Origin of the sequence: Actinomadura violacea (assembly GCF_017573465.1) — a bacterium.
Classification (GTDB): domain Bacteria; phylum Actinomycetota; class Actinomycetes; order Streptosporangiales; family Streptosporangiaceae; genus Spirillospora; species Spirillospora violacea.
The window spans coordinates 1-56,851 of sequence record NZ_JAGEPF010000013.1; the positions used below are offsets into that span (position 1 = coordinate 1).

Consider the following 56,851-nt stretch of genomic DNA (forward strand, 5'->3'; position numbering starts at 1 on the left):
CGGCCGCCGCGCCCGCCGCCACCGCGACGGTCGCCGCCGCCGCCACGGCGCTCGCGGCCACCGCCGCCACCGCCGGTGGCGCGCTGCTGCGCGGCCTTCTGCTCGCGCTCGGCGCGCGTCGCCGCGGCCTCGCCCTTGTAGATCCACACCTTCACGCCGATGCGGCCGAACGTCGTACGGGCCTCGTAGAACCCGTAGTCGATGTCGGCGCGCAGCGTGTGCAGCGGGACCTGGCCCTCGCGGTAGAACTCCGACCGCGACATCTCGGCGCCGCCGAGACGGCCGCCGCACTGCACCTTGATGCCCTTGGCGCCGGACTTCATCGCCGACTGGATCGCCTTGCGCATCGCACGGCGGAACGCGACCCGGCTGGACAGCTGCTCGGCCACGCCCTGCGCGACGAGCTGCGCGTCGATCTCGGGGTTCTTCACCTCGAGGATGTTCAGCCGGACCTGCTTGCCGGTCAGCTTCTCCAGGTCGCCCCGGAGGCGCTCGGCCTCCGCGCCGCGGCGGCCGATGACGATGCCCGGCCGGGCGGTGTGGATGTTGACCTCGACACGGTCACGGGTCCGCTCGATCTCCACCTTGGAGATGCCCGCCCGGTCCATGCCCTTCTGCAGCATGCGCCGGATCTGGACGTCTTCCTTGACGTAGTCCTTGTAGAGCTTCGTGGCGAACCACACGCTCTTGTGGTCGGTGGTGACGCCCAGGCGGAACCCGTGCGGGTTGATCTTCTGACCCACTACCGGGCCCTCCTCGTCTTCTTACCGCCGGCCGAAGCGACCTCGTCCTTCGGGGCGACGACCACGGTGATGTGGCTCGTGCGCTTGTTGATGCGGTAAGCCCGACCCTGGGCGCGGGGGCGGAAACGCTTCAGCGTCGGCCCCTCGTCGACCCACGCGCCGCTCACGACGAGCGTGCCCGTGTCGAGCTTGAAGTTGTGCTCGGCGTTGGCAATGGCACTGGCCAGCACCTTGCCCACCGGCTCACTGGCGGCCTGGGGGGCGAACCGCAGCACCGCCTGCGCCTCCGCGGCAGGCAGGCCGCGGATGAGGTCCACCACGCGGCGGGCCTTCATGGGCGTGACGCGGATGAACCGCGCCTGGGCCCTGGCTTCCATCGCTGTTCCCTCTCTCCTACGAACTGCCCGCTCAGCCTCGGCGGCTGCGGCGGTCTTCCTTGACGTGGCTGCGGAACGTCCGCGTCGGCGCGAACTCGCCGAGCTTGTGGCCCACCATGGCGTCGGTGACGAACACCGGCACGTGCTTGCGGCCGTCGTGCACGGCGATCGTGTGACCGATCATGTCCGGCACGATCATGGAGCGCCGGGACCACGTCTTGATGACGTTCTTGGTGCCCTTCTCGTTCTGGACGTCCACCTTCTTCATCAGGTGGTCGTCCACGAAGGGGCCCTTCTTAAGGCTACGTGGCATGACGAGCGACTCCTACCGCTTCTTCTTGCTGCGACGACGGACGATCAGCCGGTCGCTCGACTTGTTCGCCTGGCGAGTGCGGCCTTCCTTCTTACCGTTCGGGTTCACCGGGTGCCGACCGCCGGAGGTCTTGCCCTCACCACCACCGTGCGGGTGGTCGATCGGGTTCATGGCCACACCGCGGACGGTCGGGCGCTTGCCCTTCCACCGCATCCGGCCGGCCTTGCCCCAGTTGATGTTCGACTGCTCGGCGTTGCCGACCTCGCCGACCGTCGCGCGGCAGCGCACGTCCACCATCCGCATCTCGCCCGAGGGCATGCGCAGCGTGGCGTACTTGCCCTCCTTGGCCAGCAGCTGGACGCCGGCGCCCGCGGAGCGGGCGATCTTGGCGCCGCCGCCGGGCCGCAGCTCGATGGCGTGGATGACGGTACCCGTCGGGATGTTGCGCAGCGGCAGGCAGTTGCCCGGCTTGATGTCCGCGCCCGGCCCGTTCTCGACCCGGTCGCCCTGGCGCAGGTTCCGCGGCGCGAGGATGTAGCGCTTCTCGCCGTCCGCGTAGTGCAGCAGCGCGATGCGGGCGGTGCGGTTCGGGTCGTACTCGATGTGCGCGACCTTCGCCGGAACGCCGTCCTTGTCGTGCCGGCGGAAGTCGATCACGCGGTAGGCGCGCTTGTGGCCGCCGCCCTGGTGCCGGGTCGTGATACGGCCGTGGTTGTTGCGGCCGCCCTTCTTCGGGAGAGGACGCAGCAGCGACTTCTCCGGCTCGCTGCGCGTGACCTCGACGAAGTCGGCCACGCTCGAGCCGCGACGACCCGGAGTCGTCGGCTTGTAGTTACGGATGCCCATCTTATTCGTTCATCCCTATTTCAGTCTCCGGAGCCCAGGCCGGTTAGGCCGGGCCGCCGAAGATGTCGATCCGCTCGCCCTCGGCGAGGCTGACGATGGCGCGCTTGGTGTCCTTGCGCTTGCCGTAGCCGAACCGGGTGCGCTTGCGCTTGCCGGGCCGGTTGAGCGTGTTCACGTTCGTCACCTTGACACCGAACACCGACTCGACGGCCTGCTTGATCTGCGTCTTGTTGGCGTCGGTCCGGACGACGAAGGTGTACTTGTTCTCGTCCAGCAGCCCGTAGCTCTTCTCCGAGACGACCGGCGCGATGATGACGTCGCGGGGGTCGGCGATCTTGTTCATGAGCGACCCTCCTTACTTCTTCGCCGCGCGCGAGATGAACTCGTCGTACGCCTTCTGCGTGAAGACGACGTCATCGTTCACCAGCACGTCGTAGGTGTTGAGCTGGTCGGAGACGAGAACGTGCACGCTCGGCTCGTTGCGCAGGCTCTTCCAGGTCAGCTCGTCCTCGCGGTCCAGGACCAGGAGGACGCGCTTGGCCTCGGTGACCGAGCGCAGCGCCGTCAGCGCCGTCTTCGTCTTCGGGGTGTCGCCCTCGATGATGTGGTCGACCACGTGCACCCGGCCGTAGCGGGCGCGGTCGGACAGGGCGCCGCGCAGCGCGGCGGCCTTCATCTTCTTGGGTGTCCGCTGCGAGTAGTCCCGCGGCTGCGGGCCGTGCACCACGCCGCCGCCGGCGAACTGGGGCGCGCGGGTCGAACCCTGGCGGGCGCGGCCGGTGCCCTTCTGCCGGTACGGCTTCTTGCCGCCGCCGGACACCTCACCGCGGGTCTTGGTGGAGTGCGTGCCCTGCCGCGCCGCGGCCAGCTGCGCCACCACGACCTGGTGGATCAGCGGCACGCTGGTCTTCGCGTCGAAGACCTCCGCGGGCAGGTCGATGTCGATCTTGGAGGTCACTTGCCCGTCCCCTTCACTGCGTCGCGGACCAGCACCACGGCGCCGTTGGGACCGGGAACCGCGCCCTTGATGAGCAGCAGGTTCTTCTCCGCGTCGACGGCGTGGAGGGTCAGGTTCTGCACGGTGGTACGGGCGTTGCCGTGCCGTCCCGCCATGCGGAGGCCCTTGAAGACGCGACCCGGGGTCGCGCAGCCGCCGATCGACCCCGGCGAGCGGTGCTTGCGCTGGGTGCCGTGCGAAGCGCTGAGGCCCTTGAAGCCGTGCCGCTTCATGACGCCCGCGGTGCCCTTGCCCTTGCTCGTGCCGGTGACGTCGATCTTCTGGCCGGCCTCGAAGACGCCAGCGGTGATCTCCTGGCCGAGCTCGTACTCGGTGGTGTCATCGGAGCGCAGCTCGACGAGGTAGCGGCGCGGCGTGACGCCGGCCTTCTCGAAGTGGCCCGTGCTCGGCTTGTTCACCTTGCGCGGGTCGATCTGCCCGTACCCGATCTGGACGGCGGTGTAGCCGTCCTTCTCCTGGGTGCGGAGCTGCGTGACGACACACGGCCCGGCCTGGACGACGGTCACCGGAACGATCCGGCCCTCATCGTCGAAGACCTGGGTCATGCCGAGCTTCTCGCCCAGGACGCCCTTCCTCTGCGTGCTCATTTGCGATGCGTCCCTCAGAGCTTGATCTCGATGTCAACGCCGGCCGGAAGGTCGAGCCGCATCAGCGAGTCGACCGTCTTGGGCGTCGGGTCGATGATGTCGATCAACCGCTTGTGCGTGCGCATCTCGAAGTGCTCGCGGCTGTCCTTGTACTTGTGCGGCGAGCGGATGACGCAGTACACGTTCTTCTCGGTCGGCAGCGGCACCGGGCCCGCGACCTTGGCGCCCGTCCGCGTCACCGTCTCAACGATCTTCTTCGCGGAGGTGTCGATGACCTCGTGGTCGTAGGCCTTGAGCCGGATGCGGATCTTCTGTCCCGCCATGGTGGCCTCGGTGTCCTTTGCTGTAGTGCCGCTGTTTACTTCCTGGTCGTGACGCGGCGGCCCGGCTGCCGGCTGCTGCTGGCGGCCGGGCCGCCGCGTCCACGAGGGGTCTTACTTGATGACCTTGGTGACGCGACCGGCGCCGACCGTCCGGCCACCCTCACGGATGGCGAACTTCAGGCCCTCCTCCATGGCGACGGGCTGGATCAGCTCGACGCGCATCTCGGTGTTGTCGCCCGGCATGACCATCTCGGTGCCCTCGGGGAGGTTCACCACGCCGGTGACGTCCGTGGTCCGGAAGTAGAACTGCGGACGGTAGTTGTTGAAGAACGGCGTGTGCCGGCCGCCCTCGTCCTTGGACAGGATGTAGACCTGCGCCTCGAACTCGGTGTGCGGGGTGTTGGTGCCCGGCTTGATGACGCACTGGCCGCGCTCGACGTCCTCGCGCTTGATGCCGCGCAGCAGCAGGCCGACGTTGTCGCCCGCCTGGCCCTGGTCGAGCAGCTTGCGGAACATCTCGACGCCGGTGACGGTCGTCTTGGACGAGGTGTCCTTGATGCCGATGATCTCGACTTCCTCGTTGACGTTCACGACACCGCGCTCGATGCGGCCGGTGACGACCGTGCCGCGGCCGGTGATCGAGAAGACGTCCTCGATCGGCATCAGGAACGGCTTCTCGGTGTCGCGCACCGGCTCGGGCACGTTCTCGTCGACGGCGTTCATCAGCTCGACGATGGACTCGGCCCACTTCTCGTCGCCCTGCAGCGCCTGGAAGGCGGACACGCGCACGACGGGGACGTCGTCGCCCGGGAACTCGTACTCCGACAGCAGCTCGCGGACCTCGAGCTCGACGAGCTCCAGGATCTCCTCGTCGTCCACCATGTCGCACTTGTTCAGCGCGACGACGATGTAGGGGACGCCGACCTGGCGGGCCAGGAGCACGTGCTCCTTGGTCTGCGGCATCGGGCCGTCGGTCGCGGCGACCACCAGGATGGCGCCGTCCATCTGCGCCGCACCGGTGATCATGTTCTTGATGTAGTCCGCGTGACCGGGGCAGTCCACGTGCGCGTAGTGCCGGGACTCGGTCTGGTACTCGACGTGCGCGATGGAGATCGTGATGCCGCGCTCGCGCTCCTCCGGCGCCTTGTCGATGTCCTCGAACGGCGTGAAGGGGTTGAGGTCCGGGTACTTGTCGTGGAGCACCTTGGTGATCGCCGCGGTAAGCGTGGTCTTACCGTGGTCGATGTGACCGATGGTGCCGATGTTCACGTGCGGCTTCGTCCGCTCGAACTTGGCCTTCGCCACTGGTTGCTCCTTGTTGCGATCCTCGGCCGTCTGGAACGACCGCTTCGATGTACGTCTGGTGTGATCTGTGGGCAGGCCCGGGTGCTTACTCGCCCCGCGCCTTGGCGATGATCTCCTGCGCGACGTTCCCCGGAACCTCGGCGTAGGAGTCGAACTGCATGGTGAAGACAGCCCGGCCCTGGGTCTTGCTGCGCAGATCACCCACGTAGCCGAACATCTCGGACAGCGGCACGAGCGCCTTGATGACCCGCATCCCGCTCCGCTCGTCCATGGACTGGACCTGGCCGCGGCGGCTGTTGAGGTCGCCGATCACGTCGCCCATGTTGTCCTCGGGCGTGGTGACCTCGACGGCCATCATCGGCTCCAGCAGCGTCGGGGACGCCTTGCGGGCGGCCTCCTTGAACGCCATGGAACCGGCGACCTTGAACGCCATCTCCGACGAGTCGACCTCGTGGTAGGCGCCGTCCCGCAGAGTGACCTTGACGCCGACCATCGGGTAGCCGGCGAGGACACCGAACTCGGCGGCCTCCTGGCAGCCCGCGTCGACCGACGGGATGTACTCCCGCGGGATGCGGCCGCCGGTGACCTTGTTCTCGAACTCGTAACCGTCGGACCCGCCGCCGAGCGGCTCCAGGTCGATGATCACGCGGCCGAACTGGCCGGAGCCACCCGTCTGCTTCTTGTGGGTGTACTCGACCTTCTCGACCTTCTTGCTGATGGTCTCGCGGTAGGCCACCTGCGGCTTGCCGACGTTGGCGTCGACCTTGAACTCGCGCTTCATCCGGTCGACGAGGATCTCCAGGTGGAGCTCGCCCATCCCGGAGATGACGGTCTGGCCGGTGTCCTCCTCGGTGCGGACCTGGAAGGACGGGTCCTCCTCGGCCAGCCGCTGGATCGCGGTGCCCAGCTTCTGCTGGTCGGCCTTGGTCTTCGGCTCGATCGCCACGTGGATGACCGGCGCCGGGAAGTTCATCGACTCGAGGACGATCGGGTTCTTCTCGTCGCACAGCGTCTCACCGGTGGTGGTCTGCTTGAGGCCCATCACCGCGACGATGTCGCCGGCGCCCGCGCGCTCGATCTCGGTGCGCTTGTTGGCGTGCATCCGGTAGATCTTGCCGATGCGCTCCTTGCGCTCCTTGACGGAGTTCATCACGTTCGCGCCGGACTCCAGCACGCCGGAGTACACGCGGACGAAGGTGAGCTTGCCCAGGTGCGGGTCGCTGGCGATCTTGAAGGCCAGCGCGGAGAACGGCTCGTCCTCGCTCGGCTTGCGGACCAGGACCTTCTCCTCGTCGCGGACGGCGTGGCCCTCGATGGCCTCCACGTCCAGCGGCGACGGCAGGTAGCGGACGATCGCGTCCAGCAGCGGCTGCACGCCCTTGTTCTTGAAGGCCGTGCCGCACGTCACCGGGCTGAGCTTCGCGGCGATCGTCGCGCGCCGGATGCCGGCGTGCAGCTGCTCCACGGTGGGCTCGGCGCCCTCCAGGTACAGCTCCATGATCTCGTCGTCGTTCTCGGCGAGGGTCTCGACCAGCTTGTCGTGCCACTCGCGCGCCGACTCGGCGTGCGTCTCGGGGATGTCGACCGTGTCGTACATCTCGCCGAGCTTGGCCTCCTCGTTCCAGACGAGGGCCTTCATGGTCACCAGGTCGATGACGCCCTTGAAGTCGGCCTCGGCGCCGATCGGCAGCTGCAGCACGAGCGGGACCGCGTTGAGGCGGTTCTCGATCATGTCGACGCAGCGGTGGAACTCCGCGCCGACCCGGTCGAGCTTGTTGACGAAGCACATGCGGGGCACGCCGTAGCGGTCGGCCTGCCGCCACACCGTCTCGGACTGCGGCTCCACACCGGCGACCCCGTCGAACACCGCGACCGCGCCGTCGAGCACCCGCAGGTTGCGCTCCACCTCGATGGTGAAGTCGACGTGCCCGGGGGTGTCGATGATGTTGATCGTGTGCTTGACGTCGTCGACGGGCCATTCGCAGGTGGTGGCGGCGGAGGTGATGGTGATCCCCCGCTCCTGCTCCTGCTCCATCCAGTCCATGGTGGCGGCGCCGTCGTGGACCTCGCCGATCTTGTAGCTGATGCCCGTGTAGTACAGGATCCGCTCGGTCGTCGTGGTCTTGCCAGCGTCGATATGGGCCATGATCCCGATGTTGCGGACCTTGGCCAGGTCTACACCGGTTTTGGTAGCCACAGTGTCCTCGCGTCCTCGCGTCGTCTCGTCGTTCTCAACCCGCCGGGATTACCAGCGGTAGTGGGCGAAGGCCTTGTTGGACTCCGCCATCTTGTGGGTGTCCTCGCGCTTCTTGACAGACGCGCCGAGGCCGTTGCTCGCGTCGAGCAGCTCGTTCATCAGCCGCTCGGTCATGGTCTTCTCGCGGCGCTGCCGGGCGTACACCACCAGCCAGCGCAGGGCGAGGGTGGTGCTGCGGGCCGGCCGCACCTCCACGGGGACCTGGTAGGTCGCGCCACCGACACGGCGGCTGCGGACCTCCAGGGTCGGCTTGACGTTGTCGAGCGCGCGCTTCAGCGTGACGACCGGGTCGTTGCCGGTCTTCTCGCGGGCGCCCTCCAGAGCGTCGTACACGATGCTCTGCGCGATGGAACGCTTGCCGTCCAGGAGAATCTTGTTGATGAGCGCAGTGACCAGCGGCGAGTTGTACACCGGGTCAGCGATCAGCTGGCGCTTGCCAGCAGGGCCCTTGCGCGGCATCAGCTCTTCTCCTTCTTCGCGCCGTACTTGCTGCGCGCCTGCTTGCGGTTGCGGACGCCCTGAGTGTCGAGCGACCCGCGGATGATCTTGTACCGAACACCCGGGAGGTCCTTCACACGGCCGCCGCGCACGAGCACGATCGAGTGCTCCTGCAGGTTGTGACCGACGCCGGGGATGTAGGCCGTGACCTCAATCCCGCTGGTCAGCCGGACACGGGCGACCTTGCGAAGCGCGGAGTTCGGCTTCTTGGGCGTCGTCGTGTAGACGCGCGTGCAGACACCCCGGCGCTGGGGGCTCGCCTGCAGCGCGGGCGTCTTGTTCTTGGTCACCTTGTCCTGGCGGCCCTTGCGGACCAGCTGCTGGATCGTGGGCACCGCGTCTCCGTCTTCCCTCGTACCGAGCCGGTAAGTCTTAGTGCTGCAATCACCACCTCAGGCGAGGCTGTGACCTGCCGGTTTCCCGACCTCTCCGACCCACGCGGTCGGGCGTGTCGCCGGTTCACGGAGCATTGCCCGTCAACATCCGACACAGACCGCCCGGCCCATCTCAGGGCCGAATCAAGCCGGGGAGTAGATGCGGCGCTGGCCGGTCCTACCGGACCTCGCCGACGCGCACGCATAGCGGCCCGCACACAGCGGGCACAAGTGAAGAGGTTACCGACCCCGTCGCGAAAGTGCAAAGCGAACGGCGCACTACCGCGCGAGCCCCGTCCGGCGCAACCCCGGAAGGACCTCGAAAGCCGACTCGCCGTAGGGACCAACGGAAAAAGGCCGACGGGTGTTCCCGCCCGGAGGCGGGAAGACCCGTCGGCATTGTGTCCCACATCCCGGCGGTTGGGGAAGACGTGGACGAGCTTTTACGCCGTCCCCCCGCCGGGCCGTGCCGGACGGCGCGCTAGAGCACGAAGGCGACGACCAGCACGATGACGATCACCGCGATGACGCCGCCGCCGATGACGTAGAGCAGCGTGTTGTTCTTGCCGCCCTTGCCCTCGTCGGTCCCATAGGCGGTCGGCTGCCCGTACTGGCCCGGCTGCCCGAACTGACCCTGCTGCGCCGGCTGGCCGAATCCCTGCTGCCCGCCGTACTGCTGCTGGTCACCCTGCTGCCCGAACTGCTGGGCGCCCTGCTGCTGCCCGTAGTCCTGCTGCTGGCCGAAGCCCTGCTGACCGTAGTCCTGCTGCTGACCGCCGAACTGCTGGCCGGGCTGCTGGCCGTACTGCTGCTGGTCCTGCTGGGCGCCGAACTGCGGCGTGCCGTACTGCTGCTGCTCGCCCTGCTGCCCGAACTGCTGGGCGCCCTGCTGTTGCCCGTAGTCCTGCTGGCCGTACTGCTGGTCCTGGCCGAACTGCTGCGCGCCGGACTGCGCCGGCGGCTGCTGCTGGCCCTGCGGCTGCCACGCCTGCTGCCCGATGTCCAGCCGGGTGTGCTCGGCCATCCCCCCGGACGGCTCCGCGGCGTGCCGGCCCTGCGCCTGCGCGGACGGGTCGAACGCCTCGGTCGGCCGGGCGTCCTCGACGCCGCGGTCGGCGGGCGCGCCGAACGCGGGCGGCTCCTCGGCCTGCGGGGCGCCGAAGCCCGAGTCGGGCGGCGGGACCATCATCGTCCGCTCGTGGTCGGCCTGGCCCTGCCCCTGGCCCGGCTGCCGGCCCGGCGACCACGGCTCGGGCGTCGACGGCGGGACGGGCGCCTGCCACGGTTCGGCAGGCGGCTCCTGCCGGCGCTCGGGACCGGTCGCGACGGGGACGTCGGTGCCGGGTGACCAGTGCAGCGTCGCCTGGTCGTCCACCGGGGGCCGCTGCGGCCGCTCGGGCTCCGGCTGCGGGCCCGTGCCCGGGCCGGGGACGATCAGGGTGCGGTCGTTGCCCGCGTCCTGCGGCTGCCCCGGGACCGGCGGCGCCTGCTCGGCGGGCGCCCCGCCCTCGGGCGAGCGCGGCTCGGCGGGCGGCGCGTACCCGCCCTGGCCGCCGAACGGCGGCTGCCCGTAGGGCTGCTGCTCCTGCGGGGCGGCGTGCATCGGCTGCTGCGGGTACCCCTGCTGCGGCTGGCCGTACTGGTCCTGCTGCGGAGGCTGGCCGTACTGCTGCTGCTCGTACTGCTGCTGCTCGTAGGGCTGGCCCTGGGGGGCGCCGTACTGCTGGTCCGGCGGCGGGAAGCCGCCCGGGCCGGGGGGCGCGCCGTAGGGCGCCTGGCCCGCGGGCGGCTGCCCGTACGGCTGCTGCTCCTGCGGCTGCTCGTACTGCGGCTGCTCGTACTGCGGTGCGCCGTACTGCTGCTGGGGCGGCGCCGGGGGCTGCTCGCCGTACTGCGGCATCGGCTGCTCGACCATCGTCGGGGGCGGCGGCGGAGGCGCCTGCCGCTCCGGCTCGCCGGGCTGCTGCGGCGCGGGGGGCCGCTGCCCGCCGGCCGCGCCGCCGAGCTGGGGAGCGCCGAACACCACGGTCCGGTCGCCCAGGGGGCGCGCGGGCGGCTCGCCCCGCTCCTCGGGGGCCGGCCGGCCCTCGTCCTCCGGCAACGGCCGCTGCGGTCCCTGCGTGCCGTCATTCTCGGTCATCGTCGGGCTCCTTCAGCGCCGTCGTCCCGGGGCTCCTCAGTCCCGGTCGCCCGGGGATCCGCGGTGCGGTCCCCGGGTCTGTCACTCGTTCGCCCCGTGGCGGTCTGGTCGCTCGTGGGCGTTCTGGCCCCCAGCCTGCCCCGATCGCCGGGGGTATCGCAAATCATCGCCCCAGATAGACGTCTCGCGCCCGCGGTCCGTTCCGGCCGCGGGCGCGACCTGCATGAACGTCCGTGGGGGCGGATCAGCCGTGGCCGCGGACGGGGTGCGGCCGGTAGGGCGCCTCCAGCCGCTCGACCTCCTTCTCGTCCAGGGTGAGGGCGGCCGCCGCGATCGCGTCGTCGATGTGCGCGGCCTTGGTGGCGCCGACGATGGGGGCCGTCACGCCGGGCCGGGCGAGCAGCCACGCGAGCGCGACCTGCGCCATGGGGACGCCCCGCTCCGCCGCGAGCTCGCGGACGACGTCGACGACGTCGAAGTCGGCCTCGTCGTACATCATGTCGCCGTAGGCGTCGTTGCCCGCCCGCACCGTGTTGGTCTGCCCGCCCCGGTCGCGGTTGCCCGCCAGCCGCCCGCGCGCGAGCGGGCTCCACGGGAGGAGGCCGACGCCCTGGTCGACGCAGAACGGGTTCATCTCCCGCTCCTCCTCGCGGTACAGCAGGTTGTAGTGGTTCTGCATCGTGACGAACTTCGTCCAGCCGTTCTTGTCCGCAAGGTGCTGCGCCTTGGCGAACTGCCACGCGAACATGCTGGACGCGCCTATGTACCGCGCCTTGCCCGCGCGCACCACGTCGTGGAGGGCCTCCATGGTCTCCTCGATGGGCGTGTCATAGTCCCAGCGATGGATCTGGTAGAGGTCCACATAGTCGGTGCCCAAGCGGCGCAGCGAGTCGTCAATGCCCGCCATGATGTGCTTGCGGGACAGCCCCCTGTCGTTGGGACCGTCGCCCACCGGGAGGCACACCTTGGTGGCGAGGACGTAGTCGTCCCGGCGCGGGAACAGCTTCGCGAGCAGATGCCCGGTGATGATTTCGCTCACGCCGCGCGAGTACATGTCGGCGGTGTCGAAGAATGTCACACCCGCCTCGACCGCCCTGCGGACGATCGGCTCCGCCTCCTCCTCGTTCAGCGCCCAGGGACGCTGCTCAGGGTCGCCGTAGCTCATCATCCCGAGGCAGATCCGCGAGACCTTCGTCCCGGTGGTCCCGAGCCGCACCTGTTCCATCGATCTCTCCTCTCGGTTCGCCGTTCCCCACCGTGCACCTCCGCGTCCGCCAGCACCAAACCGTTTCGGACGCAACCCGGCGGCGGGCTTCGGGATAGAGGAGGTGTCAGCACTCCCCCAGAGTCACGGAGACCCTCCACCATGAAGAGACGCCTATGGCCATGGTGAGTCACGCGCCCGGCGAGCTCGGCGACGCGGAGATCGTGGCCGCGTCGCTGCGCAGCCCGGAGGCGTTCGGCGAGCTGTTCCGGCGGCACGCGCCGCGGCTGCACTCCTACGTCCGGCGGCGGCTCGGCCCCGTCCTGGCCGACGACCTGGTGTCGGAGTCGTTCGCGACCGCGTTCCGGCAGCGGGAGCGGTTCGACGGGCGCCGCGACTTCGGCGCCTGGCTGTGGGGCATCGCCGCCAACCTGATCGCGCGGCACCACCGGCACGAGACCCGCATGTACCGGGCGTTCGCGCGGACCGGCGTGGACCCCGCCGAGGACGGCGTCGCCGAGCGCGCCGGGGACCGGGCGGCCGCCGCGGCGCTCGGCCCCGCGCTGGCGAAGGCCCTGGCGTCGCTGAACGCGCAGGACCGGGAGGCCGTCCTGATGCTGGCCTGGGCCGAGATGTCCTACGGCGAGATCGCCGCCGCGCTCGACCTGCCGCTCGGCACCGTCAAAGCCAAGATCCACCGGGCCCGGACGAAGCTCCGCAAGGCCCTTCCCCAGGAGGACGGCGATGGATGAGATCGACGCGCTGCGCGGCATGCGGACCGCGCTGGCCGAGGATGAGTCCCCGGACGCGCTCGCCTCGCGCATCCGGTGGCGTGCGGGCACCGGCTCCCCCGCCCCGGAGAGCGCTCCGCGGCCGCTCCGCCGCCGTCTGCGCCTCCCGCTCGCCGGCGGGCTCGCCGCGGTCCTGGCCGCCGGCGCCGCCGCCATCGTCATGACGCAGCCCGGGAGCGACGCGCCGGAGCATGTCACGCCGCTGGTGGAGGGGAACGTGCTGCTGGTCGCCGCCACCAACGCGGAGAAGGCCCCGCTCGGCGCGTACTGGCACACCCGGAGCATCAGCGGCGACATCTACGCGGTCGGAGGCAGCGCGAAGAACTTCTACAAGGTCGACTCCCGGCAGGGCAACGAGTCGTGGACGGGCCGGGACGGCAGCGGCGAGACCTTCCACCTCGACCCGCCCGACGTGCCGCTGACCGCGCAGGACGCGCAGAAGTGGCGGGCGGCCGGGTCGCGCAGAATGGTGCGCGTCCCGGACCCGGAGGGGGCGGTCGGCTCGGTCTACCTCGACATGGCGGGCACCGGCCCGGCCGGTCCGTTCCCGGTCTCGCCCGGCGACCTGGCCTACGGGCTCACTCCGGCGCGGCTCGACCGGCTCCCCACCGAGCCGAAGGCGCTGGAGAGCGCGCTGCTGGACCTGAAGGGGGACTGGCACGCGTACACGGCGACGGCGAAGAAGGAGCCGATCCGGGCCCTGCGGGGGCAGGAGCGCATCCGGGCGCTGAGCGAGGTGACGATCGCGCTGCTGTCCACGGCGCCCGCGCCGCCGAAGGTGCGCGCGGCGGCGTTCCGGATGCTCGCGGCGCAGCCCGGCGTCCGCGCCGGCGGCCGGACGGCCGACCCGCTGGGCCGCTCCGGCACCGTGATCTCGCTGCCGCTGAAGACCACGGTCCCGCTCGGCCTCTACACCGCGCCCAAGCAGCTCGGCACCTACACCCGCGAGCTGATCGTCGACCCGGCCCGCGGGATGCTGCTGGCCGTCCAGGACCTGGTGGCGACGCCGCCGAAGGGCGGCCGCCCGCTGCCCCCGGGGGACGACGGGAAGCCGAGGTCGCTGGCGGCGAAGAACATGCCCGACCGGTTCAGCCGCCCCGGCGACCTGGCGTCCTACCAGGCGTTCGAGGTCGCGCAGTGGACCGACCAGGCGCCGCCGCGCTGACCCGGGACTCCTCCCGACGACGCGGAAGGGCCCGCTCCCCGGGGAGCGGGCCCTTTCCGTGTGCGTCGGTCAGTCGAACCGATCAGCCGAGCCGGTCAGGCGAAGGCGTGGCACTCCACCTCGGCTCGCGCGTGGGTCATTCCCAGCTTGACGTACTTCTCCGCGCAGGCGCGCTGCTTGGCGTTGAGGTCGATCTTGCCGCACGCCTTCACGCTGGAGTAGGTGCGGCAGTCCTGCTGCGTCCCCTGGTCGCTCCTGGCCGGCTGGGCGGCACTCGCGGTGCCCACCCCGCCGAGGACGACGGCCGTGGCGAGCAGTGTTGCGGTCATGACCCTCTTCATACGATTTCCTCCCCCGACGCGACTTTATCCAGCAACTGGGTCGTCCCCGGGCACAGCGCCGCAAAACACGCTCAAAGGTCAAGAAAACGAGCAAAACCGCAGGTAGATCGCCTGCCGCGAACGCGGAAGGCCCCTCCCGCCGCAGCGGAAGGGGCCCTCGCCACCGGGGGACGGAGCCCCCGGTTCAGGTGTTACCGGTTGTACTGGCCGAAGTCGTACTCCTCCAGCGGCACGGCCTCGCCGGAGCCCTGCCCGAAGGCGTACTCGGCGCCGTCGTCGTAGGAGCCGACGGAGTACACCGCCGCCTTCGCCTCCTCGGTCGGCTCGACCCGGACGTTGCGGTACTGCGGCATGCCGGTACCGGCCGGGATGAGCTTACCGATGATGACGTTCTCCTTGAGGCCCAGCAGCGGGTCGCTCTTGGCGTGCATCGCGGCCTCGGTGAGCACCCGGGTCGTCTCCTGGAAGGACGCCGCCGACAGCCACGACTCGGTCGCGAGCGAGGCCTTGGTGATGCCCATCAGGACGGGGCGGCCGGCGGCGGGCGTGCCGCCCTCGGCCACGACGTTCCGGTTGGTCTCCTCGAAGATCGGCCGCTCCACCAGGTCGCCCGGCAGCAGCTCGGTGTCGCCCGACTCGAGGATGTTCACCCGCTTGAGCATCTGGCGGACGATGATCTCGATGTGCTTGTCGTGGATCGACACGCCCTGCGACCGGTAGACCTCCTGGACCTCCTGCACCAGGTGCAGCTGCACCGCGCGGGGGCCGAGGATGCGCAGCACCTCGTGCGGGTTGATCGCACCCGCGATGAGCTGCTGGCCGACGTCGACGTGCTCGCCCTCCTTCACCAGCAGACGCGAGCGCATCGGCACCTGGTAGGCGATCTCGTCGGAGCCGTCGTCCGGGACGACGACGACCTTGCGGGTCTTCTCCGTCTCGTCGATCTTGATCCGGCCGGCGACCTCGCTGATCGGCGCCACGCCCTTGGGGATGCGGGCCTCGAACAGCTCCTGGACACGCGGCAGACCGTGCGTGATGTCACCGCCGGCGACACCGCCGGTGTGGAACGTCCGCATGGTCAGCTGGGTGCCGGGCTCACCGATCGACTGCGCGGCGATGATGCCGACGGCCTCGCCGACGTCCACCCGCTTGCCGGTGGCCAGCGAGCGGCCGTAGCAGGCGGCGCAGACACCGATCTTCGCCTCGCAGACCAGGGCGCTGCGGGTGCGCACCGACTCCACGCCCGCCTCGACCAGCCGCGTCACCACCGCGTCGGACAGGTCGGTGTCGGCCGGGAAGATGACCGTCCCGTCGACCTCGACGTCCTCGGCGATCGTGCGGCCGATCAGCGCGGTCTCCGAGGTGGCCAGCTTGACCAGCGTGCCGTCCGGCAGCCGCTCGGCGACCTCGAACGGGATCGTCCGGTCGGTGCCGCAGTCCTCCTCGCGGACGATGACGTCCTGCGCGACGTCCACCAGGCGCCGGGTCAGGTAACCCGAGTCGGCGGTGCGCAGCGCGGTGTCCGCGAGGCCCTTCCGGGCGCCGTGCGTCGAGATGAAGTACTCGACGACCGACAGACCCTCGCGGAAGGACGACTTGATCGGCCGCGGGATGGTCTCGCCCTTGGGGTTGGAGACCAGGCCGCGCATGCCGGCGATCTGGCGCAGCTGGAGCGGGTTGCCCCGGGCGCCCGACTGGATCATCATCCAGATCGGGTTGGCCTTCGGGAACGCCTTCTCCATGTCCACCGCGACGTCCGCGGTGGCCTTGTTCCAGATCTCGATGAGCTCCTGCTTGCGCTCGTCATCGGTGATCAGGCCGCGGTTGAACTCGCGCTGCACCTTCTCCGCGCGCGCCTCGTAGCCGCTCAGGATGTCGGCCTTGTTCGGCGGCGTGACGACGTCGTCGATGGAGATGGTCACACCGGACCGGGTGGCCCAGTGGAACCCGGTGCTCTTCAGCGCGTCCAGCGCGTTGGCCACCGCGACCTTCGGGTAGGTCTCGGCCAGCTCGTTGACGATCGCCGACAGCTGCTTCTTGCCGATCTCGTCGTTGACGAACGGGAAGTCGTCCGGCAGCGCCTCGTTGAACAGCGCGCGGCCGAGCGTCGTCTCCAGCCGGTACGGCTGGCCGGGCTCGTAGCCCTCGGGCGCCTGCCAGCCGCGCGGCGGCGGGACGTCCTTCAGCCGGATGTGGATCTTCGCCTGGAGGTCCAGCTCGCCCCGGTCGTAGGCCATGATGCCCTCGGCGATGCCGCCGAACGCGCGGCCCTCGCCGTCGGCGCCGTCCTTCTGCGTCGTCAGCCAGTACAGGCCGATGACCATGTCCTGGGTGGGCATGGTGACGGGCTTGCCGTCCGACGGCTTCAGGATGTTGTTCGTCGACAGCATCAGGATCCGGGCCTCGGCCTGCGCCTCGGCCGACAGCGGCAGGTGCACCGCCATCTGGTCGCCGTCGAAGTCCGCGTTGAACGCGGTGCAGACGAGCGGGTGGATCTGGATGGCCTTGCCCTCGACCAGCTGCGGCTCGAACGCCTGGATGCCCAGCCGGTGCAGGGTCGGCGCACGGTTCAGCAGCACCGGGTGCTCGGTGATGACCTCTTCCAGCACGTCCCACACGACCGGGCGCGCGCGCTCGACCATCCGCTTGGCGGACTTGATGTTCTGCGCGTGGTTGAGGTCGACCAGCCGCTTCATGACGAACGGCTTGAACAGCTCCAGCGCCATCTGCTTGGGCAGGCCGCACTGGTGCAGCTTCAGCTGCGGGCCGACGACGATGACCGAACGGCCGGAGTAGTCGACGCGCTTGCCCAGCAGGTTCTGCCGGAACCGGCCCTGCTTGCCCTTGAGCATGTCGGACAGCGACTTCAGCGGACGGTTGCCCGGCCCGGTGACCGGGCGGCCGCGGCGGCCGTTGTCGAACAGCGCGTCGACGGCCTCCTGCAGCATCCGCTTCTCGTTGTTGACGATGATCTCGGGCGCGCCGAGGTCGAGCAGGCGCTTGAGCCGGTTGTTGCGGTTGATGACCCGGCGGTACAGGTCGTTCAGGTCGGAGGTCGCGAAGCGGCCGCCGTCCAGCTGCACCATCGGACGCAGGTCCGGCGGGATCACCGGGATGCAGTCCAGCACCATGCCGAGCGGGCTGTTGCGGGTGTTGAGGAACGCCGAGACGACCTTCAGCCGCTTGAGGGCGCGGGCCTTCTTCTGGCCCTTGCCGGTGCGGATGATGTCGCGCAGCTTCTCGGCCTCGGCGTCGAGGTCGAAGTTCTGCAGCCGGGCCTGGATGGCCGCGGCGCCCATGCCGCCCTCGAAGTACTTGCCGAACCGGTCGCGCATCTCGCGGTAGAGCAGCTCGTCGCCCTCCAGGTCCTGGACCTTGAGGTTCTTGAACCGGCTCCACACCTCGTCGAGGCGGTCGAGCTCGCGCTGCGCGCGGTCGCGCAGCTGCTTCATCTCCCGCTCGGCGCCGTCGCGCACCTTGCGCTTCTGGTCGGCCTTCGCGCCGGCCTCCTCGAGCTCGCCGAGGTCGCCCTCCAGCTTCTGCTGGCGGGCCTCGACCTGCGCGTCGCGGGCCTGCTCGATCTGCTGGCGCTCCACGGAGATGTGGGCCTCCAGCGTCGGCAGGTCGCGGTCGCGGCGCTCGGCGTCCACGCTGGTGATCATGTAGGCCGCGAAGTAGATGATCTTCTCGAGATCCTTCGGGGCCAGGTCCAGCAGGTAGCCCAGGCGCGACGGGACGCCCTTGAAGTACCAGATGTGCGTGACCGGCGCGGCCAGCTCGATGTGGCCCATCCGCTCACGGCGCACCTTGGCGCGGGTCACCTCGACGCCGCAGCGCTCGCAGATGATGCCCTTGAACCGGACGCGCTTGTACTTGCCGCAGTAGCACTCCCAGTCCCGGGTCGGACCGAAGATCTTCTCGCAGAAGAGCCCGTCCTTCTCCGGCTTGAGGGTGCGGTAGTTGATCGTCTCCGGCTTCTTCACCTCGCCGTGGGACCACTGGCGGATGTCGTCGGCGGTCGCCAGGCCGATGCGAAGCTCGTCGAAGAAGTTGACGTCAAGCAACTGTTTTCCCCTTGAGTTGATCAGACCTCTTCGACACTGCTCGGCTCGCGCCGGGACAGGTCGATGCCGAGCTCCTCCGCGGCGCGGAAGACGTCCTCGTCGGTGTCGCGCATCTCGATGGACATGCCGTCGCTGGAGAGCACCTCGACGTTGAGGCAGAGCGACTGCATCTCCTTGATGAGCACCTTGAAGGACTCGGGAATGCCGGGCTCGGGGATGTTCTCGCCCTTGACGATGGCCTCGTACACCTTCACGCGGCCGAGGACGTCGTCGGACTTGATGGTCAGCAGCTCCTGCAGGGCGTAGGCGGCGCCGTACGCCTCCAGCGCCCAGACCTCCATCTCACCGAAGCGCTGCCCGCCGAACTGGGCCTTACCGCCGAGCGGCTGCTGGGTGATCATGGAGTAGGGGCCGGTCGACCGAGCGTGGATCTTGTCGTCGACCAGGTGGAGCAGCTTGAGGATGTAGATGTAGCCGACCGAGATCGGGTCGCTGTACGGCTCACCGGTGCGGCCGTCGAACAGCTTCGCCTTGCCGCCCGGGCCCACCATCCGGTTGCCGTCGCGGTTGGGCAGCGTGCTCTGGATCAGCCCGGTGACGTCGGTCTCGCGCGCACCGTCGAACACCGGCGTGGCGGTGTTGGTCCACGGCGGGGCCTCGTCCGCGCCGATCTCCTTGAGCGCGCGCTTCCAGTCGGCGTCCTCGCCCTCGACCTTCCAGCCGCGGGAGGCGACCCAGCCGAGGTGGGTCTCCAGGACCTGGCCGACGTTCATCCGGCCGGGCACGCCCAGCGGGTTGAGCACGATGTCGACCGGCGTCCCGTCCTCCAGGAACGGCATGTCCTCGACCGGGAGGATCTTGGAGATGACGCCCTTGTTGCCGTGCCGGCCGGCCAGCTTGTCGCCGTCGGTGATCTTGCGCTTCTGGGCCACGTACACCCGGACCAGCTCGTTCACGCCGGGCGGGAGCTCGTCGCCCTCGTCGCGGGAGAACACCCGGACGCCGATGACCTTGCCCTCTTCACCGTGCGGCACCTTCAGGGAGGTGTCGCGGACCTCGCGGGCCTTCTCGCCGAAGATCGCGCGCAGCAGCCGCTCCTCGGGGGTCAGCTCCGTCTCGCCCTTGGGCGTGACCTTGCCGACCAGGATGTCGCCGGGGACGACGTCCGCGCCGATGCGGATGATGCCGCGCTCGTCGAGGTCGGCCAGGACCTCCTCGGAGACGTTCGGGATGTCCCGGGTGATCTCCTCGGGGCCGAGCTTGGTGTCGCGGGCGTCGACCTCGTGCTCCTCGATGTGGATCGAGGAGAGGACGTCGTCCTGCACCAGCCGCTGGCTGAGGATGATGGCGTCCTCGTAGTTGTGGCCCTCCCACGGCATGAACGCCACGAGGAGGTTCTTGCCGAGCGCCATCTCGCCGGTGTCGGTGCACGGGCCGTCGGCGACGACCTGCCCGAACTCGACCCGCTGGCCCTCCTCCACGATCGGCTTCTGGTTGAAGCAGGTGCCCTGGTTGGAGCGCTTGAACTTGGACACGCGGTAGGTCGTCCGGGTGCCGTCGTCGTTCATGACGGTCACGTAGTCGGCCGAGACCTCCTCGACGACGCCGGCCTTCTCGGCCGTGATCACGTCGCCGGCGTCGGTCGCCGCGCGGTACTCCATGCCGGTGCCGACCAGCGGCGCCTCGCTGCGCAGCAGCGGGACGGACTGGCGCTGCATGTTGGAGCCCATCAGCGCGCGGTTGGCGTCGTCGTGCTCCAGGAACGGGATCATCGCGGTGGCGACCGAGGTCATCTGCCGGGCCGAGACGTCCATGTACTGGACCTCGCGGGCCGGGACGAGCTCGACCTCGCCGCCCTTGCGGCGGACCAGGATGCGGTCGTCCTGGAAGGTGCCGTCCTCGTTGAGCAGGGAGTTGGCCTGCGCGATGACGAAGCGGTCCTCCTCGTCGGCCGTCAGGTAGTCGATCTGGTCGGTGACCCGGCCGTCCTCGACCTTGCGGTACGGGGTCTCGACGAAACCGAACGGGTTGACCCGGCCGAACGCGGCGAGCGAGCCGATCAGGCCGATGTTCGGGCCTTCCGGCGTCTCGATCGGGCACATGCGGCCGTAGTGCGACGGGTGGACGTCGCGGACCTCCATGCCGGCGCGCTCACGCGACAGACCGCCCGGACCCAGCGCGTTCAGGCGGCGCTTGTGCGTCAGCCCGGCCAGCGGGTTGGTCTGGTCCATGAACTGCGACAGCTGGCTGGTGCCGAAGAACTCCTTGATGGAGGCGACGACCGGCCGGATGTTGATCAGGGTCTGCGGCGTGATCGCCTCGACGTCCTGGGTGGTCATCCGCTCGCGGACGACGCGCTCCATGCGGGCCAGGCCCAGCCGGACCTGGTTCTGGATGAGCTCGCCGACCGTGCGCAGGCGCCGGTTGCCGAAGTGGTCGATGTCGTCGACCTCGATCGGCACGGCGACGGCCCCGAGGGTGGCCTCCTCCTCGCCGGCGTGCAGCCGGACGAGGTACTCGATCGTGGCGACGATGTCGTCCTCGGTCAGGGTGCCCTGGCGCATGTCCAGGTCGAGGCCGAGCTTCTTATTGATCTTGTAACGGCCGACCTTGGCGACGTCGTACCGCTTGGGGTTGAAGTACAGGTTCTCCAGCAGGGTCTGCGCCGACTCGCGGGTCGGCGGCTCGCCCGGCCGCAGCTTGCGGTAGATGTCGAGGAGGGCGTCGTCCTGGCCGGAGGTGTGGTCCTTCTCCAGGGTGACGTTGATCGACTCGTAGGCGCCGAAGTGCTCGCGGATGCGGGCCTCGTCCCAGCCGAGGGCCTTGAGCAGCACGGTGACCGGCTGCTTGCGCTTGCGGTCGATGCGCACGCCGACGTTGTCGCGCTTGTCGATCTCGAACTCGAGCCAGGCGCCGCGGCTCGGGATGACCCGGCAGCCGTAGATGTCCTTGTCGGACGCCTTGTCGAGGGCGCGGTCGAAGTACACGCCGGGCGAGCGGGTCAGCTGCGAGACCACGACGCGCTCGGTGCCGTTGATGATGAAGGTGCCCTTCGGGGTCATGAGCGGGAAGTCGCCCATGAACACCGTCTGGCTCTTGATCTCACCGGTGGTGTTGTTGATGAACTCCGCCGTGACGAACAGCGGGGCGGAGTAGGTCATGTCCTTGTCCTTGCACTCCTCGACGGAGTACTTGGGCGGCTCGAACCGGTGATCCCGGAACGACAGGGACATGGTCCCGGAGAAGTCCTCGATCGGACTGATCTCTTCGAAGATCTCCTCCAGCCCCGACTGGGTCGGGACGCTCTTACTTCCGGCCTTCTGGGCCGCCTCGACCCGGGCCTTCCACCTCTCGTTGCCCAGCAGCCAGTCAACGGAGTTGGTCTGCAGAGCAAGGAGGTCCGGGACTTCGAGCGGCTCCTTGATGCGCGCGAAGGAGACGCGGTTCGGACCGGTTGCGGTATTCGAGGCGTTGCGCGAGGCTGCCAAGAGTGGTGGTCCTTCCGAGGGCTCGCGGCGTAACTGACGACACGCACGCCAGACGACCCACGTTCAAGACCCGTGCGTTAGGGTCCAAAACGGACCCGCTCGGGAGTGCTCTCACACGTGGATAGTCAGAGGGCAGCGCAAAGGGGCAGTGTAGCCGACCGGTACACCGCTCGCAACTCTAGCGCCGCAGTATGCATCACGTTGCCATGGAGCATCGCCCCTCAGGGCCTTGCAGTCAAGAGCGGACTTGGACTTTTCGGGCTCTGACCTGCAGTGAGGAAGGCCATAGTTTAGGGGTCCGCGCCCGCCCGGCCGAAGCACCGGCTACAGCGCCTCCCCGCGCGGCCTGCGACGCGCCGCTCCGGACCCTCCGCGAACGCCCCGAACCCTCCCGGAAACGCCTCGGGCGGCCACCCGCGGAGGGTGGCCGCCCGAGGCGGCGGTGCCGGGCCGGCGCGCGGCCGGCGGGCGCCTTCAGGAGATGACGTCGACCTTCTGGGCCAGCCACTTGCCGTGGACCTTGACCATGGTCATCTTCAGCCGCAGCGACTCGGGGAGCTGCTGCGTCTTGTCGTTCTTGGTCGCCGACGAGCGGTCGGCGTAGACGAGCGCCACGACCTTGTCCGGGGACGCGCTGATCGCACCGGTCTTCATCACCGTCGTCGTCCCGACGAGCTGCTGCGCGACCGCCTGCTGCTTGAACGACGGGATCTGCTTCACGTAGTCGTCGTGCAGCTTGCCCGTCGTCATGGCGGCGGCGGCCCTGGTGTCGGTGTCGATCGTCCGGAAGTCGTAGGACGACAGCTCCTGGGCGGCCTTGGACGCGGCCCACAGGCCGTTCTTGCGGGCGTCGTCCGTGGCGCTCTGCTTCTGGTCCTTGAGGATCAGCATCACCGCCGCGGTGCCGAACCCGAGGACCAGGACGACCAGCACGGCGAGCAGCGTGAACCGGCCCGTGCCGAAGCGGCGGCCCGGCTCGTCGTCGTCCTCGTCCTCGTCGACGGCCACGACCTTGGCGGTCTTCTTGAGGCTCGGCCTCTTGCCGCGCTTGGCCTCGGGCTCGTCGGCGTCGTCCTCGTCTTCGGCGTCGTCGGCGTCGTCTTCGGCGCCGTCCTCCGCCTCGGCGCCCTCTTCGGAGTCGTCCTCGGCGTCGACGTCGATCTCGGGCTTGGCGCCCGTCTCGACCTCGTCGACGTCGGCGTCCGACACCTCAGCGGGGGCTGAGTCGTCCGCTGCGGGCTCGTCGGCCTCCGGCTCGCTTTCGGGGGCCTTCTTGGTGCGCCGGGGCTTCACAGGCGATTTGACGGCGCTCTTCGCCTTGGCGGGGGCGTCCTCGCCGTCGTCGTCGGTGTCCTCGGCGTCCTCGGCCTCGTCGACGGCGGCCGCCGCGTCCGCGGCGATCTGCGCCAGCCGCGCGGCTTCGCGCGCGCGCTCAGCGGCCTCCTCGGCGAGCCGTGCCGCCTCGGCGGCCTCCTCGGCCTTGGCGGCCTGCTCGGCGGCCGTCTTGGTGCGGCCCTCACCTTCCTTGCCGGCACCGCCGTCCTTGCCTGCGGCGTCGCCCTTGCGAGGGCCCTTGCCCTTCTCCGGTGCGGAGCGCTTGCCCCGGCCGAGCATGGTCACGGGACCACCTCCAGGTTGGCGACGAGCCAGCGGTCACCGACCCGGCTGAGCTCCATCAGGTACCGGTAGGCGCGGGGGGCGCCGTCCTTCACCTTCGGGTTGGTGACGGTCCCGTTGAGGGAGACCATCACCTCGGCGGAATCGCCGTCCATGGAGACGACCCCGGCCTCGACCTGGTTGACGGTCGACTTGGCCTGCGTCTGCTTCAGCGTGTCCATCAGGGTCTTGGCCTGGGAGCCGAGCTTGTTCTTCAGGTCGCCGGTGGCGCCGGCCATGATCCGGTCGATGTCCTTCTGGGCGGACGACGAGCTGATCGTCATCAGGTTGACGCCCATCTGGCGGGCCGACTGCGTCGCCTTGGCGCGCTGGTCGGAGGCGTCCTTGCCGTGGTACACGCGGACGGAGTAGACACCGGTGAGGACGGCGAGCGCGACGACGAGCACACCGAGGACGATCGTGGCGATCTGCGGCGAGAGGCGTCTCATCGGCCCCGCCTCACTGGCTCAGGGGTCCGAGCATGAGCCACTTCCACGAGGAATCTCCCAACTCACGGTTGCCGGCGGTCCGCGGCATGACGTACTTCTTGCCGTCCGGGCCGTAGACCGCGCCCGTCGACGGATCGTATCCAGCGAATTCGACTGAATTGGCCGGATACGACAGGTACAGCCGCCCATTCGACAGCTGGCCCGTGGGGGCCGCCGCGGCGGCCGCCTTGCCGTTCGCCGCGCCGTCTCCGGCGCTCTTGCCCTTGCCCTTGCCCTTCGCCTCCGACGAGCCGGAGCCCGAGTCCGAGCCCGTCCCGTACGCGCCGCCCGCGGGGAACCCCGCGCCGGAGGTCGCGCCCGGGGGCAGCTGCGGGACGGGCGTGAGCGCGTCCTTGGGGAAGTTGCGGGCGCCGCGCACGTCGCTGGGCGAGTTGTGCGGGGCCTTGCAGCCGACGTTCAGCGGCGGGTTGCGCAGCGAGGTGTCCTGCGGCCAGCGGTGCTTCACGCCCTCGTAGCCCTTGGTGCACGCGGGCGGCGAGCTGATGTTCAGGTCGAGGCCGAGGTGCTGGGTGCCGTCGCCGGGGGTGACGGTGAACGCGCCCGCCACCTCGACCGGGTAGAGGATGAACAGCGACCGCAGGCCGTTCTGCCGGGACGTGATGACCTGCCCGGTGGTGGACAGGTTCGCCAGCAGCGTCGGCAGCGTCGGGGCCAGCTGGTCGATCGCCTTGTGCGTCTCGTCGACGGCGCCGGGGGCGTTGTCGATCGTCTTGCGCAGCGCCGGGTCGTCCTTGCGCAGCGAGGCGGTGAAGTCGTTGAGGTTGCGGGCGAAGCCGCGGATGTTCGCGGCCTCGCTGCGCTGGGTGTCCAGCACCGTCACGCTGTTGTCGAGCAGCTGCTTGGTGTCCGGGTACGCCTGGTTCGCGGTCTGCAGCAGCCGGTGCGTGTCGTCCAGGATCGACTGCAGGTCGGAGCCGGAGCCGTTGAACGCCCTGTCCAGCTCGTCGACGATCGTGCCGAGGTCCTTGGTGTTCACCGACCCGACGAGCTGGTCGACGTTGCGCAGCAGCTCCTCGGTCCGCACCGGGAGCGAGGTCATGCTCGCCGGGATCGTGTACGCGCCGCCCTCGTCGAGGTAGGGGCCGGTGTTCTTGCTCGGCTCCAGGTCGATGTACTGCTCGCCGACCGCCGACCGGTTCGCGACGACCGCCTTCGTCCCCTCACGCGGGATCCGCTTGCCGCGGTCGAGCTGCAGCTTGACCTTGATGCCGGTCTTGGTGAGCGACATCGGGCCGACCCGGCCGACCGGGACGCCCCGGTAGGTGACCTCGGCGTTGGTGAACACGCCGCCGGAGTCGCTGAGGTCGACGAAGGCGGTGTACTGCTTGCCGAGCACCTGCCGGCCGACGCCGATGTAGTTCACCAGCACGATCGTCACGCCGACGATCGTGATCACCGCGAAGGCGATCAGCTGGATGATGACGCCGCGCTTGAGGATCACCAGAGGCCCCCCATCAGGGTCCGCAGACCGTCGTCGCCCGGGGCCGGGGCCAGCGCGCCGGTCCTGGTGCCGTTGGCGCCGGCGGTGCCGGTCTTCTTGCCGCCCTTGGTCGGCTTCGGCGTCGGGGTGGACGCGCCGGGCAGGCCGGGCAGCCCCGGCAGCCCGCCGGTGCCGCCGCTGCCGCCGGACGACTGCGGCAGCGAGCCGAGCGGCGAGTCGGGCAGGGTCACGTTGGGCACCTGCAGCATGTTGCGCATCTGCTTGCCGCTGCCGATCTGGTTCTCCAGGTCGGTGCCGCCGAGCAGGTTCTGCGCGAGGTCGTTGAAGTCCAGGTCGACGGTGAGCTTCACGTTGCCGTAGTCGCCCTCGATGACGTTGGCGAAGGTCGGCGGGAACGGGAAGGTGATCAGCGACTGCAGCGCGTTCGGCAGGTCGGAGCCGGCCTTGTTCAGGTTGGCGAGGATCTTGTTCAGGTCCTTGAGGTTCGCCACGAAGTTGGCCTGCGACTTGTCGATCACGTCGGTGGTGGTGCGGCTGAGCTTGTTCAGTGCGACGAGCATCTTGGTCAGGTCGGCCCGGTTGCGCTTGAGGATGCCGATCGCCGGGCCGGTCTCGTCGATCGTGTCGGTGATCGTCTTGCGCTCGTCCGACAGCTTGCCGGTGAGCCGGTCGAGGCTGTCCAGCGCCCGGGTGATCGCGGCGCGGTTGGTGTCCAGCGTCCCGGCGAAGGTGTCGACGCGCTGCAGGACGTCGCGGATCGTGCCCTCGCGGCCGCTCATCGCGGCCTGCAGCTCGTGGCTGATCGTGGCGACCTGCTGGATGCCGCCGCCGTTCAGCAGCAGCGACATCGCCGACAGCACCTCTTCGATCTCGGTGCCCTGGCCGGTGCGCGACAGCGGGATCACGTCGCCGGAGCCGAGCCGCCCGGTCGGCGCCTGGTCGCCCGGCGGCGCCAGCTGGACGAACTTCTCGCCGAGCAGGCTCGTCTGGCTGATCGTCGCGCGGGCGTTGTCCGGCAGGTTCACATCGCCGCGGATCTTGACGGTGACGACGGCGTGCCAGCCGGCGCTGCCGCCGGCGAGGTCGACCTTGGTGACCTTGCCGACCGACACGTCGTTGACCTTGACCACCGACTGCGGCACCAGGTCCAGCACGTTCGTGAACTCGATCTTCACGGTGCGGGGGTGGGAGCCGAGGTCGGGGCCGCCGGGCAGCGGCAGCGACGAGACGCCGTTGAACGAGCATCCCGACAGCGCCGTGACGCCCGCGAGGGCGGCGGCGCCGAGCAGCTTCGTCCGCCGCGGCAGCGCCCGGCCCTTGCGCGCCGTGCTCCGCGCTCCGTCCGCCGCCGTGCCGGACGCGGCCTGCGCGGCGCGCCTGCGGGGTGTCCTGGTCATCCGGCACCTCCGGGCAGCAGCGAGGTGATGTTCTTCGGGTCGTGCGAGGTCGCCGTGCCCGTCTTCGCCGTCTTGGTGGTCTTGGCGTTCTTCGGCGTGCCGGTGCTCTTCGACCCGCTCCGTCCGCCGGGCCCGTAGGCGTCCGGCGGAATGGGCACGGGGTCGTAGTGCGTGGTCAGCGCGGTGATCCAGGACAGGTCCAGGCTCACGCCCGCCAGCGCCTTGCCGATGCCGTTGTAGGGCTTCACGAAGTCCAGGCACTGCTTGGCGGGGGTGCCGACCGAGTACGCCAGCGAGCACACCCAGTCCGCCAGGTTGTTGAACTGGCGGAAGTTGTCGCGGGTGTGGATCGTGCCGCTGATCGGGTCGTAGGCGCGGGCCAGGTTGTTGATGGCGAGCGGGCCGGCGGTCAGCACCTCGGCGAGCGCGTCCTTCTCCTTCACCAGCACGCCGGTGACCTGCGCGAGCTGCCGGACGTTCGACGACAGCTCGGTGCGGTTGTCCTTGATGAACGCCTGCACGTTCCGCAGCGTCGGGGCGAGGGTGTTCAGCGCGGCGCTGAGCTCCTCCTTCTCCCCGTCCAGCTGGCCCGACACGCCGTTCAGGTGGGTGCTGAACGAGCGGATCTGCTGGTCGTTGGCCTTCATCGTGTCGGTGATGATCCGCAGGTTCCGGATCGTCGCCGCGACGTCCCCGCGGTCGTTGCTGAGCGTGCTCAGCATCTGCGAGGTGTCGGAGATCGTCTGCCGGATGTCCTCGCCCTGCCCGTCCAGGTTCTGCGCGCCGACCTGCAGCAGCCGCGACAGCGAGCCCTGCTGCTTGTCGGGCGTCGTCGCGTTCGCGCCCTGCGGGCCGAGCGCCTTGGTGAGGTCGTTCAGGCTGCCGCTGACCTGGTCCACCTCGACGGGGACCCGGGTGCGGCCGGTGGTCAGCGTGGCGCCGTCCGCCAGCACGGGCCCGCCGGTGTAGGCGGGGGTGAGCTGGATGTACCGGTCGGCGACCAGGGTCTGGTTGACGATGACGGCCTGGGCGTTGGCCGGGACCTTGTACTTGGCGTCCCACTTCAGCTTGACCTTCACCGCCTCGCCGACCGGCTTGACACTGGTGACCTCGCCGACCGGGATGCCGAGGATGCGGACCTCGGCGCCCTTGTAGAGGCCGACGGTCTTGGTGAAGTAGGCCGTCATGTGCCGCTGCCTGGGTTCCTGCAGGAGCAGGACGAGCGCGGCCGCCAGCACCGCGACGGCGAGGATCGCGCCGCCCAGGCGAAGTATCAACGCGGAGTTACGCACTTAGGACCTGCCTGCTCACGGGAGGAAGGGCAACGGGTTGTTGCCGTTGCTGCCGGTCTGGCCGTTCGGCTTCTTCTGACCGCCGCCCAGCGTCGGGGCGCCCGTCCCGGTTCCCTGGTTCTTCGGGGCGTCCTGGATCGAGGCGGGGATCGGGAGGAGGTTCTGGATGTAGGAGTCGAACCAGCGGCCGGTGCCGACGACGTCGGAGAACTGCCGGGCGTACGGCGCGAACAGCTGGATCGTCCGGTCCAGGTTGTCCTGGTTCTTCAGCAGGATCCGGTTGACCTTGGCGAGGTTGTCCAGCATCGGCTTCAGCTGCGCCTGGTTCTCGCTGATCAGCGCGTTGACCTGCTGCGACAGCGAGACCGTGTTGATCAGCAGCTGGTGGATGACGGCGCGGCGGGCCTGCACGGCCTGCAGCACCTTGTCGCCGTCCTGGACGAGCTTGGCGAAGTCCTGGTTGCGGTCGGCCAGCAGCTGCGAGACGTCCTTGGCCTTGCCGGCCAGCTCGTGCAGCTGGTCGTCGCGGGACGCGACGGTGTTGGACAGCCGGCGCAGCCCCTGCAGGGAGGCCTTCACCTCCGGCGGGGAGTTCTTGAAGGTGTCCGAGAGGGTGTCGAACGACTTGGCGAGCTGCGTCGTGTCGATCTCGTCGACCTTCTGGCTGAGCTCGCTGATCGCCGGGACGACCTCGAACGGGGTGTGCGTGCGATCCAGCGGGATGTTGCGTCCGAGCCGGCCCTTCCCCTGCGGGCTGAGCGCGAGGAAGTGCTGGCCGAGCAGCGTCTTGATCTTGATGTCGGCCTGGGTCCGGTCGCCGAGCTTCACGCCCTTGTCCACCCGGAAGGTGACCTTGACGTGGCCGTGGTCGAGGTCGAGGGCGGTGACCTTGCCGACCTTGACGCCGGCGATCCGGACCTCCTCCCCCGACTTCAGCCCCGCCGCCTCCTTGAACGAGGCGGTGTGGGTGCTGCCGGGGTTGACGAACGGGATGTTGCCGAGGTTCATCGCGAGCACGAGCGCCAGCACGATCACGGCGAACGCGACGAGGGCGATGGGGACCGGGTTGCGCTCCCGGAAGGGGATCCTCATCTACTTGCACCTCGCGTTCTCGTTCACGATCGCCGGCGTCTGGTAGACCGGTCCGCCCGGCAGCCGCACCCGCGCGTCGAGGCCGCAGATGTACATGTTGAACCAGGAGCCGTACTGGGAGATGCTGACCAGCTTCTGCAGCGTCTTCGGCGAGCCCTCCAGGGCCGCGTTCAGCTCCCCGCTGTTGGCGTTGAGCGTGCCGGTGAGCTTCTTCAGCTGCGCGACGTCGCTCTTGATCCCCGGCCGGGACTGCTTGAGCAGGCCCGCGGTCGTCCCGGTCAGCTGGTTGATCGCCGACACCGAGTCGAAGATCGCCTGCCGGTCGCCCGACACCCCGCTGACGAATCCGCGCAGGTCGGTGATCAGCTGCTCGACCTGCTGGTGCCGGTCGTCGATCGTGCCGAGCACGGAGTTCAGGTTGTCGATCACGTCGCCGATCACCTGGTCGCGGTCGGCGAGCGTGTTGGTCAGCGACGCCACGTGCGACAGCAGGCTGTTGACCGTCCCGCCCTCGCCCTGCAGCACCTGGACGATCTGGGTGGCGAGGTTGTTGACGTCCTTCGGCTCCAGCGCCTTGAACAGCGGGTGGAAGCCGTTGAACAGGGCGGTCAGGTCGAGCGCCGGCTGGGTCTGCGCGACCGGGATGGTGCCGCCGGCCTTGAGGTAGTTGTTGGCCTGCCCGGCGCCGTCGCTGAGCGACAGGTACCGCTGCCCCATCAGGTTGCGGTAGCGGATCTGCGCCTGCGTGGACGCCGGCAGGCCCGCCTCGAACACGCCGCCCTTCTGGATGCTGAACGTCACCTGCGCGAGGTTGCCGTGGTAGAGCTTGATGCCCTTGACCTCGCCGACCCGGACGCCCGCGACGCGCACGTCGTCGTTGTCGAGCAGCCCGGTCGCGTCGGTGAAGACCGCCTTGTACTCGCGGGACGGCCCGAACCGGGCATTGGAGATCGTCATCGCCAGCACGCCGGTGGCGAGCGTGGTGAGCACCACGAAGACGCCGAGCTTGATCGCGGCACTGGTCGTCTTCACTTGACGGTCACCACCGATCCGCGCAGCAGCGGCCCGTACATCAGCGACGCCACGTCCGAGACCTGGTCGGACGGGGTCCGCGTCATCGGGCCGACGATGTTCTTGATCTTGTCGGTCTCGCTCATCGAGCCCGGGTCGACGAACACGTCGGAGATCCCGCGGCCGCGCGAGCCGCCGCCACCGCCACCGCCGTTCGGGTCACTCGGGTTCTTCCACCACAGGTCGTCCTGGGTGCCGTCCAGCGCCAGGTAGTCCGGCGAGGGCACCTTCGGGTTCGGCAGCCCGTAGCAGCGCGGGTTGCGCTGGTCCTTGGCCTCGGGCAGGTCCAGCGGGTACTTGTAGCCCGGCCGCGGCTTGACGATCTCGATGGTCAGGTTGAAGGTCTTGGACCCGTTGCCGCCCGCCACCCGCTCGGCCTCCGGCCGCAGCTTCACCAGGCCGGCGAACACGCACGGCAGCGACGGCGAGTACCGCGCGATCAGCGACAGCCCGGCGCGGCTGGCGATGTTCACCCCGACGATCTTCGGTGCGTTCTGCGTCATGAACGCGTCGCCGTCCTGCGCGAGGGCGGTCGTCGCCGGGATCAGCTGCTCGATCGTCGCCTTCTTGTCGGTGATCGTCTTGCTGGTCACGTTGATGTTGCGCAGCGTCTGCAGCAGGTCCGGCGCGGCCTGGTCGTAGATGTCGGCCACGTCGGCGAGGCTGTGCAGGTCGTGCACCAGCGTCGGCAGCTGCGGGTTGATCTTCTTCAGCAGCGCGTCCGCCTCGTCGATGTCCTGCCCGATCTGCTCGCCGCGGCCCTGCAGGGCCGTCGCCAGCGCGTTCAGCGTGGTGTTCAGCTCGGCGGGCTTCACCGCCTGCAGGACGGGCAGCAGGTCGTCCAGCACCTTGTTGATCTCGACGGCCTGCTGGGAGCGGTCCTGCTGGATCGTCTGGCCGGCGCGCAGGCCCTCGGGGCCCGGCTGCTGCGGGACCTCCAGGTCCACGTACTTCTCGCCGAACAGCGTCTTCGGCAGCAGCCGCGCCTGCACGTTGTTCGGGATCTTCTTGGCCTCGCCGGGGTTCAGCGCGAGGTCGAGCGTCGCGCCGCCGGCGGTGACGTGGGTGCCGCGCACCTCGCCGACGATGATGCCGCGGACCTTCACGTCCGCGTGCGGCAGCAGCTGCAGCCCGGCCCGCTCCGTCGCGACCTTCACGTTCGTCACCGGGGTGAACCACTTGTTGTAGAACGCCACGGTCAGCGCCAGCAGCAGCACGATCACCAGGATCATGGACAGCCCGAGCACGCGGTAGCGCATGCGTTCGCTCATGACCCGGTCACCCCGCGATCCGGACGCCGGTGCTGGTGCCCCAGATCGCCATGCCGAGCAGCAGGTCCGCCACGTTGATCACGACGATGCTGGTGCGCACCGCGCGGCCCACCGCGATGCCGACGCCGGCCGGGCCGCCGCTGGCGTTGTAGCCGTAGTAGCAGTGGATCAGCATCACCAGCACCGAGAAGATGATCACCTTGCCGAACGACCAGTAGATGTCGTGCGGTGGCAGGAACAGATGGAAGTAGTGGTCGTAGGTGCCGGACGACTGGCCGTAGAACATCGTCACGATCACCCGCGTCGCGCCGTAGGAGGCCAGGAGGCCCACCACGTACAGCGGGATCACCGCGACCATCCCGGCGATCATCCGGGTGGTGACCAGGAACGGCATCGACGGGACCGCCATCACCTCGAGCGCGTCGATCTCGTCGGAGATCCGCATCGCGCCGAGCTGCGCGGTGAACCCGCAGCCGACCGTCGCCGACAGCGCCAGCGCCGACACCAGCGGCGCGATCTCGCGGGTGTTGAAGTAGGAGGCGATGAAGCCGGTGAACGCGGCGGTGCCGATCTGGTCGAGGGACTCATAGCCCTCCAGGCCGACCTGGCTGCCGGTGAAGAACGTCATGAACCCGACGATCACCACCGAGCCGCCGATCACCGCGAGGCCGCCGGTGCCGAGGCTGACCTCGGCCAGCAGCCGCAGCACCTCGACGCGGTAGCGGCGCAGCACCCGGAACGTCCACGCGAACGCGCGGACGTAGAACGACATCTGGTGGCCGAAGTCGTCCAGCCGGTCCAGGGGCGCGCTGATCGCCCGGTTGACGGCCTTGCCCGCCTTGGTAGGGGCCGCCATCACATGCCCTTCGCCGGGACGAACTGGGTGTACAGCGTCGAGATGATGAAGTTCTCGACGAACAGCAGCATGAAGGTGATGACGACGGTCTGGTTGACCGCGTCGCCGACGCCCTTCGGGCCGCCCTTGGCGTTCAGGCCCTTGTAGGCCGCGACCAGGCCGGCGGTGATGCCGAAGACGAACGCCTTGATCTCCGCCTGCACCAGGTCGGGCAGCTGCGCGATCGCGTTGAACGAGGCGAGGTAGGCGCCCGGCGTGCCGTCCTGCAGCACGACGTTGAAGAAGTAGCCGCCGAGCAGGCCGACCACCGACACCAGGCCGTTCAGGAACAGCGCGACGAACGCGCAGGCGAGGGTGCGCGGCACCACGAGGCGCTGCAGCGGGTTGATCCCGAGCACCTCCATGGCGTCGATCTCCTCGCGGATCTTGCGGGAGCCGATGTCGGCGCACATCGCCGACCCCGCGGCGCCCGCGACCAGCAGCGAGGTGACCAGCGGGCTGGCCTCGCGGACGATCGCGACCACCGCGGTCGCACCGGTGTAGGACTGCGCGCCGAGCTGCCGGATGAGCCCGCCGACCTGCAGCGACAGCACGCCGCCGAACGGGATCGCGACCAGCATGGTCGGGACGACGGTGACGCTGACGATGAACCAGGCCTGCTCGATGAACTCGCGCCACTGGAAGGGCGGGCGGAACAGGGCCCGGCCGGTGTCCAGGCACATGGCGAAGAACCGGCCGGGCTCCCTGACCGCGACGTTGGTCGCGCCGTCACCGATCTTGCGGAGCGTGCCGGAGGAACCTCCGGTCCGCCTGCCCTCTCGCTGGTCCGCGCCGATACCAGGAGTGGACATCAGTACGCCGCACCTCCGGGCGCCCCGGGCGGCGGGTTGCCGGGGAACATGCCGGGCCCGCCCGGGCCGCCGGGCGGCGGGCCCGCGGGCGGCGGCCCGCCCGGGGCCGCCGGTGCGGCGGCGCCGGCGGACATGGACGCCACGTACCGCGGCCACTCCTCCACCCAGTTGCGGCCGAGGTCGTCGATGAACGACCCGGGCGGCGGCTGGACGCCGTGCGCGGCGCACCAGGCGCCGGGGGCGTGCTGGCCGGCCCGCAGCATCCCGTTGCTGGGCATCTGCTGCGGCGGGATGGGGGGCAGCTTGCCGGAGTCCAGGCCCATCTTCGCCTCGGCCTCGAGCTCGGAGGCGTCCTTCTCCTCCGACATCCCGATGGGGCCGATCTTGCTGGCGTTGAGGAACTGCCGGACGACCGGCTCCTCGCTGGACAGCAGCATCTCCCGCGGCCCGAACATCGCCAGGTTCCGCTGGTACAGCAGGCCGATGTTGTCGGGGATGGTGCGGGCGGTGTTGATGTCGTGGGTGACGATCAGGAACGTCGCGTTCAGCTGCGCGTTCAGGTCGATGAACACCTGGTTCAGGAACGCGGTGCGGACCGGGTCGAGGCCGGAGTCCGGCTCGTCGATCAGCAGGATCTCGGGGTCCAGGACCAGCGCGCGGGCGAGCCCGGCGCGCTTCTTCATTCCGCCGGAGATCTCGCCGGGAAGCTTGTACTCGGCGCCGAGGAGGCCGACCATCTCCATCTTCTCGAGGACGATGCGCTTGACCTCGGACTCGGACTTCTTGGTGTGCTCGCGCAGCGGGAAGGCGATGTTGTCGAAGAGGTTCATCGAGCCGAACAGCGCGCCGTCCTGGAACAGCACGCCGAACAGCTTGCGGGTCTCGTAGAGCTGCGACTCGGGCAGGTAGGGAAGGTCCTTGTCGCCGATCCAGATGTGCCCGCGGTTCGGCTTGAGCAGCCCGACGAGGGACTTCAGGAAGACCGACTTGCCGGTACCGGACGGGCCCAGAAGAACGGAGATCTCACCTGCGGGAATGGTCAGCGACACGTCCTGCCAGATCACCTGGCGGCCGAAGGACTTGGTCAGGCCCTCGACTCTGATCTCGACGCCCACTCGTCACCTTTCGTCCAGGCCGGGGGGAATCCCGAACCAATGAGCGAGTAGCACTCTGGCTCTTGTCTGCCCGTCACACCTCGTGTCCGTCTCGTTGCTACCGCCCGGTAGCCGTGACGGGTGCCACCACCGTAGCGGCCCCCCGTCCAAATGGAAGGGGTTCCGCCCCAGATCAGCGGCAAAATCCGACGTCGTAAGACAATCGTTACTTACGGGCCCTATGAGACTAGTGGTCCAAGAACCGGCGCCTCAAGCCAGGGGTACTGGTGGCGCGCTGGAGCCGCCGGCCGGGAGCGGGGCGGCCGGGTGTGGCCACAGCGTCAGAACGGGACGCTACGCCGCCCGCCGAGTACCGCACAACCCGCCCCGGCACACGCTTTTCACCAGCTCTTTATCACTACCCCACAGGAAACACACCCGGAACCGCGGCCCCGTTGCGGCTCCGCGACAACCCGCCGCGACCGCCCCGGGCGGCCCGTCGCGCAGGACGCGCTTTCGAGCCCGGGCATGCGAAAAGGCGGCCGCCCCACCCGCAGGTGGGACGGCCGCCTCGAAGAGCAGCGGAGCCGCGAAGCCCCGGGACGCTCCGGGAGAAGCCTTACTTGACGGTGACCGTCGCGCCGGCCTTCTCCAGGGCCTCCTTGGCCTTGTCGGCCGTCTCCTTGTTGACCTTCTCGAGCAGCGGCTTCGGCGCGCCGTCGACCAGGTCCTTGGCCTCCTTGAGGCCGAGGCTCGTCAGCGTGCGAACCTCCTTGATGACCTGGATCTTCTTGTCGCCGGCACCCTCGAGGATGACGTCGAACTCGTCCTGCGCGGCGGCCTCCTCGCCACCGCCGGCGCCGGGCGCCGGGGCGGCGGCCACGGCCGCGACGGGCGCGGCGGCCTTGACGTCGAAGACCTCCTCGAACTTCTTCACGAAGTCGGACAGCTCCAGGAGGGTCATCTCCTTGAAGGTGTCGAGCAGGTCGTCGGTGCTGAGCTTCGCCATGATGTTTCCTCCGCTATGGCTTAACGATCTGGGGTGTTACGGGGAACCGCGGGTTGCCTACTCGGCGGGAGCCTCGTCGGCGGCCTCGGCGGCCGGCGCGTCGGCGGGGGCGTCGGCGGTCTCGCCGGCGGCCTCGCGCTTGGCGCGCAGCGCCTCGGCGAGCTGGGCGGCCTGCGTCGGCAGGGCGTTGAAGAGCGCGGCCGCGTTGGCCATGGAGCCCTTCATCGCACCGGCCAGCTTGGCCAGCAGGACCTCGCGGGACTCGAGGTCCGCGAGCCTGGTGATCTCCGCGGCGTCCATCGACTTGCCGTCGATGAAGCCGCCCTTGATCACCAGCAGCGGGTTGGCCTTGGCGAAGTCACGCAGGCCCTTGGCGGCCTCGACCACGTCGCCCCGGACGAACGCGATGGCCGACGGGCCTTCGAGCAGCTCGCGGAACTGCTCGTCGACACCGGCCTCGTTCGCGGCGCGCTTGGTCAGCGTGTTCTTCACCACGGCGAACTTCGCGTTCTCGCCGAGGTTGGTGCGCAGCTCCTTGAGCTGCGCCACCGTCAGCCCGCGGTACTCGGTCAGCACGGCGCCGCTGGAGCTCTCGAACTCGCTCTTGAGCTCGGCTACCGCCGCGGCCTTTTCGGCCTTGGCCATGTGGCCTCCTTCCGATTACCTGGGTGGTCACGATCCGCGCCCGGCCCTCGCGGGACGGGCGCCGATCCACCAAAAAACGCCCCGGCGCAGGTGTGCACGGGGCGTCTTGCCAGGCCCGGGAAGGCCAAGCGGAAGGCTCACGTCGCACCTACGCAGGCCGCCCGAACGGATCGGGACCTTCGGCCGTCCCTCGCGGAACGGCGACCGGCGGTCTTCGGCAGACAACAGAGTACGGTCTGTCCCGCGGTTAGGCCAAATCCGGGGACCATGGCGATGGGACCGCGCCCATGTGCGGCGCGGTCCCATCAATGCACGTGGGAGATGAGGGTCAGGCGCCCGGGGTGAGGCCGGTGCCCATGCCCTTCAGCAGTGCGCTGAAGTCGGTGACCTCGCTCGCCGGCGGCGCGCTGATCTGCACCGGCTTGCCGAAGTCGTGGTAGGTGGACGTGACCGTCATCGCGCCGGCGGCCGACTGGTCGGTCTTCATCGTCATCTTGCGGGGCAGCTGCTGCCCGTCGACCCACAGGTCGAAGTGCATGTCGCCGTTCATGCCGGACTTCGCCAGGCTCTTCTCGTACGCCTGGCGCTGGTCGGGCGACAGCTTGGCGACCGCGTCCGACAGCCGGTAGGTGCCGGTGTAGTGCGTGGTCTGGACGCCGTCCACCGTCTCCTTGCCGACCTCGCGGGCGTCCTTGGACGCCGTCAGCATCTTGGTGTTGCTCACCGGGTCCATCTGCTGGGACTGCTGGAGCAGCTGGTCCATGTTCATGCCGGACTGCTTGCCGATCTCGTCCAGCGACATCTTCACCCAGGTCTTGGCGGACGCGCCGCCGCCGAGCTGCGACAGCTGCGGGATCTTCACGTAGATCGTCCGGCCGACCAGGACCTCCTTCATGCCGGCCATCGACTTGCCGCCGACCGACATGCTGCCGAAGTCCATGCTGAACGCCAGGTCGGGCTTGGTCCGGTACTGCATCGTCCCGGACATGTTGATGGCGCCGGCGGCCGAGCCGCTCGACGTCATCGACATGTCGGCCTGGAAGGAGTCGATCTGCCCGGTCTTGCTGGCCGTCTTGCCGAGCGCCTCCGCGGCGGTCAGCTTGATGTTCTTGCCGGCCTCGTCCACCTTGTTCCCGGCGTCGCCGAGACAGCCGGTCAGCGCGAGGGCGAGGCCGGCGGCGACCGCCGTGCCCGCGGCGAAACGTCGGATCATGAGGGACACTCCTCGGTCTGCGTCGTGGAGCCCGGACGCTCGGGCCGGACCCTGTATGAGACGCAGGGGAGACTAGCGGGGTTCACTCTGTCCCGTGATGTCCGGTGTGACCTGTGCGCCGGGTCAGTGCCCGCCGAGCAGCGAGCCCAGCGACAGGGTGCCGACCTGGTCCGAGGGCGGCGGGTTCACCCCGAACGACTTGCCGTAGTCGCTGTAGAGCACCGTCACCGAGCCGTTGTCGCCCTGCTTGTCGGTCGCCTTGGACACCAGCTTGCGCGGCAGGTTCTTGCCGTCCGTCCACAGGTCGAAGTTGATCTTGCCGTTGGCGTGGTCCTTCGGCAGCCAGCCGTCGACCTTCGCACGGGTCTGGGCGTCGAGGCGGCTCAGCGCGTCCTGGACGGTGACCGTGCCGGCGTAGTGGACGGTCTTGACGCCGTCGATCGTCTCGGTGCCGACCCGGTGCGCGTCCTTGGAGCCGGTGAACATCTTCGTCTGCTCGGCCGGGTTGACCTTCTCCACCTGGTTCACCAGGTTCTGCACGTCGAAGCCGGTGCGCTGGGACACCTGGTTCACGTCGATCTTCACCCACGGCTTGCCCCCGCTGACGAACTGCGCGAGCTGCGGCACCTTCGCGTAGAGGGTGTTGTCGGTGAAGATCGCCTGGCCCTTGGCGCCCGGCACGGTCTGCCCGTTGCGGGTCACGTCGTCGAGCTGCGCGCTGAACTTCAGCGTCGGCTTGAGCCGGAACTGCCCCGTCGCGTGGATCTTGCCCGACTCCGACCCGGACCCGGTGACGGTCAGGTCGGCCTTGAAGGTGTCCGACCCTGCCGTCTGCTGCGACGATTTCAGCAGCGCCTCGTTGGCGCTCAGCTTCATGTTCGCGTTCGAGCCCGACCCGTCCCCGTTGCATCCGGACAGGAGGAGCGCGGCGCCCACGGCGGTCCCTCCGGCGGCCACTACCAGTCGTCGGTTCATGAGGATTCGGCCTCCCTTGTCGCCCTGCTGGTATCCCCAGTGTGTCGGGACGCTAACGGCGCTACATCCCCCGGTGGTACGAACGGGTCCCCGGCCGGTACGACCATCGGCGTACCCCGCGCATGGCCGAACGGACGTCCTCCAGAGCGCGCGCGGCGACCGTTTCGCGGGACGTCAGCGGTAGGAGCCGAACGTCATGGAGCCGTCGAACGTGCCGTCGGGCGTGTTCGCGGACAGCCCGATCGACGCCGGCCGGTCCTGCTTGCCGGACCACAGGTCGAGCGAGACGCCGGCGCCGTCCGGGATCACCTTGCGGATCTCGTCCGCCGACTCCTTCGGCAGCAGGCCGTACACGCTGCCCATCAGCGCCTGCGCGAGGTAGTGGCTGCGGCCGTTCGCGTCAGGGCCGGTCACGACGTTCCCGGGCACGCCGCGGATGATGTAGGTGAACTGCCGCGGGTCGGACCCGCTCCGCAGCTTCTCCAGCTGCGCGGCGCTGAGCTTGGACTTCGTCCACTTCGACCCGTCGAAGCCGGACAGCGTGGCGCCGCTGACGATCACCTTCTGGGTGATCTCGCTGAGCGTGCCGCCCTTCATCGTGTGCGTGACGCCGACCGCGTTCATCGAGAACGACGGCCACAGCTTGATCGTCGCCGTCTCGGACGCCTGCTTGTAGTCGCCGGCCGTCCCGAACGTCACCTTCACGCTCGTCTTGCGGACGAACGACCGCAGCTCGGGGCCGGGCTTCGGCGACGGGTTCGCGGCGGTGCCGCCCGGGCCGCCGGTGCGGCCGCCCGGCGTGCCGGTCCCCGCGCCGCCGCCGGTCCCGGTGCCCGAGCCCGGCGCGCCGGAGGCGGACGGGGTCACCGCGCCCGACGCGGCGCTGTTCGGGTTCGCGGGGTCCGCCTGCGCCAGCTGCGCGCTCGGCAGCGTGTCACCCGAGTCGTTCGACGACATGACGCCGGTCTTCACCGCCATCAGGATCGCGGTGGGGACGACGGCCACGGCCGTGACGGCGGAGACGGCGATGATCCGGTCGGTTCGGCGCTTCACAGGGACGATTCAACACCAAGCACACCAATCGCCACAAAACAATCAGTCCAATAGGTCTGTCCTGTTGCGGTCAGTGGATGCGGTATCTCGCAGGTCAGCGGCATAATCGGGCGCCCGCCGCAGCCCCCGGTGGAGCGCCGGGTACCGGCGTCAGGCCAGGCGGTCCCGGAGCACGGACTTGCGGATCTTCCCGGTGCCGGTGCGCGGCAGCGCGTCGACGTACTCGATCCGCCGCGGCGTCTTGAACCCGGCCAGCCGCGCCCGGCACGCGCCGATCAGCTCCTCGTCCGCCGGCCGCTCGCCGTCCGGCACGATCACCGCGCACACCGTCTGGCCCCAGCGCGGATCCGGCAGCCCCACCACGGCGACCTCGCCGACGCCCGGGACCGTGCGCAGCACGTCCTCCACCTCGCGCGACGAGACGTTCTCGCCGCCGGTGACGATCACGTCCTTGAGGCGGTCCACCAGGTAGAGGTAGCCGTCCGCGTCGACGCGGCCGACGTCGCCGGTGCGGAACCAGTCCCCCGCGAACGCCTCCGCGGTCGCCTCCGGATCGTCCCAGTATCCGGGCGTCACCTGCGCGCCCCGCACGACGACCTCCCCGACCGTCCCCGGCGGGACCGGCGCCCCGCCCTCACCGATCACGCCGATCTCGACGCCGTCCGCGGGACGCCCCGCCGACGCGGCCAGCTCGGGCCTGGACGCGATCGCGGTGCGGTGGTCGTCCGGCGACAGGAACGTCGCGTTTCCCGACAGCTCCGTCATGCCGAAGCCCTGATTCAGGTCGCAACCCAGCACGTCGTGGACGCGGCGCAGCAGCGGAACCGGCATCGGCGCCGACCCGTACGACACCACCCGAAGCGCGCCGCGCAGCACTTCCAGCGCCGCCGGACCGTCCGCCAGGTGCGCGAGCAGATCCTCGATCATCGTCGGGGCCAGCGACACGTTCGTGACGCCGTGCCGTCGCGCCGCCTCCACCAGGTCCGCCGGACGGAACCGGCGCATCACCACCGCATGCCGCCCGAACAGGTGATGCAGCATCACCTGGTAGCCAGCCACATGGCACAACGGGAACGGCGTGCAGAACACGTCACCGGGACGGACCGGCCGCCCCGACGCCGACACCCCGAGGCCCGCGAGCAGGCTCCCGTGCGTCAGCCGCACCCCCTTGGGGCGGCCCGTCGTCCCGCTGGTGTACATCAGCCACGCGACCTTGTCCGGCCCGGACGCAGCGCCGGGCGGGCGCGCGGGCGCGTCCCACGGCAGGTCGGAGATGGGGACGAGCGGAGGATGGCCGGCGCCGAGCTCCCCCTCGTCCGCGAGCCTGCCGAGCAGGTCCGGCTCACCGAGGACGAGCGACACGCCGCTGCGCGCGATCTGGTCCGCCCACTCGCGCGGATGCAGCCGCTGGTTGAGCGGCACCAGGACCCGGCCGTCCCGCGGAACCCCGTAGTACGCGGCCACGTACTCCAGCCGGTTGTGCGCCAGCAGCGCCACCCGCGCCCCGGTCGGGCACCGCTCCCCCAGATGGGCGCTCAGCGCGTCCGTCCGCGCGCGCAGCTCCCGGAACGTCCATGTCGTGCCGTCCACCGACAGCGCCGGAGCGTCCGGGGCGGCCTCCGCCGCGGTGTCGAGCACGTCGTACAGCCGGCGCGGCGATCCGCCCATCACGCCCCTCTCCTCGGCATCCGGCGACGCAATCTACCGGCCGGACGCTCCCGCCCGGCCGGCTCGCGCCCGCTCAGCGGAACGGACCCCGGAAACGCGGCAGGGCGCCTCCCGAAGGAGACGCCCTGCCGTCATGCCCGTTTCACGCGCCGGGCGGGAAGCCCGGATCAGGCCTCGTCGAGCTCCGCGGTGAGGTTGCGGACCGCGTTCGGGTCGACGGGGATGCTCGGCCCCATCGAGGTCGTCAGCGCGGCCTTCTTCACGTACCGGCCCTTCGCCGCGGACGGCTTGAGCCGCTGGATCTCCTCGACCGCCGCCGCGTAGTTCTCCACCAGCTGGCGCTCGTCGAACGACGCCTTGCCGATGATGAAGTGCAGGTTCGCGTGCCGGTCGACCCGGAACTCGATCTTGCCGCCCTTGATGTCGGTGACGGCCTTGGCCACGTCCATCGTCACGGTGCCGGTCTTCGGGTTCGGCATCAGGCCGCGCGGGCCGAGCACCCGCCCGAGCCGGCCGACCTTGCCCATCTGGTCCGGCGTCGCCACGACCGCGTCGAACTCCAGGAAACCGCCCTGGATCCGCTCGATCATGTCGTCCGACCCGACCAGGTCGGCGCCGGCCTCGCGGGCCTCCTCGGCCTTCGCGCCGCCCGCGAACACCAGCACGCGGGCCGTCTTGCCGGTGCCGTGCGGCAGGTTGACGGTGCCGCGCACCATCTGGTCCGCCTTGCGCGGGTCGACACCGAGCCGCAGCGCGACCTCGACGGTCGCGTCGAACTTGGTGACGGAGGTCTCCCTGGCCAGCTTGACGGCCTCGACCGGGCTGTACAGCCGGTCCCGGTCGATCTTCTCGGCCGCCGCGCGGTAGCCCTTGCTGCGCTTCATGCTCGTTCCTCCAAGGAACTCGTGGTACGGGCCGCGCCCGGCCCTGCCACTGGGTGGTGAACTACTTGACCTCGATGCCCATCGACCGGGCGGTGCCCGCGACGATCTTCTCCGCGGCCGCCAGGTCCTTGGCGTTGAGGTCGGGCATCTTGGTCGTGGCGATCTCGCGGATCTGGTCCGCGGTGACCGAGCCGACCTTGGTCTTGTGCGGCTCGCCGCTGCCCTTCTCCACACCGGCGGCCTTCAGGATCAGCTGCGCGGCGGGCGGGGTCTTGGTGACGAACGTGAACGACCGGTCCTCGTAGATGGTGATCTCTACGGGGATGACGTTGCCGCGCTGGGACTCCGTCGCAGCGTTGTACTGCTTGCAGAAGTCCATGATGTTGACGCCGTGCGGGCCGAGTGCGGTACCGACCGGCGGCGCCGGCGTCGCGGCGCCCGCGTTGAGCTGCACCTTGACGAGCGCGGCGATCTTCTTCTTCGGAGGCATGCAAACCCCTATGTCCCGTTTGATGTGGACCCCGACTCCCGCTCGGCGGGCAACACGGCGGCGGGACTCGTCCGCCGTGTAGGGATCACCGGAAACTCATGCCCCGCTCGCGCGGGGAGGTACGTCAGATCTTGGAGACCTGGTTGAAGCTCAGCTCGACCGGGGTCTCCCGGCCGAAGATCGAGACCAGCACCTTGAGCTTCTGCTGCTCGGCGTTGATCTCGTTGACGGTCGCGGGGAGGGTGGCGAACGGGCCGTCCATGACGGTGACCGACTCGCCGACCTCGAAGTCGACGGTGGCGGCGACCTTGGCCTGCTCCTTGGCCTTGGTGACGCCCTCCTCCGGCTCGGGCGCCAGCAGGTTGGCGACCTCGTCCAGGCTCAGCGGGGACGGCTTGTTCAGCAGGCCGACGAACCCGGTCACGCCCGGCGTGTTGCGGACCGCGGCCCACGACTCGTCGGTCAGCTCCATCCGGACGAGGATGTAGCCCGGCAGGACCTTCTCGTTGACCTTCTGCCGCTTGCCGCCCTTGATCTCGGTCACCTCGTGCTGGGGGACCTCGATCTGGAAGATGTAGTCCTCCATGTTGAGGGTCTGGGTGCGGGTCTCGATGTTGGTCTTGACCCGGTTCTCGTACCCCGCGTAGGAGTGCACGACGTACCAGTCGCCCGGCTGGAGGCGGAGCTGCATCTTGAAGTCGGCGTACGGGTCGGCGGGCGGCTCGGCCGCGGCCTCCTCGTCCTCTTCACCCTCGTCGCCGGACTCCTCCGACTCGCCCTCCTCGGCGGCGGGCACGTCGGCGGCGTCCGTGCCCTCGACGGCTTCCGCGCCCTCGACGGCCTCGGCGAGGTCGGCGGCGTCCGCGGCGGCGCCGGGCGCGACGCCCTCGCCCTCGAGCTTCTCGTCCGCGGGCTCGGCCTCGCCGGCGGCGACGGCGGCCTCGGCCGCGTCCTCGGCGGGCTCGGCCGCCTGGCCGGCCGCAGCAGCCGCGGCGGACTGGGCCTCGTCAACGGCCTCGTCGTAGGGCGGCTGTGAGGGCTCGGACACGGTGACTCTCTCTCCGGACGGTGTGCGGTGATGGATTTACGGTGCTGCCTTGCGGGTGGTGCCGCCGGGCCGGGCGCGACGGTCGCCGCGCGCGCCGGTCTCAGCCGAAGATCTTGTAGATCCCCTGCTGCAGTCCGTAGTCGAACCCGGACACGATCGCGACCATGATCAGCACGAACACCAGCGACACGGTGGTGTAGGTGACCAGCTCACGGCGGGTCGGCCAGATGACCTTGCGCAGCTCGGCGATGACCTGGCGCACGAACAGCGCCGGGGTGGTCCGCTTGGGGGCGGACTTCCCCTTGCCTTCGTCCTTGGCCGCGGCCTCGCCGCGCGTCTCAGTCGCCATTGCCGCCGTTCACCTCATAGGTCGTGTTCCAACCACCCAGTGGTTGTCGCGCGAACCCGCGTCGCGGGACGCCACGGCGGGCGCCGTGGCGCGGCCGGCACCGGTGCGCGCACCGCACCTCGCAGGGCAGGAGGGACTCGAACCCCCAACCGCCGGTTTTGGAGACCGGAGCTCTACCAATTGAGCCACTGCCCTTCATTCTCCGGTTAAGGAGAACACCCGGCCGCGGGACCGGGTCGGTGCCGTGCCCCAGCTTACGACCTCTTGGGGATGCCCGTGTGCGGACAGGGTCGTATACCGGTGACGCGTCACTAGGGAGGTGAGTCTACGTCGCCGAGCGCCCCGCGTCGAACCGGATCCCGCGGAACGCCGCGCCGCCGCGGCGAAGGCCGTCCCACCGGCGCTGATATATCGCTCTGGTCATGGCCTCGCTTCTGTAACGATAGGGATATGAGCATCGACCGTCCTCGCATCTCCAAGCGCATCGCCGCGATATCCGAGTCCGCAACGCTGGCCGTGGACGCCAAGGCCAAGGCCCTGAAGGCGGCGGGCCGCCCGGTCATCGGCTTCGGCGCGGGCGAGCCCGACTTCCCGACCCCGGACTACATCGTCGAGGCGGCGGTGACCGCCTGCCGGGTGCCGCGCTTCCACAAGTACACGCCGGCGGGCGGGCTGCCCGAGCTGCGCGCCGCCATCGCCGAGAAGACCGAGCGGGACTCCGGCTACAAGGTGGACGCCTCGCAGGTCCTGGTGACCAACGGCGGCAAGCAGGCGGTGTACGAGGCGTTCGCGGCGCTGCTGGACCCGGGCGACGAGGTGCTCGTCCCGACCCCCTACTGGACGACCTACCCCGAGTCGATCAAGCTGGCGGGCGGCGTCCCGGTGGACGTCGTCGCCGACGAGACCACCGGCTACAAGGTGAGCGTCGAGCAGCTGGAGTCGGCCCGCACCGACCGGACGAAGGTGCTGCTGTTCGTCTCGCCGTCCAACCCGACGGGCGCGGTCTACTCGCGTGACGAGATCGAGGCGATCGGCCGCTGGGCCGACGAGCACGGCCTCTGGGTCATCACCGACGAGATCTACGAGCACCTGGTGTACGGCGGCGCCGAGTTCCACTCGATGCCCGTCGTCGTGCCGGAGCTGGCCGACCGCACGCTGGTGCTGAACGGCGTGGCGAAGACGTACGCGATGACCGGCTGGCGGGTGGGCTGGCTGATCGGCCCCGCGGACGTGGTGAAGGCCGCCGCGAACATGCAGTCGCACGCGACGTCGAACGTGGCGAACGTCTCGCAGGCCGCGGCGCTCGCCGCGGTGACCGGCGACCTGTCGGCGGTGGCGGAGATGCGCAAGGCGTTCGACCGGCGCCGCCAGACGATCGTGAAGATGCTGAACGAGATCCCCGGCGTCGTCTGCCCGGAGCCGGAGGGCGCGTTCTACGCCTACCCGTCGGTGAAGGCGCTGCTCGGCAAGGAGATCCGCGGCTGGCGCCCGGAGACGTCGGTGGAGCTGGCGTCGCTGATCCTGGAGGAGGCCGAGGTCGCGCTGGTGCCCGGCGAGGCGTTCGGCACCCCCGGCTACTTCCGCCTCTCCTACGCCCTCGGCGACGACGACCTCGTCGAAGGCGTCTCCCGCGTGGCGAAGCTCCTCTCCGAGTAGTCCAGGGAGCCCCGGCGAGCGGGGGCTGAGGCTTGAATGGGGACGGCCCCGAGGCTTTCGCCTCGGGGCCGTCCCCATTCAAGGACGCTCCGGCGGGGGGGTGTCCTGGCGGCCCCTCTCCGCCATTCGAGGACGTCCCCGCCGGAGCGTGGTCTCAGGGGCGGACGCCTTCGGCGATGCGCATGAGCTGCTCCTTCGCGGTGCCGCCGGCGGTGACGGTGACGCCGGTGCCGGGTTTGGCGATCCAGGAGACCTGGCGTCCGGAGCCGGGGCGGTCGCCGGTGAGGGCGGGCATGCCGCGGACGGTGGTGCGGCGCGGGACACCGCCGGGGGCGAGGTCGGCCAGGCCGACGCCGCCGGCCTTGACCAGGGCGATCTGCACCCAGCCGGCCGTCCCGCCCCATTTGCAGGTGGTGGTGCGGTGCGCGGGGTCGCCGGTGACGGTGCAGGGCCCGGCGGCGGTGAGGCCGCCCGGCAGGTAGGTGACCCAGTGCGGGAGCTTCACGGTGGCGCCGGGGCCGCCGGGCCGGTCGTCCCCGCCGCCGTCGGCGCCGCCGGTCTTCGGATGCGCGGACGGCTTCGGCGTGGTTCCCGCCTCGGGCCTCCCCTCAGGCGACGGGGACGCGGGGAGGCCCGAGGCGGGCCGCCGTTCCGGCTGCTCGAGGATCGCGGGCCCGCCCGTGGGGCGGGAGGTCGCGGAGTCCCCGGCAGGTGTGGCCCGGAACGACTGGTAGGTGGGCACCAGGGCGAGGGCGGCGACGGACGCGGCGGCGACGCCGACGGTGGCGCGGATCCGGTTCGTGCGGCGCCGGTGGCGGCGCCGCACGTCGGCCACGAGCGAGGACGGCGCGGCCGTCCCGGCCACCTGCTCGGCCATGGCCGCGCGCAGTTCGCTCTCCAGGTCCATCGTTCAGCTCCCCAGTGGCGCCAGGTTCGCGCCGAGTCGCTCCCGGAGCCTGGCGAGTCCCCGGGAGGCTTGGCTCTTGACGGTGCCGACCGAGCAGCCGAGCACCCGCGCGGTCTCCGCCTCCGAGAGGTCCTCCCAGAAGCGCAGCACGAGCACCGCCCGCTGCCGGGCGCCGAGTCTGCGCAGTTCGTCCATGAGCGTCCCCCTCAGCTCGACGGCGTGGGTGCCCGAGTGCGCGGGCGTCTCGGGCGGCCTCTCCATGTGGATCTCCCGCAGCACCTTCCACCGCCGGGACCGGCTGATCACCAGGTTGACCAGGATCCGGCGGACGTAGGGCTCGGGATCGGTGTCGGCGTCCAGCCGTCCCCAGTGCCGGTACGCCTTCTCCAGCGCGGTCTGCAGGATGTCCTCGGCGTCCTGCCGGGCACCGCACATCAGCGAGGCGGTGCGCAGCAGGGCATCGCCGCGTTCCGCCACGAACTCAACGAACGACTCGTCGTCTCGACGCCCCACTGTGCTCCGTCCGGGTGGAGGGGATCCCGCGTCCTGGGCGGACGGCCCCGCGCCTGGCCGTCCGCCCGGGTCTTGTCGTGCTAGTGCGCCCGCCGCAGTGCGGTGGCGATGTCCTGCGGCCCGCCGGTGAGGACGGGGCTGCCGTTCACGAACAGCGAGGAGCCGTTCGGGTCGAACACCAGGACGCCGCTGCCGTGCGGTCCCTGGTAGGCGGCGACGCCGTCGACGGTGAGCGGGGTGCCGCCCTCGGGGAGCCGCAGGGCCTGCCGGAGCTGATTCTGCGTCATTCCGGCGGGGGTCTTCAGGGTTTCGACGGTGAGCCACCGGCCGGCCTTGCCGGTCCACTTCTGGGTGACGGCGCAGATGTTGAGCTTCTTGAGGTCGGCGGCGCCGGGGGTGGCGGAGGTGTACTTGAGGCCCTTGGCCAGCATGACGGTCTTCTCGACGGGCCCGCCGATCTTCACGGCGGGGGCGAGGGTGCGGCAGTCGAGGGCGGGCACGCCGGGCAGCGCGGGCTTGCCGGGGACGCCGCGCGCGGACGGCTTGGCGGCCGGGGCGCCGGTCTTGGGCAGGGTCCTGGTGGACGGCAGGCAGGTCGGCAGGTTCGCCGGGGGCGACGGGACCGCGGTCGGCGTGCCGGGGGCGACGACGCCGGGGACGCCGGGGTTCGGGACGGCGACCGTGGGCTTGGCGGCGTCGGCCTTCTTCTTGACGGCGCCGGCCTCCTTGCGCAGCTGCTCCGTCGTGGGCGGCTTCCCGGTCTTCGGGACGCCGGCGGTGGGCAGGTCGCCCGTCTTCGGCAGCTCACCCGTCTTCGGCAGCTTCCCGGTCTTCGGCAGCTTCCCGGTCTTCGGGAGCTCGCCCGTCTTCGGCAGCTTGCCGTTCTTGGGCAGCCGGGCCGCGGGCAGGCAGGTCGGCGCGGTCTTCGGCGCGTCGACGACCCGGTGCGCGGCGGGCAGCTTCGACTCGCCGGACTGGAGGTCCGCGTTCTGGTGGGAGCCGGTCATGGCCCACGTGGCGCCGCCGCCCACGGCCACGGTCCCGATGGCGCCCGCCGCGATCAGTGCGGCCTTCAGCGTGATCATCGTGTGTGTCCCTCTCTGCCCGTTCGAATGCTTTCGCCTTCTGCGCCCCTCGTATACGCACGACCACGGAGCGGGGTTGCACGCGGTTCCCAAGTTTTTTCGGTGATGTCCACGGGCGGGCATGGCCGCCGGGTGCCATGCGGGGTAGTCCGGTGTGGTGATCCTGGTGGGGCGGGGGTTCGACGCGGCGCGCGATCCGGCAACATTGGTCCATGGAGGCCCGTACCGTGTCACCCCGCCCGGCCCATGACCGTTCCGTTCAGGACGGCGTGGAACCGGCCCGCCCCGAGCCCGCCGCCCCGCGGCCCGGCTCCGACCGTCCGGACGTGGCCCTGCTCCCGAAGGCGCACCTGCATCTGCACTTCACCGGCTCGATGCGGCATTCGACGCTGGTGGAGCTGGCCGCCGAGCACGGCGTCCACCTGCCGGACGCCCTGGTCGAGGACTGGCCGCCGAAGCTGCGCGCGACCGACGAGCGCGGCTGGTTCCGGTTCCAGCGGCTGTACGACATCGCCCGGTCCGTCCTGCGGACGCCGGACGACCTGCGGCGGCTGCTGCGGGAGACGGCGGAGGACGAGGCGGCGGAGGGGTCGGGCTGGCTGGAGATCCAGGTCGACCCGAGCGGGTACGCGGCGAAGTTCGGCGGCCTGACGCCGACGGTGGAGCTGGTGCTGGACGCGGCGCGGGAGGCGGGCGAGGCGGCGGGGATCGGGATCGGCGTGGTGATCGCCGCGAACCGTACCCGGCATCCGCTGGACGCCAAGACGCTGGCGCGGCTGGCCGTCCGCTACACCGGGCAGGGCGTGGTCGGGTTCGGGCTGTCGAACGACGAGCGGCGCGGCCGGGCCTACGACTTCGAGGGGGCGTTCCGGATCGCCAAGCGGGGCGGGCTGCTGTCGGATCCGCACGGCGGCGAGCTGCTCGGCCCGGCGAGCGTCCGGGAGTGCCTGGAGGCGCTGGACGCCGACCGGATCGGGCACGGCGTGCGGGCGGTGGAGGACCCGCGGCTGCTGGAGCGGATCGTGGACCGGGGCGTGACGCTGGAGGTGTGCCCAGCGTCCAACGTGAGCCTCGGGGTGGCGGCGACGCCGGAGGAGGTCCCGGTGCGGCGGCTGTTCGAGGCGGGCGCGCGGATCGCGCTGGGCGCCGACGACCCGCTGCTGTTCGGGTCGCGGCTGGCCCGCCAGTACGACCTCGTCCGCGACGTGCACGGCTTCTCCGACGCGGAACTGGCGGAGCTGGCTCGCCAGTCGGTGCGCGGTTCCGCCGCCCCCGACGACATCCGCAAACGCCTCCTCGACGGCATCGACGCCTGGGTTCACGCCGGCGCGGCGGGCCCCCGCTGAGGGACGGCCCGCCGCGACGTTGCGCGGATCAGGAGACGGCGGGCTCGGGCTCGGTCTCGGGCGCAGTCTCCGCGGGCGCCATCTCCCCTGAGGGCGCCGTCTCCGCCGAGGGCGCCTGCTCGGCGTGGGTGGGGAGGGCGGGGATCAGGAGGGCGGCGACGGATCCGGCGGCGAGGGCGGCGGCGGCCAGCCAGAGGGCGGGCTGGAGTCCGTCGGTGAACGCCTGCGGGGTGGTGAAGCCGCCCTTGGCGGCGAAGACGGCGCCGAGGACCGCGATGCCGAGGACGGTGCCGAGCTGGCGCAGCGAGTTGCTGACGCCGGAGGCGACGCCGACCAGTTCGGGCGGGGCGAAGCCGAGGACGGCGCGGGCGATGGGCGGGAAGAACAGCCCCATCCCGATGCCGGCGAGGACGAACGCGGGGATCATCTCGCCGTAGGTGGCGGTCGGCGACAGGACGGCGGCGAGCCAGCCGAGCCCGGCGGTCTGGAACGCCAGCGCGAGGGCCAGGACGTTGCGGACGCCGATGCGGGCGATGAGCGGCGCGGTCAGCGGGGCGACGAGCAGCGGCATGCCGGTCCACGGCAGGGAGCGGACGCCGGCGCCGAGCGGGCTCATGTGCAGGACGCCCTGCATGAACTGGATGAGCAGGAACGTCGCGCCGAACATGGCGAACGACATGATCAGCGAGAGGGCGTTGACGACGCTGAACCCGCGGCTGCGGAAGATCCGCATCGGCAGGACGGGGTCGGCGGTGCGCAGTTCGCGGACGACGAAGGCGACCACCAGCACCGCGCCGGCGATCATGGAGCCGAGGACCTGGGCGCTGGTCCAGCCGTGCTCGTTGGCGCGGACGAGCCCGAGGACGAGGCCGAGGACGCCGGCGGCGACGAGGACGGTGCCGGCGAGGTCGAGGCGCTTGGCGGCGCCGCGGCTCTCGGTGAGGAACCCGGGGGCGAGGGCGAGCAGCACGGCGCCGACGGGGACGTTGATCCAGAAGACCCACTGCCAGGTGGCGGCCTGGGTGACGGCGCCGCCGAGGACGGGGCCGAGCGCGACGCCGAGGCCGCTCATCATGCTCCACGCGGCGAGGGCGACACCGCGGCGGGCGGGCGGCACGGCGGCGGCGAGGAGGGTGAGGGTCAGCGGGGTGACGATCGCGCCGCCGGCTCCCTGGACGGCGCGCGCGGCGATGAGGACGCCGATGTTCGGGGCGAGCGCGGCGGCGGCGGACGCGCCGGTGAAGACGGCGAGGCCGCCGATGAACAGCCGGCGGCGCCCCCACCGGTCGGCGATGGCGGCGGCCGGGAGCAGCAGGACGGCGAAGCTCAGCGTGTAGGCGTTGACCGTCCATTCGAGGCCCTCGAGGCCGGTGCCGAGGTCGGTGCGGATGTCGGGGAGGGCGTTGGTGACGATGAGGTTGTCGAGCGCCACCATGAACAGCGCGATGCCGGTGACGATGAAGGTGCGGAGCGGATGCGGCTTCTTCATTAGTTATCACTCACTAACTTCGAGGGGTAAAAAAAAATCGGCGCCGGCCGGCGGCGCGGGCGTCCGGCTACCGCTCCTCTCCCGTGTCGACGGCGTCCGGGGCGGCGCCGCGCAGCCCCTCCGCCCAGTCGCGCAGGGACTCGGGGAGCTCCGGGCCCGGCGTGTAGGGGACCTGGAACGCGGTGAGCACGTTGACCAGCATGCCGACCGCCATGAACCGGGTGACCTCCGCCGGCTCCGCGCCGGACACGTCGGAGATGAGCCGCCACAGCCGCGCCCACCGGGCGTGCCCGATGCGGCCGATCTCCTCGTCCCCCACGGCGGCGGCGTAGATCTGCAGCTGGAAGCGCAGGAGGTGCGGGTCCTCGGCGAGGATGCGCCGGTAGGCGTCGGCCATCTCGGCGGTCGCGTCCGTGCCGCGACGGCCGCCCGCCGCCTCGCGCAGCAGGGCCTCGATGTCGGCGAAGCAGCGGTCGACGGCGGCGAGGAAGAGGGCGCGCTTGCTGGGGAACAGCCGGAACATGTACGGCTGGGAGACGCCGACGCGCTCGGCGATGGCCGCGGTGGACGTGCCCTCGTACCCGCCGCGGGCGAACTCGGCCACCGCGGCCTCGATCGCCATCTCGCGGCGCTGCTCGGCGCTCATCCTCGGGCTCATGGAGAGAAAGTTAGTGGTCGATCACTAACTTAGTCAAGCGCCGAGGAGGACATCATCTTGTCGTCCGGTTCGGCGAAGAAGACGGGTCGGCAGGGCGGTGGCGCCGATCCGCACGGCCGGGATCAGAGGCTGACGCCGACCATCACGGGCTCGTTCACCAGCTCGACACCGAACGCTTCGCAGACGCCCGCGCGGACCTCGCGGGCCAGGGCCAGCAGGTCCGCGGTGGACGCCCCGCCCGCACCGCCGGGGTTCGTCAGCGCGAGCGTGTGCTTGGTGGAGATCCGCACCGGGCCGAGCGCGTGGCCCTTCGCGAACCCGGCCTTGTCGATCAGCCAGGCGGCGGACGTCTTGGTCCGCCCGTCCGCCTCCGGGTAGCGCGGGAACGCCGCGTCCGGGCCGAGCCGCTCGGCGACGCGCCGCTCCAGCCCGGCGAGCTGCCCGGCGGTGAGGATCGGGTTGGTGAAGAACGATCCGGCGCTGCGCGAGTCGGGGTCGGCGGCGTCCACGACCATGCCCTTGCCGCGCCGCAACTCCAGGACGGCGTCGCGCGCCTCCTTGAGCGACACCCGCTCGCCCGGCTGCACGCCGAGGCGCTTCGCCAGCTCGGCGTACTTGATCGGCTGCGACTCCTCGGTCTCGCGAAGCGCGTACGTCACGTCCAGCACGACGTACCGGTCGTTGCCCTTGAACACGCTGTGCCGGTAGGTGAACCGGCACTGGTCGCGGTCGAGGATCACGCACGAGCGCGCCTGACGGTCGTAGGCGCGGACCTCCACGATCGTCTCGCTGACGTCCTGCCCGTACGCGCCGACGTTCTGGATCGGGGTGGCGCCCACCCGGCCCGGGATCCCGGACAGGCACTCGACGCCGGCCAGCCCGTCCGAGACGCAGCGCGCCACGAACGGGTCCCAGTCCTCGCCGGCCCGGACCCGGACCAGCACGGTGTCGCCGTCGCCCGCGGTGCGCTCGACGCCTCGGGCGCCGACGTGCACGACGGTCCCGGGGAACCCGTCATCGGACACCACGAGGTTGCTGCCGCCGCCGAGCACCAGCACCGGCTCGCCCGCGTCGTCGGCCTTGCGGACCGCCGCGACCAGCTCGTCCTCCGACGTCGCCTCGACGAAGCGCCGCGCCGGGCCGCCCAGCCGCAGCGTGGTGTACCCGGCCAGGTTCACCTCTTCCGCGAACACCGCCACCGTGCTGTCCCCTCCCCGTACGTGCACGTCCGCACCGGCCGGACACCCGGCCGGTGCGTGCTCCCGGCGCGCCTCAGGCGAGCCGGACGACGGCCTTGGCGCGCGTGAGGACCTTCTGGTCGTTCGACCTGGCGGTGAGCGCCACGACGACCTTGCCGTCGTCGAGCTTCTCCTCCACCTTGCCGCTGATCTCCAGGGTCGCGCCGCCCTCGTCGGGCACCACGACCGGCGAGGAGAACCGTACCCCGTAGTCCACCACGGCGCCCGGATCGCCGACCCAGTCGGTCACGTACCGGCCGCCCTGCGCCATCGTGAACATGCCGTGCGCGATCACGTCCGGCAGCCCGACGGCCTTGGCGAAGCTCTCCCGCCAGTGGATCGGGTTGAAGTCGCCGGACGCGCCCGCGTACATCACCAGGTTTGCGCGGTCGATGGCGTAGGTCTGCGCGGGGAGCTCGGTGCCGACCTCGACGTCGGCGTAGTTCACCTTCGCGGTCATCAGGCCCCCCGCTCCACGATCGTGTTGTAGGACTTGCAGATCAGCTCGCCCTCGACGGTCTTGACGTCCGTCTCGATGACCAGCTTCTCGTTGCTGCCGATCGACTTGATCTCGGTGATGGTCGAGGTGCAGGTCACCACGTCGCCGGCGCGCATCGGCCGGGTGTACTCGAACCGCTGCTCGCCGTGCACGACCATCGCGTAGTTGAGGTTCAGGTCCTTGTCGGCGAGGCCCGCGTTGCCGAGCGACACCACGATCGGGAACGTCGGCGGGGCGACGACGTCGGGGTGGCCGGCCGCCTTCGCGGCCTCGCGGTCGCGGTAGATCGGGTTGGGGTCGCCGATGGCGTCCGCGAACTCGCGGATCTTCACGCGGCTGACCTCGTACGGCTCGGTGGGCGGGAAGCTCCGCCCGATGAAGTCGCGGTTGAGTGCCATGCAGTCCGTCCCTCCAGGTCCCGGCGGGGCCGCGCGGCGGCGTCGCCCCCGGTCCGGGCACGCTTACAACGTCTCGACGGACCGTAACAGAACGACGTTCAGCCCGCCCCCGCGGGTCTCACCGCGAAGACGGGCTGATCGATGTCAGGGCAAGCCGTGCCAAGAAGTTGTTCGTGCACTCGGACGGCGCTTAGAAGGCCGTCCGGGACCGCTGGTTAGCGGGTCTCCCGGTGTGGACGGTGGGTCCCGGCCCCGTGCGGAAGCGCAGCGGGCAGTACTTCGCCGTCCGGACCCTGGTTAGCGGGTCTCCCGGTGCGGACGGTGGGTCCGGCAGTTGGGGCAGTACTTCTTGATCTCGAGGCGGTCCGGGTCGTTGCGCCGGTTCTTCCGCGTGATGTAGTTGCGGTGCTTGCACTCCTGGCAGGCCAGCGTGATCTTCGGCCGTACGTCGGTGGCAGCCACGATGGAGTGCCTTTCTGAGCTAGGAACATGGACTACGCATCCCGGCCGCCCGATGAAGGGCGGCCGGCGATTCGACCCAGCCCTGCTCACCCCCGCGGGGGTGAGAGAGATGGGTAGTAGCGAGGGCCGGACTTGAACCGGCGACACAGCGATTATGAGCCGCTTGCTCTGCCTGACTGAGCTACCCCGCCGCGCTGGTCGGTGTGGACCGGATTGCAAGGATACCGGACGCTCACCTGACCTCGGAAACGCGAATTCCCGGACGATGAGTCGGGGAACCGGCGTTCCATGGGCCCGCGGCCGTCCCCCAGAGTACCCGGTGGATGTGGGTGACCTGACGAACGCCCTGCTGGAACCGGTGGGACGGTATCACAGGGGCCGGTTTGGAGCGAATCGGTCCGCGGCCGCACGTCCCGGCGCGCGGGGAGGTTCTCCCCTTGCGCGGGCCGCGGCCCCGGGAACGACGAAGGCCGCCGTCCGATGTGTTCGGATGGCGGCCATGGTGCCGTTGAGCCCCTTTACGGAATCGAACCGTAGACCTTCTCCTTACCATGGAGACGCTCTGCCGACTGAGCTAAAGGGGCTTGCGTCGTTCGCGCAGGGAAAACGATACACGGACTCGGGACCGCGCGCGAACTGGAATCCCCCGGACCCCGCCGGCAGGCGTCTCCGCTGGTCAGCGCAGCAGGGTGCGGGCGATGACGAGCTGCTGGATCTGGCTGGTGCCCTCGTAGATGCGGAACAGCCGCACGTCGCGGAAGAACCGTTCGACGGAGACGCCGCGCATGTAGCCCATGCCGCCGAAGACCTGGACGCCGCGGTCGGCGACGCGTCCGACCATCTCGGAGCAGAAGTACTTGGCGCAGGACGGGCCGAGCTTGGTGTCCTCGCCGGCGTCGTAGGCGCGGGCGGCCTCCAGGACCATGGCGCGGCCGGCGTACAGCTCGGCTTGGGAGTCGGCGATGAGGCCCTGGATGAGCTGGTAGTCGCCGATGGCGCTGCCGCCCTGGCTGCGGTTCTTGGCGTACTCGACGGTGTCGTCGAGGATGCGCTGGGCGAGGCCGACGCAGAGGGCGGCGATGCTGACGCGTCCGTGGGCGAGGGACGCCATGGCGGTGCGGAACCCGGTGCCCTCGGCGCCGACCATCGCGGTCGCGGGGACGCGGACGTCGTTGAGGAACACCTCGGCGGTGTGGGCGCCGCGCTGGCCCATCTTCTGGTCGGCGGGGCCGACGCTGAGGCCGGGGGTGCCGCTCTCGACGAGGAACGTGGAGATGCCGCGCGAGCCGGCGCCGCCGGTCCGGGCGAAGACCATGAAGACGTCGGCTTCGGGGGCGTTGGTGATGAACCGCTTGGCGCCGTTGATCACGTAGTCGTCGCCGTCGCGGACCGCGGAGGTGGTCAGCGTGCTCGGGTCGGAGCCGGCCTCGGCCTCGGTGAGCGCGAACGCGCCGACGATCTCGCCGGACGCCAGCCGCGGCAGCCAGCCGGCCTTCTGCCCGTCCGTGCCGGAGTTGACCAGAACCTGCCCGGCGATGCCGTTGCTGGTGCCGAACATGGAGCGGAACGCGGGGCTGGTGTAGCCGAGCTCGAAGACGAGCCGGACCTCCTCGCTCAGCGACAGGCCGAGCCCGCCGTACTCCTCGGGCAGGGCGTACCCGAACAGGCCCATGTCCCGGGACGTCCGCCGCAGCGGCTCCGGGATCTCGTCGGTCTCCTCGATCTCCTCCTCGCGGGGGACGACCTCGTCGCGGACGAAGCTGCGGACGGCCTTGAGCACGTCGGCGAAATCCTGTGACTCCATGCCGACATTCTAGAATTCGGTTCCAAGATGTTCGTGCGGCGCCCCCGCCGATGTTCGCGCGGCTCCCCCGCTGTGCCAGGGTGATCACCTATGAGTGCGGCGCTCCAGCAGGTCGCCGACGAGATCGTCCGCGCGGCGCTCGTCGAGGACCGCTCCTTCGGTGACCTCCTCCCCCGGCTGATGCGGGAGGCGCAGGCGGCGACCGTCGCCGCCAAGTCCGCGGTGCTGCCCCGGCTGGCCGAGGGCATCGCCGAGGCGCCGGTGAACCTCGGCGGGTGGCTCGCCGTGGTGTCCGGCTCGTGGATCGAGGAGGGCGCCGACCCCGACCCGGTCGGCCGCGCGCTCGTCCACCGGCTCACCGAGACGATCGCGGCGGCGCTCGCGTTCGGGAAGGCGTGGGAGGAGGCCACCGGCGGCAAGCCGCCGGACATGGAGGAGGAGCAGCCCTCCCAGCAGGTCTTCGACACCGTCCGGCCGGTGCTCGGCGACGGCACGGTGACCGCGATGATGTCGTGGTTCGCGCTGCCGCAGTTCGCGATGGCGGGCAGCACCGTGCTGCAGATGTCCCCGGCCACCCGCGCCGGCCTGGACGACCGCGACTTCCGCGCGTTCGCCGCCGGCGAGGCCGCCCGCCACCTGCCGCACCTGGAGCACGTGCAGGCGCTGATCCGGGTCCTGGACGGCGAGCGGATCCTCGTCCTGGACCGTGCCACCCGGCACGGCTGGACGGTCACCGTCGGCGGCATCGGCGACAACTTCCAGCTGCACGTCCTGCTCGGCGGCGCGCTGATCGGCCGTCCCGGCGGCATGCCCGGCACCCCGCCCGGCGGGGACATCGTCGCGTGCTTCCTGGACGCCCCCGCCCCGCCCGGGCCGCCGATCGCCTCCAGCCCGTGGAACCTTGTGGACGCCCACGGCGAGTGGATCTACAACGAGGGCGTGCCGGCCGACATCCCGGCCGTCAACGGCACCCGCGTCGTCGTCCTCGACCCGCCGTCCTACCAGCGCACCTTCCCGGCCGGACGGCGCTTCCCGCTGATGCCCGCGACCCTGCGCGTCGACGGCATGCACCTGCCGGAGGACCTCACGGGGTGGTGG

Annotated in this window: 53 protein-coding genes and 3 tRNA genes (1 of these 56 cut by a window edge); 5 read left to right on the forward strand and 51 right to left on the reverse strand. The window is 70.3% G+C overall.

Going from position 1 to position 56,851, the window contains the following annotated elements; genetic code table 11:
* From rpsC to J4709_RS21220, 14 genes are all read right to left on the reverse strand, one after another.
* A partial coding sequence (gene rpsC / locus J4709_RS21155) for a 30S ribosomal protein S3 (protein ID WP_208243381.1) occupies positions 1 to 743 on the reverse strand: 743 nt, incomplete at its 3' end.
* Positions 743 to 1,120, reverse strand: coding sequence for a 50S ribosomal protein L22 (rplV, locus tag J4709_RS21160; RefSeq protein WP_151543208.1), 378 nt, complete (start codon positions 1,118 to 1,120; stop codon positions 743 to 745). The genes rplV and rpsC, both read right to left, overlap by 1 nt.
* 31 nt (positions 1,121 to 1,151) lie before the next feature.
* On the reverse strand, positions 1,152 to 1,433 hold the full coding sequence (gene rpsS, locus J4709_RS21165; protein WP_148347474.1) for a 30S ribosomal protein S19: 282 nt from the start codon (positions 1,431 to 1,433) through the stop codon (positions 1,152 to 1,154).
* A gap of 12 nt (positions 1,434 to 1,445) precedes the next feature.
* Complete coding sequence (rplB, locus tag J4709_RS21170) at positions 1,446 to 2,279, reverse strand: 50S ribosomal protein L2 (RefSeq protein WP_151543207.1); 834 nt, start codon at positions 2,277 to 2,279, stop codon at positions 1,446 to 1,448.
* A 43-nt stretch (positions 2,280 to 2,322) separates the two neighbouring features.
* The gene (gene rplW / locus J4709_RS21175) at positions 2,323 to 2,622 is read right to left on the reverse strand and encodes a 50S ribosomal protein L23 (protein WP_151543206.1); all 300 of its coding nucleotides are present in this window, start codon (positions 2,620 to 2,622) and stop codon (positions 2,323 to 2,325) included.
* Positions 2,623 to 2,634: 12 nt separating this feature from the next.
* Positions 2,635 to 3,237: a 50S ribosomal protein L4 gene (gene rplD, locus J4709_RS21180; RefSeq protein ID WP_208243386.1), complete on the reverse strand. Its 603-nt coding sequence runs from the start codon at positions 3,235 to 3,237 to the stop codon at positions 2,635 to 2,637.
* Positions 3,234 to 3,884 carry a 50S ribosomal protein L3 gene (gene rplC / locus J4709_RS21185; protein WP_173098567.1) on the reverse strand — a complete coding sequence of 217 codons (651 nt, stop codon included), beginning with the start codon at positions 3,882 to 3,884 and terminating at the stop codon, positions 3,234 to 3,236. The genes rplD and rplC overlap by 4 nt, the downstream gene beginning before the upstream one ends.
* Positions 3,885 to 3,898: 14 nt before the next feature.
* The gene (rpsJ, locus tag J4709_RS21190) at positions 3,899 to 4,207 is read right to left on the reverse strand and encodes a 30S ribosomal protein S10 (RefSeq protein ID WP_018657599.1); all 309 of its coding nucleotides are present in this window, start codon (positions 4,205 to 4,207) and stop codon (positions 3,899 to 3,901) included.
* Positions 4,208 to 4,318: 111 nt separating this feature from the next.
* Complete coding sequence (gene tuf / locus J4709_RS21195) at positions 4,319 to 5,512, reverse strand: elongation factor Tu (protein ID WP_173098566.1); 1,194 nt, start codon at positions 5,510 to 5,512, stop codon at positions 4,319 to 4,321.
* 85 nt (positions 5,513 to 5,597) lie between these two features.
* Positions 5,598 to 7,709 (reverse strand): elongation factor G, encoded by a 2,112-nt coding sequence (fusA, locus tag J4709_RS21200; protein ID WP_208243389.1) that lies wholly within the window; start codon positions 7,707 to 7,709, stop codon positions 5,598 to 5,600.
* Between the two features lie 48 nt (positions 7,710 to 7,757).
* Positions 7,758 to 8,228: a 30S ribosomal protein S7 gene (gene rpsG, locus J4709_RS21205; protein WP_021597494.1), complete on the reverse strand. Its 471-nt coding sequence runs from the start codon at positions 8,226 to 8,228 to the stop codon at positions 7,758 to 7,760.
* Complete coding sequence (gene rpsL, locus J4709_RS21210) at positions 8,228 to 8,602, reverse strand: 30S ribosomal protein S12 (RefSeq protein ID WP_067629379.1); 375 nt, start codon at positions 8,600 to 8,602, stop codon at positions 8,228 to 8,230. The genes rpsG and rpsL overlap by 1 nt, the downstream gene beginning before the upstream one ends.
* Positions 8,603 to 9,122: 520 nt before the next feature.
* Positions 9,123 to 10,781 (reverse strand): hypothetical protein, encoded by a 1,659-nt coding sequence (locus J4709_RS21215; protein ID WP_208243391.1) that lies wholly within the window; start codon positions 10,779 to 10,781, stop codon positions 9,123 to 9,125.
* Positions 10,782 to 11,025: 244 nt separating this feature from the next.
* Positions 11,026 to 12,006, reverse strand: a complete 981-nt coding sequence (locus tag J4709_RS21220; protein WP_208243392.1) for an aldo/keto reductase — start codon at positions 12,004 to 12,006, stop codon at positions 11,026 to 11,028.
* Between the two features lie 155 nt (positions 12,007 to 12,161).
* Here J4709_RS21220 and J4709_RS21225 point away from each other — a divergent pair, with 155 nt between their 5' ends.
* Both J4709_RS21225 and J4709_RS21230 read left to right on the forward strand, forming a co-directional pair.
* Positions 12,162 to 12,737: an RNA polymerase sigma factor gene (locus tag J4709_RS21225; protein WP_232383845.1), complete on the forward strand. Its 576-nt coding sequence runs from the start codon at positions 12,162 to 12,164 to the stop codon at positions 12,735 to 12,737.
* A complete protein-coding gene (locus tag J4709_RS21230; RefSeq protein ID WP_208243394.1) occupies positions 12,730 to 13,941 on the forward strand; it encodes a CU044_5270 family protein in 1,212 nt (403 codons plus the stop codon). The genes J4709_RS21225 and J4709_RS21230 overlap by 8 nt, the downstream gene beginning before the upstream one ends.
* Positions 13,942 to 14,036: 95 nt before the next feature.
* On the opposite strand, the gene J4709_RS21235 is transcribed toward J4709_RS21230, so the two are convergent.
* The 25 genes from J4709_RS21235 to J4709_RS21355 all read right to left on the reverse strand — a co-directional run bounded on the left by J4709_RS21235 (position 14,037) and on the right by J4709_RS21355 (position 43,893).
* Positions 14,037 to 14,270, reverse strand: a complete 234-nt coding sequence (locus tag J4709_RS21235; RefSeq protein WP_208243396.1) for a hypothetical protein — start codon at positions 14,268 to 14,270, stop codon at positions 14,037 to 14,039.
* 203 nt (positions 14,271 to 14,473) lie between these two features.
* Positions 14,474 to 18,346: a DNA-directed RNA polymerase subunit beta' gene (locus J4709_RS21240; RefSeq protein ID WP_208243398.1), complete on the reverse strand. Its 3,873-nt coding sequence runs from the start codon at positions 18,344 to 18,346 to the stop codon at positions 14,474 to 14,476.
* 20 nt (positions 18,347 to 18,366) lie between these two features.
* Positions 18,367 to 21,834 carry a DNA-directed RNA polymerase subunit beta gene (gene rpoB, locus J4709_RS21245; RefSeq protein WP_208243400.1) on the reverse strand — a complete coding sequence of 1,156 codons (3,468 nt, stop codon included), beginning with the start codon at positions 21,832 to 21,834 and terminating at the stop codon, positions 18,367 to 18,369.
* A gap of 474 nt (positions 21,835 to 22,308) precedes the next feature.
* Positions 22,309 to 23,448, reverse strand: coding sequence for an Rv1363c family protein (locus tag J4709_RS21250; protein WP_504740143.1), 1,140 nt, complete (start codon positions 23,446 to 23,448; stop codon positions 22,309 to 22,311).
* A 2-nt stretch (positions 23,449 to 23,450) separates the two neighbouring features.
* Positions 23,451 to 23,939, reverse strand: a complete 489-nt coding sequence (locus tag J4709_RS21255; protein WP_208243404.1) for an Rv1363c family protein — start codon at positions 23,937 to 23,939, stop codon at positions 23,451 to 23,453.
* A 10-nt stretch (positions 23,940 to 23,949) separates the two neighbouring features.
* Positions 23,950 to 25,440, reverse strand: a complete 1,491-nt coding sequence (locus J4709_RS21260; RefSeq protein WP_208243406.1) for an MCE family protein — start codon at positions 25,438 to 25,440, stop codon at positions 23,950 to 23,952.
* Positions 25,437 to 26,837 (reverse strand): MCE family protein, encoded by a 1,401-nt coding sequence (locus J4709_RS21265; protein WP_208243408.1) that lies wholly within the window; start codon positions 26,835 to 26,837, stop codon positions 25,437 to 25,439. The genes J4709_RS21260 and J4709_RS21265 overlap by 4 nt, the downstream gene beginning before the upstream one ends.
* Positions 26,834 to 28,129: an MCE family protein gene (locus J4709_RS21270; protein WP_307801404.1), complete on the reverse strand. Its 1,296-nt coding sequence runs from the start codon at positions 28,127 to 28,129 to the stop codon at positions 26,834 to 26,836. The genes J4709_RS21265 and J4709_RS21270 overlap by 4 nt, the downstream gene beginning before the upstream one ends.
* A 15-nt stretch (positions 28,130 to 28,144) precedes the next feature.
* Positions 28,145 to 29,221 carry an MCE family protein gene (locus J4709_RS21275; protein WP_208243410.1) on the reverse strand — a complete coding sequence of 359 codons (1,077 nt, stop codon included), beginning with the start codon at positions 29,219 to 29,221 and terminating at the stop codon, positions 28,145 to 28,147.
* Entirely contained in the window at positions 29,222 to 30,253 is a 1,032-nt protein-coding gene (locus J4709_RS21280; RefSeq protein WP_208243413.1) for an MCE family protein, read from the reverse strand.
* Entirely contained in the window at positions 30,250 to 31,563 is a 1,314-nt protein-coding gene (locus J4709_RS21285; protein ID WP_232383846.1) for an MCE family protein, read from the reverse strand. The genes J4709_RS21280 and J4709_RS21285 overlap by 4 nt, the downstream gene beginning before the upstream one ends.
* 7 nt (positions 31,564 to 31,570) lie before the next feature.
* Entirely contained in the window at positions 31,571 to 32,419 is an 849-nt protein-coding gene (locus tag J4709_RS21290) for an MlaE family ABC transporter permease (protein WP_173098552.1), read from the reverse strand.
* The gene (locus J4709_RS21295) at positions 32,419 to 33,270 is read right to left on the reverse strand and encodes an MlaE family ABC transporter permease (RefSeq protein ID WP_269757363.1); all 852 of its coding nucleotides are present in this window, start codon (positions 33,268 to 33,270) and stop codon (positions 32,419 to 32,421) included. The genes J4709_RS21290 and J4709_RS21295 overlap by 1 nt, the downstream gene beginning before the upstream one ends.
* Positions 33,270 to 34,385, reverse strand: coding sequence for an ABC transporter ATP-binding protein (locus J4709_RS21300; RefSeq protein WP_307801405.1), 1,116 nt, complete (start codon positions 34,383 to 34,385; stop codon positions 33,270 to 33,272). The genes J4709_RS21295 and J4709_RS21300 overlap by 1 nt, the downstream gene beginning before the upstream one ends.
* Before the next feature lie 598 nt (positions 34,386 to 34,983).
* Positions 34,984 to 35,373, reverse strand: a complete 390-nt coding sequence (gene rplL, locus J4709_RS21305; RefSeq protein WP_208243416.1) for a 50S ribosomal protein L7/L12 — start codon at positions 35,371 to 35,373, stop codon at positions 34,984 to 34,986.
* Positions 35,374 to 35,430: 57 nt separating this feature from the next.
* Positions 35,431 to 36,018, reverse strand: a complete 588-nt coding sequence (gene rplJ / locus J4709_RS21310) for a 50S ribosomal protein L10 (protein WP_208243418.1) — start codon at positions 36,016 to 36,018, stop codon at positions 35,431 to 35,433.
* A 328-nt stretch (positions 36,019 to 36,346) separates the two neighbouring features.
* Positions 36,347 to 37,231: an SCO4651 family lipoprotein gene (locus J4709_RS21315; RefSeq protein ID WP_208243428.1), complete on the reverse strand. Its 885-nt coding sequence runs from the start codon at positions 37,229 to 37,231 to the stop codon at positions 36,347 to 36,349.
* A gap of 123 nt (positions 37,232 to 37,354) precedes the next feature.
* Positions 37,355 to 38,206 (reverse strand): SCO4651 family lipoprotein, encoded by an 852-nt coding sequence (locus tag J4709_RS21320; protein ID WP_208243440.1) that lies wholly within the window; start codon positions 38,204 to 38,206, stop codon positions 37,355 to 37,357.
* A 174-nt stretch (positions 38,207 to 38,380) separates the two neighbouring features.
* Positions 38,381 to 39,259 (reverse strand): hypothetical protein, encoded by an 879-nt coding sequence (locus tag J4709_RS21325; protein ID WP_208243442.1) that lies wholly within the window; start codon positions 39,257 to 39,259, stop codon positions 38,381 to 38,383.
* A 150-nt stretch (positions 39,260 to 39,409) separates the two neighbouring features.
* Positions 39,410 to 40,927, reverse strand: a complete 1,518-nt coding sequence (locus J4709_RS21330; protein ID WP_208243444.1) for a class I adenylate-forming enzyme family protein — start codon at positions 40,925 to 40,927, stop codon at positions 39,410 to 39,412.
* A gap of 167 nt (positions 40,928 to 41,094) precedes the next feature.
* A complete protein-coding gene (gene rplA / locus J4709_RS21335) occupies positions 41,095 to 41,811 on the reverse strand; it encodes a 50S ribosomal protein L1 (RefSeq protein WP_208243447.1) in 717 nt (238 codons plus the stop codon).
* 61 nt (positions 41,812 to 41,872) lie between these two features.
* A complete protein-coding gene (rplK, locus tag J4709_RS21340) occupies positions 41,873 to 42,301 on the reverse strand; it encodes a 50S ribosomal protein L11 (protein ID WP_208243449.1) in 429 nt (142 codons plus the stop codon).
* Positions 42,302 to 42,425: 124 nt separating this feature from the next.
* Complete coding sequence (gene nusG / locus J4709_RS21345; protein ID WP_307801406.1) at positions 42,426 to 43,349, reverse strand: transcription termination/antitermination protein NusG; 924 nt, start codon at positions 43,347 to 43,349, stop codon at positions 42,426 to 42,428.
* Positions 43,350 to 43,449: 100 nt separating this feature from the next.
* Entirely contained in the window at positions 43,450 to 43,698 is a 249-nt protein-coding gene (gene secE / locus J4709_RS21350) for a preprotein translocase subunit SecE (RefSeq protein ID WP_173098542.1), read from the reverse strand.
* Positions 43,699 to 43,820: 122 nt separating this feature from the next.
* Positions 43,821 to 43,893, reverse strand: a tRNA-Trp gene (locus tag J4709_RS21355).
* A 255-nt stretch (positions 43,894 to 44,148) separates the two neighbouring features.
* Between J4709_RS21355 and J4709_RS21360 the strand changes: the two genes are divergently transcribed.
* Positions 44,149 to 45,354, forward strand: coding sequence for a pyridoxal phosphate-dependent aminotransferase (locus J4709_RS21360; RefSeq protein ID WP_208243450.1), 1,206 nt, complete (start codon positions 44,149 to 44,151; stop codon positions 45,352 to 45,354).
* A gap of 154 nt (positions 45,355 to 45,508) precedes the next feature.
* On the opposite strand, the gene J4709_RS21365 is transcribed toward J4709_RS21360, so the two are convergent.
* The 3 genes from J4709_RS21365 to J4709_RS21375 all read right to left on the reverse strand — a co-directional run bounded on the left by J4709_RS21365 (position 45,509) and on the right by J4709_RS21375 (position 47,859).
* Entirely contained in the window at positions 45,509 to 46,261 is a 753-nt protein-coding gene (locus J4709_RS21365; RefSeq protein ID WP_208243453.1) for a hypothetical protein, read from the reverse strand.
* Positions 46,262 to 46,264: 3 nt separating this feature from the next.
* Positions 46,265 to 46,774 (reverse strand): SigE family RNA polymerase sigma factor, encoded by a 510-nt coding sequence (locus tag J4709_RS21370; protein WP_173098539.1) that lies wholly within the window; start codon positions 46,772 to 46,774, stop codon positions 46,265 to 46,267.
* 80 nt (positions 46,775 to 46,854) lie between these two features.
* Positions 46,855 to 47,859 carry a hypothetical protein gene (locus J4709_RS21375; RefSeq protein WP_208243455.1) on the reverse strand — a complete coding sequence of 335 codons (1,005 nt, stop codon included), beginning with the start codon at positions 47,857 to 47,859 and terminating at the stop codon, positions 46,855 to 46,857.
* A 212-nt stretch (positions 47,860 to 48,071) separates the two neighbouring features.
* On the opposite strand from J4709_RS21375, the gene J4709_RS21380 reads away from it, so the two are divergent.
* Positions 48,072 to 49,205, forward strand: a complete 1,134-nt coding sequence (locus J4709_RS21380; protein WP_208243457.1) for an adenosine deaminase — start codon at positions 48,072 to 48,074, stop codon at positions 49,203 to 49,205.
* A gap of 28 nt (positions 49,206 to 49,233) precedes the next feature.
* Here the strand turns inward: J4709_RS21380 and J4709_RS21385 are convergent, their stop codons facing one another.
* The 9 genes from J4709_RS21385 to J4709_RS21425 form a co-directional block, all read right to left on the reverse strand.
* Positions 49,234 to 50,694: a DHA2 family efflux MFS transporter permease subunit gene (locus J4709_RS21385; RefSeq protein ID WP_208243460.1), complete on the reverse strand. Its 1,461-nt coding sequence runs from the start codon at positions 50,692 to 50,694 to the stop codon at positions 49,234 to 49,236.
* A gap of 67 nt (positions 50,695 to 50,761) precedes the next feature.
* Complete coding sequence (locus tag J4709_RS21390; protein ID WP_208243462.1) at positions 50,762 to 51,352, reverse strand: TetR/AcrR family transcriptional regulator; 591 nt, start codon at positions 51,350 to 51,352, stop codon at positions 50,762 to 50,764.
* 122 nt (positions 51,353 to 51,474) lie between these two features.
* A complete protein-coding gene (locus J4709_RS21395) occupies positions 51,475 to 52,551 on the reverse strand; it encodes a UDP-N-acetylmuramate dehydrogenase (RefSeq protein WP_208243755.1) in 1,077 nt (358 codons plus the stop codon).
* 73 nt (positions 52,552 to 52,624) lie between these two features.
* A complete protein-coding gene (locus J4709_RS21400; protein ID WP_208243464.1) occupies positions 52,625 to 53,050 on the reverse strand; it encodes a MaoC family dehydratase in 426 nt (141 codons plus the stop codon).
* The gene (locus J4709_RS21405; protein ID WP_208243466.1) at positions 53,050 to 53,487 is read right to left on the reverse strand and encodes a MaoC family dehydratase N-terminal domain-containing protein; all 438 of its coding nucleotides are present in this window, start codon (positions 53,485 to 53,487) and stop codon (positions 53,050 to 53,052) included. The genes J4709_RS21400 and J4709_RS21405 overlap by 1 nt, the downstream gene beginning before the upstream one ends.
* Positions 53,488 to 53,784: 297 nt before the next feature.
* Entirely contained in the window at positions 53,785 to 53,949 is a 165-nt protein-coding gene (gene rpmG / locus J4709_RS21410; protein WP_026404241.1) for a 50S ribosomal protein L33, read from the reverse strand.
* Between the two features lie 117 nt (positions 53,950 to 54,066).
* Positions 54,067 to 54,140, reverse strand: a tRNA-Met gene (locus J4709_RS21415).
* A gap of 320 nt (positions 54,141 to 54,460) precedes the next feature.
* Positions 54,461 to 54,533: transfer RNA gene (locus J4709_RS21420), tRNA-Thr, on the reverse strand.
* 92 nt (positions 54,534 to 54,625) lie between these two features.
* Entirely contained in the window at positions 54,626 to 55,753 is a 1,128-nt protein-coding gene (locus J4709_RS21425; protein ID WP_208243468.1) for an acyl-CoA dehydrogenase family protein, read from the reverse strand.
* 90 nt (positions 55,754 to 55,843) lie between these two features.
* Between J4709_RS21425 and J4709_RS21430 the strand changes: the two genes are divergently transcribed.
* On the forward strand, positions 55,844 to 56,851 hold the 5' portion of the coding sequence (locus J4709_RS21430; RefSeq protein ID WP_208243470.1) for a hypothetical protein. It continues 27 nt past the right edge of the window; 1,008 of the gene's 1,035 nt are visible here — the first part of the coding sequence; the start codon lies at positions 55,844 to 55,846; its stop codon lies beyond the right edge, outside the window.

Bases quoted from the DNA above. Each gene is read 5' to 3' on its own strand.
- rpsJ (WP_018657599.1), bottom strand. From the start codon at position 4,207: ATGGCGGGACAGAAGATCCGCATCCGGCTCAAGGCCTACGACCACGAG.
- J4709_RS21405 (WP_208243466.1), bottom strand. From the start codon at position 53,487: ATGGCACTCAACCGCGACTTCATCGGGCGGAGCTTCCCGCCCACCGAG.
- rplC (WP_173098567.1), bottom strand. From the start codon at position 3,884: ATGAGCACGCAGAGGAAGGGCGTCCTGGGCGAGAAGCTCGGCATGACC.
- secE (WP_173098542.1), bottom strand. From the start codon at position 43,698: ATGGCGACTGAGACGCGCGGCGAGGCCGCGGCCAAGGACGAAGGCAAG.
- rplA (WP_208243447.1), bottom strand. From the start codon at position 41,811: ATGAAGCGCAGCAAGGGCTACCGCGCGGCGGCCGAGAAGATCGACCGG.
- J4709_RS21265 (WP_208243408.1), bottom strand. From the start codon at position 26,837: ATGACCAGGACACCCCGCAGGCGCGCCGCGCAGGCCGCGTCCGGCACG.
- J4709_RS21320 (WP_208243440.1), bottom strand. From the start codon at position 38,206: ATGAACCGACGACTGGTAGTGGCCGCCGGAGGGACCGCCGTGGGCGCC.
- J4709_RS21380 (WP_208243457.1), top strand. From the start codon at position 48,072: ATGGAGGCCCGTACCGTGTCACCCCGCCCGGCCCATGACCGTTCCGTT.
- rpsS (WP_148347474.1), bottom strand. From the start codon at position 1,433: ATGCCACGTAGCCTTAAGAAGGGCCCCTTCGTGGACGACCACCTGATG.
- J4709_RS21375 (WP_208243455.1), bottom strand. From the start codon at position 47,859: ATGATCACGCTGAAGGCCGCACTGATCGCGGCGGGCGCCATCGGGACC.
- J4709_RS21235 (WP_208243396.1), bottom strand. From the start codon at position 14,270: ATGACCGCAACACTGCTCGCCACGGCCGTCGTCCTCGGCGGGGTGGGC.
- J4709_RS21315 (WP_208243428.1), bottom strand. From the start codon at position 37,231: ATGATCCGACGTTTCGCCGCGGGCACGGCGGTCGCCGCCGGCCTCGCC.
- J4709_RS21230 (WP_208243394.1), top strand. From the start codon at position 12,730: ATGGATGAGATCGACGCGCTGCGCGGCATGCGGACCGCGCTGGCCGAG.
- rplJ (WP_208243418.1), bottom strand. From the start codon at position 36,018: ATGGCCAAGGCCGAAAAGGCCGCGGCGGTAGCCGAGCTCAAGAGCGAG.
- rplK (WP_208243449.1), bottom strand. From the start codon at position 42,301: ATGCCTCCGAAGAAGAAGATCGCCGCGCTCGTCAAGGTGCAGCTCAAC.
- rplB (WP_151543207.1), bottom strand. From the start codon at position 2,279: ATGGGCATCCGTAACTACAAGCCGACGACTCCGGGTCGTCGCGGCTCG.
- J4709_RS21255 (WP_208243404.1), bottom strand. From the start codon at position 23,939: ATGAGACGCCTCTCGCCGCAGATCGCCACGATCGTCCTCGGTGTGCTC.
- J4709_RS21275 (WP_208243410.1), bottom strand. From the start codon at position 29,221: ATGAGGATCCCCTTCCGGGAGCGCAACCCGGTCCCCATCGCCCTCGTC.
- J4709_RS21225 (WP_232383845.1), top strand. From the start codon at position 12,162: ATGGCCATGGTGAGTCACGCGCCCGGCGAGCTCGGCGACGCGGAGATC.
- J4709_RS21360 (WP_208243450.1), top strand. From the start codon at position 44,149: ATGAGCATCGACCGTCCTCGCATCTCCAAGCGCATCGCCGCGATATCC.
- J4709_RS21295 (WP_269757363.1), bottom strand. From the start codon at position 33,270: ATGTCCACTCCTGGTATCGGCGCGGACCAGCGAGAGGGCAGGCGGACC.
- J4709_RS21285 (WP_232383846.1), bottom strand. From the start codon at position 31,563: ATGAGCGAACGCATGCGCTACCGCGTGCTCGGGCTGTCCATGATCCTG.
- J4709_RS21385 (WP_208243460.1), bottom strand. From the start codon at position 50,694: ATGAAGAAGCCGCATCCGCTCCGCACCTTCATCGTCACCGGCATCGCG.
- rpsG (WP_021597494.1), bottom strand. From the start codon at position 8,228: ATGCCGCGCAAGGGCCCTGCTGGCAAGCGCCAGCTGATCGCTGACCCG.
- rplV (WP_151543208.1), bottom strand. From the start codon at position 1,120: ATGGAAGCCAGGGCCCAGGCGCGGTTCATCCGCGTCACGCCCATGAAG.
- J4709_RS21220 (WP_208243392.1), bottom strand. From the start codon at position 12,006: ATGGAACAGGTGCGGCTCGGGACCACCGGGACGAAGGTCTCGCGGATC.
- J4709_RS21250 (WP_504740143.1), bottom strand. From the start codon at position 23,448: ATGCTCGGCCGGGGCAAGCGCTCCGCACCGGAGAAGGGCAAGGGCCCT.
- J4709_RS21215 (WP_208243391.1), bottom strand. From the start codon at position 10,781: ATGACCGAGAATGACGGCACGCAGGGACCGCAGCGGCCGTTGCCGGAG.
- J4709_RS21425 (WP_208243468.1), bottom strand. From the start codon at position 55,753: ATGGAGTCACAGGATTTCGCCGACGTGCTCAAGGCCGTCCGCAGCTTC.
- J4709_RS21400 (WP_208243464.1), bottom strand. From the start codon at position 53,050: ATGACCGCGAAGGTGAACTACGCCGACGTCGAGGTCGGCACCGAGCTC.
- J4709_RS21290 (WP_173098552.1), bottom strand. From the start codon at position 32,419: ATGGCGGCCCCTACCAAGGCGGGCAAGGCCGTCAACCGGGCGATCAGC.
- J4709_RS21390 (WP_208243462.1), bottom strand. From the start codon at position 51,352: ATGAGCCCGAGGATGAGCGCCGAGCAGCGCCGCGAGATGGCGATCGAG.
- J4709_RS21365 (WP_208243453.1), bottom strand. From the start codon at position 46,261: ATGGACCTGGAGAGCGAACTGCGCGCGGCCATGGCCGAGCAGGTGGCC.
- J4709_RS21330 (WP_208243444.1), bottom strand. From the start codon at position 40,927: ATGGGCGGATCGCCGCGCCGGCTGTACGACGTGCTCGACACCGCGGCG.
- rplW (WP_151543206.1), bottom strand. From the start codon at position 2,622: ATGAACAAGATCGCCGACCCCCGCGACGTCATCATCGCGCCGGTCGTC.
- rplL (WP_208243416.1), bottom strand. From the start codon at position 35,373: ATGGCGAAGCTCAGCACCGACGACCTGCTCGACACCTTCAAGGAGATG.